General features: G+C 34.6%; 51 protein-coding genes, 1 tRNA gene and 1 pseudogene (1 of these 53 running past the window's edge). 16 read left to right on the forward strand and 37 right to left on the reverse strand.

What is annotated here, in order from left to right; translation table 11 throughout:
- From CVS84_RS05455 to CVS84_RS05535, 17 genes are all read right to left on the reverse strand, one after another.
- A partial coding sequence (locus CVS84_RS05455; protein WP_199906114.1) for a hypothetical protein occupies positions 1 to 538 on the reverse strand: 538 nt, incomplete at its 3' end.
- On the reverse strand, positions 535 to 1,026 hold the full coding sequence (locus tag CVS84_RS05460; protein ID WP_107691491.1) for a hypothetical protein: 492 nt from the start codon (positions 1,024 to 1,026) through the stop codon (positions 535 to 537). The genes CVS84_RS05460 and CVS84_RS05455, both read right to left, overlap by 4 nt.
- 182 nt (positions 1,027 to 1,208) lie before the next feature.
- A complete protein-coding gene (locus CVS84_RS05465; protein ID WP_054195925.1) occupies positions 1,209 to 1,730 on the reverse strand; it encodes an Hcp family type VI secretion system effector in 522 nt (173 codons plus the stop codon).
- Positions 1,731 to 1,795: 65 nt separating this feature from the next.
- Complete coding sequence (locus tag CVS84_RS05470) at positions 1,796 to 2,716, reverse strand: hypothetical protein (protein WP_107691492.1); 921 nt, start codon at positions 2,714 to 2,716, stop codon at positions 1,796 to 1,798.
- Between the two features lie 9 nt (positions 2,717 to 2,725).
- The gene (gene tssM, locus CVS84_RS05475) at positions 2,726 to 6,214 is read right to left on the reverse strand and encodes a type VI secretion system membrane subunit TssM (RefSeq protein ID WP_107691493.1); all 3,489 of its coding nucleotides are present in this window, start codon (positions 6,212 to 6,214) and stop codon (positions 2,726 to 2,728) included.
- A gap of 78 nt (positions 6,215 to 6,292) precedes the next feature.
- A complete protein-coding gene (locus tag CVS84_RS05480; protein ID WP_107691494.1) occupies positions 6,293 to 7,189 on the reverse strand; it encodes a type VI secretion system baseplate subunit TssG in 897 nt (298 codons plus the stop codon).
- Positions 7,186 to 8,904 (reverse strand): type VI secretion system baseplate subunit TssF, encoded by a 1,719-nt coding sequence (gene tssF / locus CVS84_RS05485; RefSeq protein WP_107691495.1) that lies wholly within the window; start codon positions 8,902 to 8,904, stop codon positions 7,186 to 7,188. Before tssF ends, CVS84_RS05480 begins: the two co-directional genes overlap by 4 nt.
- Positions 8,904 to 9,293 (reverse strand): hypothetical protein, encoded by a 390-nt coding sequence (locus tag CVS84_RS05490; protein WP_054195920.1) that lies wholly within the window; start codon positions 9,291 to 9,293, stop codon positions 8,904 to 8,906. Before CVS84_RS05490 ends, tssF begins: the two co-directional genes overlap by 1 nt.
- A gap of 7 nt (positions 9,294 to 9,300) precedes the next feature.
- Entirely contained in the window at positions 9,301 to 10,749 is a 1,449-nt protein-coding gene (gene tssC, locus CVS84_RS05495; RefSeq protein ID WP_054195919.1) for a type VI secretion system contractile sheath large subunit, read from the reverse strand.
- A 2-nt stretch (positions 10,750 to 10,751) separates the two neighbouring features.
- Entirely contained in the window at positions 10,752 to 11,237 is a 486-nt protein-coding gene (gene tssB / locus CVS84_RS05500) for a type VI secretion system contractile sheath small subunit (RefSeq protein WP_054195918.1), read from the reverse strand.
- Between the two features lie 78 nt (positions 11,238 to 11,315).
- Positions 11,316 to 12,590: a type VI secretion system domain-containing protein gene (locus CVS84_RS05505; protein ID WP_107691496.1), complete on the reverse strand. Its 1,275-nt coding sequence runs from the start codon at positions 12,588 to 12,590 to the stop codon at positions 11,316 to 11,318.
- Complete coding sequence (icmH, locus tag CVS84_RS05510; protein ID WP_085658354.1) at positions 12,591 to 13,355, reverse strand: type IVB secretion system protein IcmH/DotU; 765 nt, start codon at positions 13,353 to 13,355, stop codon at positions 12,591 to 12,593. It abuts the gene before it with no gap.
- An 8-nt stretch (positions 13,356 to 13,363) separates the two neighbouring features.
- A complete protein-coding gene (gene tssK / locus CVS84_RS05515) occupies positions 13,364 to 14,758 on the reverse strand; it encodes a type VI secretion system baseplate subunit TssK (protein ID WP_107691497.1) in 1,395 nt (464 codons plus the stop codon).
- Between the two features lies 1 nt (position 14,759).
- Positions 14,760 to 15,227, reverse strand: a complete 468-nt coding sequence (tssJ, locus tag CVS84_RS05520; protein ID WP_107691498.1) for a type VI secretion system lipoprotein TssJ — start codon at positions 15,225 to 15,227, stop codon at positions 14,760 to 14,762.
- Between the two features lie 639 nt (positions 15,228 to 15,866).
- Complete coding sequence (locus CVS84_RS09435; protein ID WP_159070068.1) at positions 15,867 to 16,007, reverse strand: hypothetical protein; 141 nt, start codon at positions 16,005 to 16,007, stop codon at positions 15,867 to 15,869.
- Positions 15,997 to 16,587 carry a hypothetical protein gene (locus CVS84_RS05530; protein WP_159070069.1) on the reverse strand — a complete coding sequence of 197 codons (591 nt, stop codon included), beginning with the start codon at positions 16,585 to 16,587 and terminating at the stop codon, positions 15,997 to 15,999. Before CVS84_RS05530 ends, CVS84_RS09435 begins: the two co-directional genes overlap by 11 nt.
- A gap of 57 nt (positions 16,588 to 16,644) precedes the next feature.
- The gene (locus CVS84_RS05535; RefSeq protein ID WP_107691501.1) at positions 16,645 to 17,769 is read right to left on the reverse strand and encodes a hypothetical protein; all 1,125 of its coding nucleotides are present in this window, start codon (positions 17,767 to 17,769) and stop codon (positions 16,645 to 16,647) included.
- Between the two features lie 571 nt (positions 17,770 to 18,340).
- Between CVS84_RS05535 and CVS84_RS05540 the strand changes: the two genes are divergently transcribed.
- From CVS84_RS05540 to CVS84_RS05555, 5 genes are all read left to right on the forward strand, one after another.
- Positions 18,341 to 20,482 (forward strand): tyrosine-type recombinase/integrase, encoded by a 2,142-nt coding sequence (locus tag CVS84_RS05540; protein WP_107691502.1) that lies wholly within the window; start codon positions 18,341 to 18,343, stop codon positions 20,480 to 20,482.
- Between the two features lie 137 nt (positions 20,483 to 20,619).
- Positions 20,620 to 21,819 carry an ATP-binding protein gene (locus CVS84_RS05545; protein ID WP_107691503.1) on the forward strand — a complete coding sequence of 400 codons (1,200 nt, stop codon included), beginning with the start codon at positions 20,620 to 20,622 and terminating at the stop codon, positions 21,817 to 21,819.
- Positions 21,820 to 22,165: 346 nt separating this feature from the next.
- Positions 22,166 to 22,333: a hypothetical protein gene (locus CVS84_RS09440; protein WP_159070070.1), complete on the forward strand. Its 168-nt coding sequence runs from the start codon at positions 22,166 to 22,168 to the stop codon at positions 22,331 to 22,333.
- A 9-nt stretch (positions 22,334 to 22,342) separates the two neighbouring features.
- The gene (locus CVS84_RS05550) at positions 22,343 to 23,098 is read left to right on the forward strand and encodes a disulfide bond formation protein B (RefSeq protein WP_107691504.1); all 756 of its coding nucleotides are present in this window, start codon (positions 22,343 to 22,345) and stop codon (positions 23,096 to 23,098) included.
- A gap of 8 nt (positions 23,099 to 23,106) precedes the next feature.
- Positions 23,107 to 23,994 carry a hypothetical protein gene (locus CVS84_RS05555; protein ID WP_107691505.1) on the forward strand — a complete coding sequence of 296 codons (888 nt, stop codon included), beginning with the start codon at positions 23,107 to 23,109 and terminating at the stop codon, positions 23,992 to 23,994.
- 25 nt (positions 23,995 to 24,019) lie between these two features.
- Here the strand turns inward: CVS84_RS05555 and CVS84_RS05560 are convergent, their stop codons facing one another.
- The 8 genes from CVS84_RS05560 to CVS84_RS09525 form a co-directional block, all read right to left on the reverse strand.
- Entirely contained in the window at positions 24,020 to 26,728 is a 2,709-nt protein-coding gene (locus CVS84_RS05560; RefSeq protein WP_107691506.1) for an ATP-dependent DNA helicase, read from the reverse strand.
- Between the two features lie 111 nt (positions 26,729 to 26,839).
- A complete protein-coding gene (nrfD, locus tag CVS84_RS05565) occupies positions 26,840 to 27,727 on the reverse strand; it encodes an NrfD/PsrC family molybdoenzyme membrane anchor subunit (RefSeq protein WP_107691507.1) in 888 nt (295 codons plus the stop codon).
- Between the two features lie 10 nt (positions 27,728 to 27,737).
- The gene (locus CVS84_RS05570) at positions 27,738 to 28,376 is read right to left on the reverse strand and encodes a molecular chaperone (protein WP_107691508.1); all 639 of its coding nucleotides are present in this window, start codon (positions 28,374 to 28,376) and stop codon (positions 27,738 to 27,740) included.
- Positions 28,377 to 28,386: 10 nt separating this feature from the next.
- Positions 28,387 to 28,938: a 4Fe-4S dicluster domain-containing protein gene (locus CVS84_RS05575; protein WP_012140509.1), complete on the reverse strand. Its 552-nt coding sequence runs from the start codon at positions 28,936 to 28,938 to the stop codon at positions 28,387 to 28,389.
- A gap of 11 nt (positions 28,939 to 28,949) precedes the next feature.
- Positions 28,950 to 31,241, reverse strand: a complete 2,292-nt coding sequence (locus CVS84_RS05580) for a molybdopterin-dependent oxidoreductase (protein ID WP_084110003.1) — start codon at positions 31,239 to 31,241, stop codon at positions 28,950 to 28,952.
- A gap of 22 nt (positions 31,242 to 31,263) precedes the next feature.
- Positions 31,264 to 32,157, reverse strand: a complete 894-nt coding sequence (locus CVS84_RS05585) for a hypothetical protein (RefSeq protein WP_107691509.1) — start codon at positions 32,155 to 32,157, stop codon at positions 31,264 to 31,266.
- Between the two features lie 10 nt (positions 32,158 to 32,167).
- A complete protein-coding gene (locus tag CVS84_RS05590) occupies positions 32,168 to 32,878 on the reverse strand; it encodes a disulfide bond formation protein B (protein WP_084110001.1) in 711 nt (236 codons plus the stop codon).
- A 9-nt stretch (positions 32,879 to 32,887) separates the two neighbouring features.
- A complete protein-coding gene (locus CVS84_RS09525) occupies positions 32,888 to 33,055 on the reverse strand; it encodes a hypothetical protein (RefSeq protein ID WP_169748866.1) in 168 nt (55 codons plus the stop codon).
- 296 nt (positions 33,056 to 33,351) lie between these two features.
- Between CVS84_RS09525 and CVS84_RS05595 the strand changes: the two genes are divergently transcribed.
- Positions 33,352 to 34,500, forward strand: a complete 1,149-nt coding sequence (locus tag CVS84_RS05595) for a hypothetical protein (protein ID WP_107691510.1) — start codon at positions 33,352 to 33,354, stop codon at positions 34,498 to 34,500.
- Between the two features lie 2 nt (positions 34,501 to 34,502).
- Here CVS84_RS05595 and CVS84_RS05600 read toward each other — a convergent pair whose 3' ends face one another.
- The gene (locus CVS84_RS05600) at positions 34,503 to 35,099 is read right to left on the reverse strand and encodes an effector protein (protein ID WP_107691511.1); all 597 of its coding nucleotides are present in this window, start codon (positions 35,097 to 35,099) and stop codon (positions 34,503 to 34,505) included.
- A 298-nt stretch (positions 35,100 to 35,397) separates the two neighbouring features.
- Here CVS84_RS05600 and CVS84_RS05605 point away from each other — a divergent pair, with 298 nt between their 5' ends.
- From CVS84_RS05605 to CVS84_RS05615, 3 genes and pseudogenes are all read left to right on the forward strand, one after another.
- The gene (locus CVS84_RS05605; RefSeq protein ID WP_107691512.1) at positions 35,398 to 35,925 is read left to right on the forward strand and encodes a DUF4391 domain-containing protein; all 528 of its coding nucleotides are present in this window, start codon (positions 35,398 to 35,400) and stop codon (positions 35,923 to 35,925) included.
- Positions 35,926 to 36,107: 182 nt separating this feature from the next.
- Positions 36,108 to 36,406, forward strand: a pseudogene (locus CVS84_RS09635) (hypothetical protein).
- A 303-nt stretch (positions 36,407 to 36,709) separates the two neighbouring features.
- Positions 36,710 to 37,924, forward strand: a complete 1,215-nt coding sequence (locus CVS84_RS05615; protein ID WP_107691513.1) for an ATP-binding protein — start codon at positions 36,710 to 36,712, stop codon at positions 37,922 to 37,924.
- A gap of 42 nt (positions 37,925 to 37,966) precedes the next feature.
- Here CVS84_RS05615 and CVS84_RS05620 read toward each other — a convergent pair whose 3' ends face one another.
- From CVS84_RS05620 to dnaG, 11 genes are all read right to left on the reverse strand, one after another.
- Complete coding sequence (locus CVS84_RS05620) at positions 37,967 to 40,417, reverse strand: aminotransferase (RefSeq protein ID WP_107691514.1); 2,451 nt, start codon at positions 40,415 to 40,417, stop codon at positions 37,967 to 37,969.
- Positions 40,407 to 40,769 carry a plasmid mobilization relaxosome protein MobC gene (locus tag CVS84_RS05625; protein WP_107691515.1) on the reverse strand — a complete coding sequence of 121 codons (363 nt, stop codon included), beginning with the start codon at positions 40,767 to 40,769 and terminating at the stop codon, positions 40,407 to 40,409. Before CVS84_RS05625 ends, CVS84_RS05620 begins: the two co-directional genes overlap by 11 nt.
- Positions 40,770 to 40,922: 153 nt before the next feature.
- Positions 40,923 to 41,468: a hypothetical protein gene (locus CVS84_RS05630; protein WP_107691516.1), complete on the reverse strand. Its 546-nt coding sequence runs from the start codon at positions 41,466 to 41,468 to the stop codon at positions 40,923 to 40,925.
- A gap of 1,243 nt (positions 41,469 to 42,711) precedes the next feature.
- Positions 42,712 to 42,788 (reverse strand) — tRNA-Met (locus CVS84_RS05645).
- A gap of 105 nt (positions 42,789 to 42,893) precedes the next feature.
- Positions 42,894 to 43,883: an argininosuccinate synthase domain-containing protein gene (locus tag CVS84_RS05650; RefSeq protein WP_107691518.1), complete on the reverse strand. Its 990-nt coding sequence runs from the start codon at positions 43,881 to 43,883 to the stop codon at positions 42,894 to 42,896.
- A 60-nt stretch (positions 43,884 to 43,943) separates the two neighbouring features.
- Positions 43,944 to 45,167: a peptidase T gene (pepT, locus tag CVS84_RS05655; protein ID WP_107691519.1), complete on the reverse strand. Its 1,224-nt coding sequence runs from the start codon at positions 45,165 to 45,167 to the stop codon at positions 43,944 to 43,946.
- A gap of 10 nt (positions 45,168 to 45,177) precedes the next feature.
- Entirely contained in the window at positions 45,178 to 46,488 is a 1,311-nt protein-coding gene (gene dcuC, locus CVS84_RS05660; RefSeq protein WP_107691520.1) for a C4-dicarboxylate transporter DcuC, read from the reverse strand.
- Between the two features lie 14 nt (positions 46,489 to 46,502).
- Complete coding sequence (pepE, locus tag CVS84_RS05665) at positions 46,503 to 47,201, reverse strand: dipeptidase PepE (protein ID WP_107691521.1); 699 nt, start codon at positions 47,199 to 47,201, stop codon at positions 46,503 to 46,505.
- The gene (locus CVS84_RS05670; RefSeq protein ID WP_107691522.1) at positions 47,198 to 48,517 is read right to left on the reverse strand and encodes an amidohydrolase; all 1,320 of its coding nucleotides are present in this window, start codon (positions 48,515 to 48,517) and stop codon (positions 47,198 to 47,200) included. The genes pepE and CVS84_RS05670 overlap by 4 nt, the downstream gene beginning before the upstream one ends.
- 10 nt (positions 48,518 to 48,527) lie before the next feature.
- Positions 48,528 to 49,763 (reverse strand): M20 family metallo-hydrolase, encoded by a 1,236-nt coding sequence (locus tag CVS84_RS05675; protein WP_107691523.1) that lies wholly within the window; start codon positions 49,761 to 49,763, stop codon positions 48,528 to 48,530.
- 104 nt (positions 49,764 to 49,867) lie between these two features.
- The gene (dnaG, locus tag CVS84_RS05680; protein WP_107691524.1) at positions 49,868 to 51,547 is read right to left on the reverse strand and encodes a DNA primase; all 1,680 of its coding nucleotides are present in this window, start codon (positions 51,545 to 51,547) and stop codon (positions 49,868 to 49,870) included.
- Positions 51,548 to 51,602: 55 nt separating this feature from the next.
- On the opposite strand from dnaG, the gene CVS84_RS05685 reads away from it, so the two are divergent.
- The 7 genes from CVS84_RS05685 to CVS84_RS05715 form a co-directional block, all read left to right on the forward strand.
- On the forward strand, positions 51,603 to 52,634 hold the full coding sequence (locus CVS84_RS05685; protein ID WP_234411907.1) for a tetratricopeptide repeat protein: 1,032 nt from the start codon (positions 51,603 to 51,605) through the stop codon (positions 52,632 to 52,634).
- Positions 52,612 to 53,046 (forward strand): ribonuclease HI, encoded by a 435-nt coding sequence (rnhA, locus tag CVS84_RS05690; protein ID WP_107691526.1) that lies wholly within the window; start codon positions 52,612 to 52,614, stop codon positions 53,044 to 53,046. Before CVS84_RS05685 ends, rnhA begins: the two co-directional genes overlap by 23 nt.
- Positions 53,043 to 53,714: a ribonuclease III gene (gene rnc, locus CVS84_RS05695; RefSeq protein ID WP_107691527.1), complete on the forward strand. Its 672-nt coding sequence runs from the start codon at positions 53,043 to 53,045 to the stop codon at positions 53,712 to 53,714. The genes rnhA and rnc overlap by 4 nt, the downstream gene beginning before the upstream one ends.
- An 8-nt stretch (positions 53,715 to 53,722) precedes the next feature.
- On the forward strand, positions 53,723 to 54,790 hold the full coding sequence (gene aroC / locus CVS84_RS05700) for a chorismate synthase (RefSeq protein ID WP_107691528.1): 1,068 nt from the start codon (positions 53,723 to 53,725) through the stop codon (positions 54,788 to 54,790).
- A gap of 574 nt (positions 54,791 to 55,364) precedes the next feature.
- Positions 55,365 to 56,765: a TonB-dependent receptor gene (locus tag CVS84_RS05705; RefSeq protein ID WP_107691529.1), complete on the forward strand. Its 1,401-nt coding sequence runs from the start codon at positions 55,365 to 55,367 to the stop codon at positions 56,763 to 56,765.
- Positions 56,723 to 57,460 carry a TonB-dependent receptor gene (locus CVS84_RS09720; RefSeq protein ID WP_159070071.1) on the forward strand — a complete coding sequence of 246 codons (738 nt, stop codon included), beginning with the start codon at positions 56,723 to 56,725 and terminating at the stop codon, positions 57,458 to 57,460. Before CVS84_RS05705 ends, CVS84_RS09720 begins: the two co-directional genes overlap by 43 nt.
- Before the next feature lie 31 nt (positions 57,461 to 57,491).
- Positions 57,492 to 57,671, forward strand: the 5' portion of a protein-coding gene (locus CVS84_RS05715) for a DUF4198 domain-containing protein (protein WP_107691531.1). It continues 567 nt past the right edge of the window; the window shows 180 of its 747 coding nt (coding positions 1-180); the start codon lies at positions 57,492 to 57,494; its stop codon lies beyond the right edge, outside the window.

Genomic DNA, 57,671 nt, shown 5'->3' on the forward strand with positions numbered 1-57,671 from the left:
AGATGTGTTTAAGAGACATATCTAAATCTTTTTCATTATTTATGAGTTTCAAAATGTATTTTAAATATTTGTAGTCTTTAGGGTCTTGTCCGTATTGTAGTTGCTTTTTAATTAATTTAAATTTCTCTTCTTTAAATTCTTTATATTTTTGAGTTTTTATAAATTCTAGTAGCTCCTTGCTAGGTATTTTACTCTCAAATCCAACTCCATTATCTTGAAAAAAGAATAAAAATTCTGATCCCATAGAAAAAGCTAATCTACCATTTGGCTTTGTGCCTTTATCTAAAAGGTCATCAAAAGTCTTAAATTTTTTCATTAAAAAAGCGATTTCTAATAAATTTGGCTCATATCTAAGTTCATTACTTTTAAAAGTTATATTCGCATCACAATTAAAATTGTTTATATAGTAATCTATGATTTTAATGGTATTTCCATCACTTACATTTTTATCAAATATAGCAGCGAACATATCCGTACAATTTGCTTCATGCGAATATAAAGATGTTATGAGAAATATGATTATTGCCAATTGCTTCATTGTGCTAATTCCTTTTGAGTTTCATTCTTTAATAAATTATCTAAATCTTTTTCATCTCCTACTATCTTTAATATAACTCTCAAATAACCATAATAATAATAATAAGGATCTCGCCCATGATCTAATAGTTTTTTGATTAATTTAAATTTCTTTTCTTTAAATTCTTTATATTTCGGTGTTTTTATAAATTCTAATAGCTCAGGGCTTGCTTTTTTGTCTTTTATGCCATCGCTATTTTCTCTAAAAAAGACTAGGAATTCTGTTGCTATAATTGCAGTTAGCCATTTATCTGGCGTAATATCTTTATTCAAAAGTAAGTCAAACGTTTTAGTCTTATTATTTTCATAAGCAGCATCTAGTAAATTGAAGTCATCATTAGTGAAACTTGGGACTATATTAGCATCGCATCCAAGCTCATCTATGTAGTATTCTACGCATTTAGCAGTATTCTCATCGGTCGTATTTTTGTCAAAGATCACAGCAAACATATTTAAACAATTTGCTTCGTGTGAATATAAAGATGTTATGAGAAATATGATTATAACTAGGTGTTTCATATCGCATTTCACATATCATGTTAATTTAAAAGATAAAGATAAAAAGGGCTCATCTGTGTCCTTCTAGCTAGAAGATGATTTTATTAACCCTAGGGGTAAACCCTAGGTTGGTTTTAAGCTTTTTTAGTAGCTTCTCTCCAGTCGTCGCTTCCGCTTGTGCCTGCAGCTACGTGTTCCCAAACTATCTTTCTATAGTTCATTGAAACTTTGAAAAGCTCTGTTTTGTCGCTGTTTAGCTTGTCTTGAGCATTTGGACTTACTAGAGTAATATCTGTTATAGTTGCATCTTCTAGTTTTGTAGTAAAGAAATGCTCCGCACCACCACTAGTTGATGTTCTATACCAATAGATCTCAACCTCTGGAAGTCTTTCGCCTTGTGTTAAGGCATTGTAAAGAAGTGGAACAGCTTTATTTAGTGATGTAGTAAAACTAAATGGCTTATGGACTCTTTGACCTGATGGTTGTCCACTTTGTGGATCAGTTGGAACTGTTACTATATGAGAAACCTCTTGAGCCATGATCTCATCTTCGTGACCTGACTGATAGCGATTACCTATACTAGCTTCTGTTGAAGCACCGCTTGAAATAAGTCCTTGTGTAGAACCTTTCACTTTAATATACACTGGTTGTGACATATTTACTCCTATTAAAAAGTTTGGGTTATTCTATCTTTTATTTACTTTCTGTTTTATTAAAAACATTACTTTTTTAACATATAGCTTTGAAGAGCTTTATGCAATAGGTAATTAAACGCTTCCTTATCTTCCTTAGTGCTTTTTAGTACGGCTCCTGAAAGATATTTAAAAAATGAGTTATTCTCGACTATATCATACATTTGGCTATATAGCTCTTTGCATATAAGCTTAACCAAAACAGTATTTATTAGTTCTGTCGAGTCACTAAGAGGAAGAGTTTTCATGATTGTTTCCATATCTTTTGTATTTAAAGTCCTAGTCTGCTCACTTATAGGGCTCATATTTGGTTGCAATTTTATACTCTCAACTATCTTTGTCAAAAGCTCATCCATGCTTTTTGCAGTTAGCATATTTTGATTATTTGCATTTTCTTCTTCATCAAAATTTTGAGCTATCTCATTTAAATTTAAAACTGCATCGTGCACATTTTCATTTAAAGTGATATCTTTTTTATCATTTATTAATGAGTTTATCTTTGGCTCTTCTTTAAAATCAACATTTGAAATTTTACCAACTGGTTCAAAACGTTTATCATCGAGTTTGTCAAAATTTTTTGTATTTTCTATTATCTTATGGGCTTTCCCTATATATTCATCAATTCTAGAAGGATCTATAAATATAAATTTTAACTCCCCTATCCTAAAGATATCGCCCAAATTTATGACACTCTCATAGTCATCTGGAAGCTTTGAATATGAATCACTATAAAAAATTTCACAATCTTTATAGCCACAAATTGTGAAAACCCCCTCTTCAAATCCAACATGAGCGTGTTTTGGTGCGATTGAATCGCTCATATCATTACAAGAAAATTTTGTAGTATCTAACGAGCCTATATCACCGCCATTTTCATCAAAAATGATAAATTGAGCTGAAAAGCTTGACGCTTTATCGTAATTTTGTATAACTGCTGATATTTGTTGCATATTTTATCCTTAATAAAGCATCTTCTTTGGTAAATTTATCGTTGGTATGATATCCATAAGCTCTAAAAGCTCTCCTCCATTTGGTGTTACTTCAAAGCCAAAATACGAATCTCTTCTACCATCAAAATTAAGCGTACTAACGCCAACGCTACTAAAATTTGAAGCTTTTAATATCTTATACCAGCCCCACTCTCCATCAAAGCTTAACTCTTTTCTCTCGCTTCCAGTACTTGAAACTGCATTGAATTTAAACTGCGTTGATATATCAAAATTTTTGCTTGAAACTATCAAATTTGAGGCAATTGTATGATCATAAGTCAAAGAGTTATTAGAATAGCTAATATTTATATGGCTAAAATTTGCCGATAAGTCGACAGCTTTTAAATTATAATTTAATTTTAGCTCATCATTTGAATCAAGCATTAAATTTGAAATTCTGTCTATATAGGCAATATTTTTAAGGAAATCTCTGCTAAATCTTAGCTCTTTTGCATATTTTGGTCTTATTTTATAACCATCAGCAGTTTTACTTAAGATTTGTTTTAGATATCTATCATAAAAGCTATTCCAAGTTCCGTTTTTGCCAAAGAATCTTTTAAATTCTTCTATGCTGACAGCCTTTGGAGATTGTTCGTTAAATGGATAAAATGGCTTGATAAGACTTTCAAAATCATCAAAAACATCATCTCTATATGCTGTTGATAAAAGCACCGAAGCACCATTTTCTACTTGTTTCCATGCAAGTGTTGATAACTTTTGATAATATTCATTTAACTCATCTGGAAGCTTCTTAGCATCATTATTTAAGACAACAAATGGATCGTTTTCGTTTTTTATGCCATTTATTGCATAAACTATTTTATCATCGTTGCTTTGAAGCATTTCAAAGTTATAGTCACTAACTTTTTTATAAACGCTTGTTACATCGTTGCTTATAATATCTAGCAAGTCATTAGAATTTAACGCATGATAGTTAGTAAATTTAGCACTAAAATCACTGAAAACACGCTTTATCTCACTTGAAGCAAATCCTAGAGAGTAGATATATTTTAGTAAATTCTCATCATTTAAATTTGTATTTTGATTAGTTAATTTTATTAAAGAATTTAAAGGATTTTCTCTCTTTGACAAGATGTCGAGCTCTTCTATGACCTCTTTTTTTGTAGTAAATTCATTTGGTTCTATTTCTCTTAAAATTTGGCTCCACTTATCAGCATAATTTTGCAAATAAAGCTCTATTACAGCAATGCTTAGCTCTTTCTTATCATTTGAGCTAATATCTTTTAAAGAAGAATTTGTCTCCATTAGCCAAGATTCTATTCCAGCTGTTTGATCTATGTTTGAGCTAAGCTTTGACAAGAAATCTCTTAAATTTTCTTTTGTATAAATTTTATTAAATGGCTTAAATGCTTCTTTTTCTTGGACTACTGTGTATAAATTTTCAACATCTTTTTTAATATCGTAAAAAGATTTATCGTCCTTGAATGATATGAACTCAAGTATATAGTAGAGCCTTTGTGCTCTTTGAACAGGTGATAGCCTCGTATTTGCTATACTTTGAGCAACTGTATCTGCAGTTATGTTTAAATTTTCTGCCTTTAAAATAGCCTCAATATGAGCTAAAAATTCATCTTTTGCAACGCCATATTTTTCAAATTTATCCCAGTTTGTGCTAATCCAAATTTTAAATAAATCCACATTTGTGTAGTCTTTGTCAAAGAGCGAATCATACATATAAAATGCTTTTATTAGCTTATCTGGATCAATTTCATTTTTTAGTATATTTTCCATTTCAGTTAAAACTGTATTTTTGAAAAAATCAGCATTTAAATCATAGTAAAGTGCTTTAACTGGAGTAAAGCCTTTATACGAAGTATCTAGTGTTATATACTCAAATTTAGTATCACCGCTGAAGATTCTTGGATAGTCATTTAGACTTTGTTTTAGTAAATTTAGAAGCTCAATCTTTTGTGTTGGAGAGAGATCCTTGTATTTTTTGCCATCAAGGTATGAAGAAATTTTATTTGCATTATTTATAGCATTTTGCTCTTTTATATTTTTGGTCTCTAGAATAAAACTAGAACCCAAATATACTCCAGCACAAAGTATGGCTACTAAAACAAAATTTACAAATTTTGTAAATCTATTTTGAGCACCAAATTTATTTAAGTTGGCTTTAAAAGCTATCTCTTTTAAAAATGATTTTACAAAATAGCTTTGTTTGCTATAGTTATTTACTGCTCTTAAAAGTGGTTTTTTGATATTATATCTATCACAAATAGTGTTTGTAAGGTAGTTTATAGGTATATTTTCTTGATAAGCACTTACGAAATAAACTCCATTTATGGTTGAGCTATTTTTAAGTGCATTTTGAGAGCTTAGCTTTGTTACAAAATCTTTCACTAAAGCAAAAAAATTATCAAGTTGTTTTAAAAAGAGATATGAACGTTTTTTATCTTCCAATAAATGCGAAATCGAATTCTTACTCATGAGATGTTTAAATAATGACTCGCTTAGGTTTTTTAGTTCAGTTTCTAGTGATTGTTTTGAGAAATTTGGATCTAAGTTTATTCCTAGAGCTTTATTTGCCACATCTTCATTGAAAAGCCTGAAATAATCTCCCATGCCATCTATTAAGTCAAGTTTGCTAAAAACAATATAAATAGGGAATTTAATGTTTAGATGTTTCTCACAGTCATTAACCCTTTTTATCATATATCTAATTAATTCATCAAAATATTCTTGAGTGCCTTCGAGGAATTTTTTAGTGTCTATGATTAAAACCGCGCCACTTAATCTAGCGTTAAAATCATTTCGTTTTAAAAAGTGTAAAAATTCACTCCAGATACTTTTTTTAAGCAAGTAATCCCTATTTTTATCCACATCATCTTCAGGAAGCTCTTCCGTAGCTGTTGGCTGATACAAGCTCTCTTGTGCAAAATGTATACCCTCAGTATCTAAAAGTGCACCAAATTTTGAAATGTAAAGATTAAAGTTTGTTGTACTTTTGTGTATTTTTTTATAAGTATCTAAACTATCAGATAGTGGAAATTCTATATTTGAGTAGTTTATAAATGCGCTCTTTCCAGCACCTTCATTACCCATTATCATTATTAAAGGTAATTTTTTAAAATTTATATCTTTTTTCCATGTTGTTTTGGCATCTTTCAAAGAAAGCATAAAATTTCTTTTTGCCTTACCAAAACTATCCATAGACTCTTTTTTTATCTCTTTTAGCTTATTATTTTTTTCATCTTTTTGAGATGCTAAATAGTGCATTAATGGTTTGATTAAAACAAAAAACAAAATAACTGCCCAAAATGCAATTAATATAGTGACTCTTGAACTTATACTAGCAAAGCTATATACATCATTAAAAGCTATAAGTGGAGCATAAAGCCAAAATAAGATACTTAATGCAATAGAAGCTACCAAAATTGTACTGTGTTTAAATCTAAAAAAGACAAAAAATCTTCTTAGGTAATCGATAAATGCCATTGATGCACATCCTTTTACAAATAAATATATTTCTTTAATGTAATAATAACAAATATTTTAGATTTTATATCTGAAAATTTAAGAGCAGAGCCTAAATTTTATAAAATTTGACATATTTTTATTACTTTTAAGCCTTGCACCAAGGCCTATTTTACTATAACCTTCATCTATTCCAAGCTTTAATTGCATCTTTGGAGAATAGTTTATTTTTATGTATAAATCAGCAACAAATTCATTGTTCGTAAAAAAGATAAGAGTATCTTGAAGCTCTTTAAATTTTCTTCTTTTTGGGAAAAAATCAATAGCTTCTTCATAATCTATGCCATTTATATAAACTGCTATTTTAGTTTGTTTCTCAAAAAGCTTTTTACCAAGTATAAAATTTCTACCCAAAGTCCTATTTTTGGTACCAAGCAAATTTAAATTTGAAGGCGCTATGAAAATTTGATTTGGTAAATTTTCTAGTAAAAATAGTTTATTTTTTAAATTAAAATGACGCTGCAAGGCAAACTCGATCTCTCTTTTAGGCTTTCTTTGGCTAATAATAAGCGGAGAAAATGGTAAGAATTTTTTTGCTAATTTTTTATTGCTTATGTTTAATATATCCAATAAAATCTTTGAAATTTTATCATCAAGCTCTTTTTCAAAGGATCTTGCATAATTTTTTAAACTAATGCTATCAAAGAAAAGCCAAAGCAAGTAATTGTCAAAAAAGTCAAAAAATTTCTCGAAATTATTATCGCTACTCTTTGAGATCTTTTCTAAAATATAGCTCGTAAGATGCGAGCCACTTCCCAAAAGACCCATAAAATTTACGACGATTTTTACTATGTCCTCTTTATTTAAGCTCTCAAGCTCATTAATCGGATAAGCAAAACTTGGGCTATTTTTAAAAAAAATATCTCTTCTATCTTGGTGATTTAGGCAGTTCTTTACTAATTTAAAAAAAGAAGCTTGATTTAGTTCTTTGTTCATATTAATTTTTTTGTACCGCCCAAGAAGTCATAATTAAGCAAAATTTTACTCTTTATACACTTTATTTTAAGTTCACAAAATGAATTAATTGATACAAATTTTGATAAAAATTTAGCCAAATTTATACCTAAAGTATATACATTTCCAATACTCTCAAATTCGCTTTCATCTATATAGAATATGCATAGCAACCCTCTTTTTGCAAAGCCTTGATCAACTCTATAAATTTGCTTTGTTTTTATATCATAAAGCGAGTTTGCAAATTTTTTAAAAAACTCATCATCTGGTACGCTAAAGGTATTAAGAAGTGCTAAAAAAGAGCCCTTCTCTAGTATACTTTGATAGCTAAAAGATAAGATACTAACTAGTTTCCAAAGAAGATTTCCATCTATTTTTACTCGCTTTACGCTAGTTGGAATGGTTAAATTTTTGGTTGTTACGCCTTGATGGGATAACACTCTATCTATCTCACCAAGTCTTAGCTTGCAAGGCAAATCACCATTGCAACAAAGTGCATCTATGCTAATGGTTTGATCTTTAGAGTCACTTTTAAAAAAAGAAATTTCTTTATATGAGTTTAGTTTTATATCTGTTTTATTACTGACAAAATAATAATCTTTTGCTCGCTCATCATTTAAAAATTCAAATCTCTCAAAACTTTTATAGTTTTTCAATATCCTTTTTTCATTATTACTACTATGAGCGACCACCTTATTGATTGAAACGATTTCATAAGCATCGATATTTGAGCGATCTAGAAAAATTCTATATTCGCTTCGCCTATTATTATTTAAAATAGGCTCGGCACTCATTGCAAATAAATTTATTACAGGTGTAGCAAAAAGAGAAAAATACTCTAGCCTTGGCACATATCCACTTGGCATATCTTTTGAAAATATGAATTTAATATTAAAGCTTTTTGTAGAAAAATTTTTAAGAAAACTAAGACTGTTTAATCGCACAAAATTTAGCTTTGAAGGAAAAAATGATAGCTCTTTTAAAAGCTCAAATGCTTCAAATCCAAACTCATCACTCTTTATCAAACGCTCATCAAACTCATCTAAACTAAGTTTATCAGGGCTTAACTTTATCTCTTGATCGCTATCTTCAAAACTTATTGTAATAAATTTCAAGTAATTTTTTAGCCACATTAAGAGCGTAGAAGAGAAGTAAACATTATCTCCAAGATATAAATTTAAAAAGTCTATATCAAGTTCTCTAGTGCTAAGCTCGTCCTTTGTAACGCTTATATTTAAATTTAGAAGATAATCACTCTTATTGTTTGACATAAAAGCTTTTGTTATCTTTAAGGGAAGCAAATTTATGTCAAAGATCGTTTGAAATTTGCACGTTATGCCATTGATCTGCTTTGACTCAACTATACTTCCTTTTGGTATAAATTCTCTCACCCCCGAGAAGTCATCTCTTAAGGTAAATTCTTGCATGCAAACTGATGGAAAAGGATTTGTATAGCTTGGCATTAAGATATTTACTAAAGACTCAGCGATTAGTGGGATATTTTCATCTAGTTCTTGCCTGATCCTAGATGTCAAAATAGCCATATTTTCTATTATGCTCTCAACATCAGGATCTTTGCTTTTGGTATCTAAGAATGGTGCTACTTTTGGAAAATTTTTAATAAAAAGGGCTCTTGTTTCATCAAGGTATGCCATCTCTTTTTGAAAATAAGCTAGATTATTTTCATTATAATCCATTATAAAATCTCACAATATCTATTGTTTTTAAAAATAACTTTTAGCAAATACTCTTTAAAATTATCGTTTTTATGCTTGTAATTTATATTAAAGATGATACGCCAAGGCTTTAGTGAGTCATCATATCCGATAGATGTTACTTCTATTCTATTCTCATTTGAGCTGATTAGTTCATATATTGCCATGCCAAGTTTATGACCAAGCTCATTTATTTCAACGCCCATCGACCAAAGATCAATAATACTATCATTTAATCGGCCGTAGTTACCAAGTCTAGAGTTTAAAATAGTATCAATGTGATCTTTTATGTCGCTGTCTAGATCTTTAAAATATGGACGTAGCTTTGATTCATCGCTAAATTCATATAAAATTTTATCTATCAGCGACATAGTAAGCTTACTCTTTGTCTAGTTTTCCAACCAAAGAAAGCTCGAAATTTGCTCCCATAAATTTAAAGTGAGGTCTAGCCAAAAGCTCTATTTTATACCAACCAGGCTCGCCAGCTATATCACTGACGATTACTTTTGCGCTCCTAAATGGTCTTCTACTTCTAACATCTGCTGGTGGGTTTTCCTGATCTGAGATGTATTGCCTTAGCCATTCATTTAAGCCGCGCTCAACATCACTACGCTCTTTCCATGTACCTATCTCTTCTCTTTGAAGCACTTTTAGATAATGAGCTAAACGAGAGATCAAAAATACATAAGGCAGTTGAGTTCCGAGTCTGAAATTTGTCTCAGCAGCTTTACCTTCTGGAGTATTTGGGAAAATTTTAGGCTTTAACGCAGAGTTTGCTGAGAAAAATGCAGCGTTATTACTATCTCTTCTTAAAGTAAGAGCGATAAATCCATTTTCTGAAAGTTCAAATTCTCTTCTATCTGTGATCAAAACTTCGGTTGGAATTTTTGTTTGAACGCTTCCATAATTTTCATAAGTATAAGTTGGAAGATCTTTTACGGCACCACCACCTTTTGGTCCAATGATATTGCCGCACCATCTATAATCAGCAAAACTATCTGTAAGCCTTGTAGCAAACGCATAAGCTCCATTGCCCCAAAGCATATCATCGTGATTATTTACAGTTTCTCTATAATTAAAGCTCTTTATAGGATTATCTTCTGGCACATAAGGAGATCTTGTAAGAAATCTATTTACCATACATCCTGTGTATTTTGCATCTTCATTTTCTCTAAAAGTTCTCCATCTTGTATATTGTGGACCTTCTAGCATGCTTTTTAGATCTTTTATATTTTCAAGCTCACCAAAATTATCAAGTCCGAAAAATTTAGCAGAAAGAGATGTAAGAAGCGGTGAATGGCTCATTGCAGCAATTGATGACATTTTATTTAAAAAAGTCATATCTTGATTTGATTTATCTAGCTCATAGTCAGCCACTATCGCACCAACTGGCTCACCACCAAACTGTCCATATTCGGCTGAATAAATTTGTTTATAAAGTGTACTTTGAGTTATATCTAGGTTGTTTTCAAAATCATCTAAAATTTCTTCTTTTGTGGCGTCTAAAAGATCAATTTTTACATTTTCATTAAAATTTGTTCTCTCAACCAAAAACCTAATTCCACGCCAAGTTGATTCTAGCTCTTGAAAAGATTTATTGTGCAAAATTTCATCCATTTGAGCAGATAAAAGGGTATCAATGTGAGCTATCATCTCATCAAGTGCGAGCTTATTTATTTTATCTTCGGCATTATTTGTTGTTATTATATTTGAAATAAACTCAGCAACTCCTTGCTTTACAACGCTATAACTCTCGTCATCTTTTGAATATTTACTCCTTTGCATTATGCTTTCAATGATAGGAGTTTTAACTTTAGTTTCAGACATTTTTATTCCTTATCTTGTTCGTCTTTAATCTCTAAAAGAAGTTGTTTTCTACTATCTTCATCTTTTATAGCTTCTAAAACCGCTTTTCTAAAATCAGGCATATTGCCCATAGGACCTTTTAGCGCAACTAAAGCTTTTCTAAGCTGTAAGAGTTTTTTTAGCTCAGGAATTTGATTTATAATATTATCTGGATTAAAATCATGGATGCTCTCAAAATCAAGGTCAATATTTAAATCTTCATTATTAGAATTTAGCTTATTTTTTACAGAGAAATTTGTATGAATATCTAAGCTTTTCATAACCTGATCAAAATTTATTTTATTGATAGAGATTACTTCACGATCTTCAAGTGGAGTTTGATTTTCACCAGTTAAATTTGCAACTACCATAAGTTTTAATGGAAGCTCTACATCGGCCTCTTGGTCATTTGTCTTAGTTTTATAAACTATATTTATGCGTTCTTTTGGTGGGATTAGATTATCTGCCATAGTAACATCCTTTTTTCGTAAATGATTTAAGAATTATATTTAAATAAAATTAAAGGTGATTTAAAAAAACATATTTTATCACACAAATGTTTTTGCCTTTATATATATATCTGATAAATAATCTTTAAGCTCGGTGTTTTCTATAAAATTAACTATTTGTGCATAGGTAGCTTTTGCATTATTATTCATGCCTTGTGCAGTAAAAATTTTTGATAATTCAAGCATAAAATTAAGCTCACTTTGAGCACTTGAAGCATGCTTACTTTTATCTAGTTCTTTTATTAGATCTTCAAAACTCATATCTTTTTTACTATCATTGCTGGAAGTAAATTCCAAAGAGTTACTTTTAATAAAAAATTTGTTTATATCTTCACTAAAAAAAGCTTCTCCGCTTTGAAATTTAAGCTTTTTTATATCTGGAAATTTATCAATAAAATTTAAAACCATATCACAAACAAGATCACTTTGCCTTGCAAGTCCAGTACTATTTAAAAACTCGCAAAATATCTTAATGCCTCCTATCCAAAATGGGTTAAGTGCTAAATTTCTTATAAATTTTTCTAAGTTGTCAAGATTTGGTTCGTTACTTTTTTTAAAAAGCATAATTAGATTTTCATCAGGATAACGTATCTGTGTTATTTGATCGCTACTTGATGGAAGTGCCTTTATTCTGCCCCACATTGCTTCAAAAATTAAAGAATAAGCGGTAAAATTTTTAATATCACTCTTTAAAAGCATTAGTGATAAATTTATAAAATATTCTCTAAATTCTCTATCATTAAATGTACTAATGTCATTGCTACTAAATGAAATGCTTTGATGGTAAGTTGGCTCAGTTTTAGTAATTACTTTTGGCTCTTTGGCTTTTAAAGTTTCTTCTTTTTTTTCTTCTATATAAAGTGTATCAAAACGTGTACCAAGCTCTTGCGAAAGCTCAGGCACAAGGTCATTAAACGCTTTTGCGTCAGCTTGATCCAAAGCTTTATCATTAGCTTGCGCAAAAAGCTCTATTGTTTGAGCTATTATCTTTTTTTTAGCAGGTAGTTGTTTTTCATTTTTTGCGAGTAAATTTGGCTCTTTTTTCAAAATAGATAGAAAAAAAGCAAAGGCTTTTATAAGTGTCTTAAAAGCCTCTTTGTCATTTAAATTTATAGCAGAAATCGCTAAGAAATTTAAAAGCTTGGCGTCAAGACTAAATTCACTTAATGCCTTTAAAGATGAGCTAAATACATAATCCCACTTTATGCTATCATGCATCAAAGTTTTATACTTTGACATTTCATCAGTTAAACTAATATAAAGCTCATTCTCTAAAAAATCTTCATTAAATTTATTACAAAAATTATCTTGCACTTACTTGTTATCCATAAAATTCTCTATCTTATTATTTAGAACACTATCGTTTCTGATATTGTTTTGATCCATAGAATATGTACTATATAAAAATGCAGCTGCGATCATAGCAATGGCTAGCAAAATGAAATAAAATTTTAAGCGCTTTAGCGAAAATACCTCAAGAAAGCTTTTCTTTGTCTGTTTTAAGTAGCTCTTTTCAAATACATTTTCATCGGCCTTTATGAGCGGAGAAACGGCTGCAGCTATATTTTCACAAAGATAAGAGATTTTTTCATTGCAATCTTCTTGGGTTTCATATTTTCCTTTATAACCAAGCACCAAACAAGCATATATAAATTCCAAGAAATCTTTATTTTTGCCAACATTTTCAAACCACTTATCCATAATGCCAAAGAATTTATTTCCACCTAGATTTTCATTAAAAAATCTTGTTGTCAGGGTATTATTGGCCCAAAAGCTGTTCATAAAAATTTCATTTTTTAGCAAGCTCTCATCTATAAAAACACAAAGGCAATATCTAAGCCTAATAATATCGTCTTCCTCATAAATGCCTAGGTTTGATATCTTTGAAGTAGTGCTTAAGATATCATTTATCAATTTTTCACGTAAATTTGCCATTTCACTTTGTGAAAAATTTTGTAATTTTGAAACCCTATTTGCCAAAAGAAGTAATGGCAACACATGATCTAGTGCAAGATTTGTACCAAGACCCAAAAGATTTGTTTGACTTAAAACTGAGGTTTCATTTTGATTTTCGTTCATTTTTATCCTTATAATAAAGCCCACATTTTAATGTCAGCATTTGGTAAATTTGCCGTTATATAAACGCTAATCACATTTTGATTTGCAAAGCTTTTAAAAATTTCATCTTTTTTGTCTATCTTATAATAGATATAATCGTTTAACTTTGGTAAAGTGCTAGGAACAACAGAAATTTGCTCTACGTTTATACCCCTTAGCTGTGAAGATACTATGCCTTTTATATTTGATTGAGTATGGATTTTGCATTGCTCTTTGAAATTTTTAAGAAGATACTCATTTTTCGTATCGCTGTGAATAGCAAAATAAATTTCTGAGTTTTCAATAATGCTTGGATTATCAAAAATACAGTCATAAAAGCCATGATTGTTTTTAACAATTTGTGCCATTATATATTTTGGAGATAAGATATGTGAGAATAAAAGTCTTAGATTATTTATCAAAGGCACAAAAGTTTGAGTTAGGTTATTGTGATCGTAGGCAATAAATTCGCTAAAACTATTATCATGACTAAGTGCCAACAGATCAGCCTGAAAATCAACTAATTTTTCATACAAATACTCTGGATGAAATTTATCTTTCTTTAACAAATAAGAGAATATTAAATGCCATTTTTTTAGCATATTTAGTGTTAAATATGTTGAAAAATCAAGTCTATTTTTAGCTTGATCAACACCTCCTAGCAACCCAAAATAACTCTCTTGATGTTGCTTTGTAGCAAAGCTAAGTTCCTCTATAAAATTTGTTATAAAGGTATTTTTACTGATATCAATACAAGTTGGAATAAATTTTTCGTCAAGTGTTATTTGCTTATTTAGGTCTATATTTTTTATTTTACAAATTGGTATGCTAAGCTCGTAAGGCATCTTTGAGCCAAATACTCCAAGAGATGATCTTTGGCTTGCTAAGATTAGATTTTCTTTATCTTGTGTAAAGGCAGAAGATAGTTCAAAATCATCTTTATCGTCTAGCTCGTTTAATATATCATTGCTAGCTTCATCATGCACTCTTGAGCTGATAAGTGCTTGCTTGGCTGTAAATTTTAGGTTTGGTAAATTATTTTGCAAGCTAATATCAACTAAACCTGAGCTAATAGGTAGTTTTAGCACTATAATGGCTGAGTTTAGCTCACTTGGGCTTATCTCAAGCGGTTCTGGCAATTCATCTTGATCTGGCGCGTTAAAAATCGTACCATCTTGAGAGATACAAGAAATTTTAGTTAGCCCTATTTTGCCTTGAAGCAAAAGATCGCTTGAAATTTCTAAATCTAAAACACCGTATAAATTTGAAAAAGAAGAGACGGTTTTTAGGTTTAAATTTCTCTCAAAATATCTTTCTTGCTGCTCGAAATGAACCTTATCAACGTTCATTCCGTTATACCAAACGACTTTTAGCTTTTCAGACATTTTATTTGCTTGCTTGTATTTTAGAGCTACTAGCGTCTAAAACATTTACGCCATTTTTTGTTATTTCAAAAACTATATTTTTTTCTTTTATCTCTTTTGTAGCCTTGTAAGCCTTGATATTTGTCTTGCTCTGATCAGCATAAAGTACCAAAATACCAACATACGGAACTTCATCAGGATATACATTTGTAAAAGCATATCTATTTGTATTTGGCTGAATTTGTGTTTTTATAGAGTCAATCTTGTCATAGCCAAGTATTTCACCATTTCTCTCAGCTAGATCTATAATGCTAGCTTCTTTAAATTTAGCCACATCTCTTAATTTATAAGCTATGATAGTTATAGGAACATTATCGCCATGATAGTTTAAATTTGAATTTGGCATATTGCTTATAATAAGATCTTTTGCGCATCCTGTAATAAATAGCATAAATACTAAAAAAGATAGAAATTTAAATATTTTTTTCATGAGTTCCTTTACCTGATTTTAATAATATTATTTTTGCGTAATTATATCTAAAAAATTTAGATGATGCTCATTTTAAAATTAATGTTCTTAAACAAAACTTTTATATCTGTTCTCATTCTTTTTTATCGTCTTTGTTATTTTTATTATCTTTACTATTCATATTATCTGTAACTGCCTGTACTATTCCAGTAAATAACTTGCCCCGGCTTCAGCTTCAGTCTGTAAATCCCCATCGCCGACTTTTATATTTATCCTCTTGTGGCATTGTAACCAACCCACATTATAAATACAAATATAGCTTGCACCAAAGAGACGCCACCTATTGTAACGTCCATTGTTTTAAAATTCTTTTTTAGAAATATCTTATACAAATTAGCATTAGCCAAATTAGAAGAATTACGATCGTGTAAAATAACGCCACACTGCCGTAATTTATATCTATATTTTCTAGGTTATTCTTGGTAAGGTCGCTTTTTTTAATATCATTTTTTATTGTAAAAAAACCATAAAAACATACCAAGATAAAACCTAGTGCGTCTATATAATAAATCTCTCCAAAAAAGTATTTTAATAGCTTTACAAATAGTAGCGCTACGATACATATTGCTATAACGCCGCTGAATACTATCGCAAATTTCTTCATTGTTTATTATCCATATCTGACTGTATTACGCCGCCTACTAGTCCAGTACCTACTTCAAATATAGTCTTATAGTTACCATCTTTGCCTCTTGGTATCTTCTCGCCTATATTTCCTAAACCGCTTGTACTAAATCCCAAAAAAACCACCAATACCAGTTTTTAAAAGAATTCTTTTTCCATCTATGTCTTTTGAAAGATCAGTTGCTTGAGAATATATTTCACTAGCTGCATTTCCAGCAGCACCTCTTGTTATGGCGCTTAGCATATGACTAGCTCCACCCGTATATAATCCTACGGCAGTATTTATAACAGCCGATAATGGGTCGTAGTTATTAAAACTATTGTTGTTTTTACTATACTGTGAATATGTATCTATGCCCGCACTTATAATGCCACCTGCTACTATACCTGGGGTTTTTGAGCTATCATAAAATTTAATATCTTTTGTCATATCTTTTAGTAAAGTACTAGAGCTGCTTTCCGGAGCAGATATCTTTGGTTTACCGACTGTTACGAAATAACCTTTATCATTTGTAATTTTATAAACCTCTACTGGTTTATTGTTTTTACCTAATTGCTGATATATCACTTTATTCCCCGTTATATCCATACTACGAGCTACATACTCTTTACCGTTATGTCTTAATATACCATCACTACCCAATGCTCCACCTTTTGGTGTATTGGCTGCTACTTTTGTAACCACCCTCTTTTCCATCTCTACAAATGGAGCTTTTATCGCATTTTTTGAACTAGAGTATAGAGCCGACGATAGTTACTTTGTAGCGCCGACGGCCGGTTTAGTAGACGGTATAAGTATATCGCTTGTATCTCCTAGTCCTATGGTATGCTCCGGGTTCCAATCTTTGTCCTCATACTGCTCTTTGGTTGCGGTGTATAAAGGATAACTCGTCATACTCTCTTTATAAACGTCTGTAAAGTATAGATTTCTCTCTTTGGCAGTAGTTGCCAATATATTATACGCCTCATCTATTTTATCTCTATCAAACACCATATTATACCTAGGCACCTCGACTTCATCGGCACTTTCTATGGTAGATACGGTGTGATCAAAGGCCTCTTTTTGAGATTTATCGACATTTGTTTTAGCTGCAAGCATAAAAATGTTTATTGCATGGGCATAAGGTACGTTATTTTCTTTACTATATCTATATGCTAATTCCATCGCAAGATCATGTTCATTGCTTGTTAGTATTCTATTCACCCCCAAATTCTTATCCAGTTTTGCAAATTCTCTATTGTTATTTATCATGCTTGATGTTACAGCTGTTGTTAAAGGCGTTTTAGAAAAACCCTTATCGTTTAGCCATAGAGCATGAGAGAAATATCTAGTCGCAAAGTCTGAGAAATTTGATGCGTATTTAGTATCATCATCTCTATTTTTATCTATATCTCTATGATCTTGTATATCCATAGATCTTTGATTTTCATGAGTTATGGTTTTTACAAGATCTTTCATATTGGTTATGTTTTTGAAATTTATATAGCTAGATCCGGTTTGCAAGCTTGTAAAACCTTTTATTTTTTCGCCATTATATCCTCTTTCATCTGTATATGTAGCCTTTACATTACACTGATTAGTGTAGTCTTTTTTAAAGCTTTCTTGAAAACCTTTAAGGAAATTCTTTACAAAGGCTATATTATGCAGCTCATCATCTTTGCTGTTAGCATCTCTCATATTGCCATTACCATTAAACTTGCTTAGAAGTTTGTAACGATTAAGAGTGGTTGGATTTTTGTTGAGATACTTTATATGCTTGGTTTGATTTTTCTCACGACATGCATATGCAAATCTACCTATCGCTCTACCATATGTTAAAAAATCCGACCTTACGTTTATAACTAGATTGTGGTCATTTATTTTATATGCATTAGCCATGGCAAATCACCTTACTGTATGAACTTTCTCTCGTGCTAGCGGTGCTAGTTACTATTAATGAAAATTTTTTCATTTTTATCCTTTTAAAAGATATTTATAGTAATTACACCAATTTTGGAAAAAATTTCAGCTAGAAATGCAAATTTTTGTAAAAAAGTTTATTTTTCAAGAAAAAAATTAAAAATATTAAAATAATGGAGATTAAAAGTGCGTATTTAAAGGAGTTTGAGATAAAAAGCCAGAAGTAGAAATTTAAAACAAATTTGTTTTTATGATATTAAAAGGGTGATGACTTTATAATCGTTGGAATTTTTAAGAGACTGTTCCACTTTCGTAACTAAGTGTTCCACTCTTAAAGGAAATTTTAAAGAAAGGGAAAGAACAAAAGCATCACTGCTAGTGCCTAAAATAGTGTGTTTTGGTGTCACGGGGGAGACTTGAACTCCCGACCTCCGGCTTATGAGGGTTTAAAATAAACTTTGTGTAAGCACCAAAAAGACGGCACATAGTCAGTTTCACACTAGGTATCTGCTACATTTTGCTACAAAGTTATATTGCATAGGTAACAAAGATGCAATATCTAGTCAAACGAAATGGCATATACTACTTTAGAGTAGCTATCCCACTATATCTGAGGCCTTATTTTGGTAATAAAACCGAATATATAACCTCCTTCCTCACAAAACGCTTTGATACAGCAAAAAATCGTGTTAAGATCTACTCTATAATTTTTAACGCGATCAAAAAGGCATGGAAGATGAATTTGAGTAGCGAACTTATAGAGCACCTGGTGCTTATGCTTTTAAAAGCCAAGGAGGCCAAAAGTATCAAAGAGCATGATATGCTTGGCAGATATATAAATTTAGATGGATTACTATCACTAAATTTGTTTTTAAAACAGAGTTTAAAAGAAAATAGCTTGCCTAGTGTCATATCAAAAGAGGTCGATGAGATCTGCAAAAAGCTATCTTGCATTGACTCTCACACCAAAAAGCTTCTTGGCAAAAGAGTGCTTGAGGCAACGATAGATAACATAAATCACATATCATATAAGATGTGCAAAAACCAAAAGCTACTAAATGATAAACAACAGACATTTGTACCACTTGGTAAAAAGCATAAAAGCGAAAATTTAGATGATAGTGCCAAAGATGAGATAGCCAAAGGCGTTAAAGAGGCTAATATAGATAGCTATCAAGATGACATAGAGACTTTAAAAAAGCAGGATTTGGTGCTGCCTTTTACTAAAAAATCTCTAAAACGCTCTATTTGTGATCTAACAGATACTATAAATGAGCTAGCTAAACAAAAGGGTGCATTAACAAACAATGATATATTGAGAATATTTGGCTGTGAGCTAATGCCAGATGGAGATAGCGAGCTAAGTGGTGATCTAAAATTTGGGTATGGAAATTTAAATGATCCTACCTTTGGTGGTCAGGTAAAGCTATACAAGGCAGATAAATATGAAGATAAGGGCATAGTTTTAAGTGGCATTGAGGCTAAAGACCTTGCGATAGATGATACAAGTGATGCTAGTGGCATGACTTTCAATGAAGCTATAAATTTCTTTCAAAAGCTCTTCTCAAATAGAGCTAGAAGCTTTAAATCACAGCTAGTCTCATCTACTAAAAGCGACAGTAAAGCTGACATGGTCACACTAAAGAGTGCATTTGAAAACTATATATCAAACACGAGTATTTCAAACAACTGGAGTGATAGTACATTTGGTCTTGTTAGACATGTAGGGCGGTTAATGTCTATGAAATTTGGCGACGAGCTAGACATCAAAAATATAAAAAGAGATGACTTGCTAAATTTTAGAAATGTCTTACTGCAACTACCAACCAAACTCTCTCAAAATAGTCTCTATAAAGATAAAAACTTAGATGAGATCATAGCTTTGGCAAAAGATAGACCAAAAATTTCTAAATCAACCATCAAGAAGTATATTGTTAGAGTTAGTGAGTTTTTTAAATACTGCTACGATAGCGACTATATAGATAAGAACCCAGCTATAGATCTGCAAATAAGTATAAACCAAGATGATGTTACAAATAAAAACCCTTATGAAGATAGTGACGTAAATGCACTTTTGGATATTGTTAGTAAGATAAGATTAAGCGGTGATACTAAAAGTCAAAGAATTAGCAAAGATGAGCTATTTTTTGTTACTCATATAGCAGCCTACTCTGGCATGAGACTAAATGAGATAATCCAGCTAAACACAGATGACATAGTCGAAAAATATAACATAGTATGCTTTAGTTTAAATACAAAAGTAGATGTAAAAACTGGTAAGAGCAAGACTTTAAAGACTAGAAACTCTGCTAGGATAGTGCCTATCCATTCTAAGTTAAGTAGCATTGGGCTGTTTGAATTTATAGAGAGTAAAAAGAAGCTAGCTAGGAAATGTGGCAAAGCAGTTAGGCTATTTAGCTGTGACAATAAAGACTTCTCTGAGTATTTTAGAAAGAAAATCAATACTAAAGTTATAAAAGATGGTGATAAAACAAGGACGTTTCACTCATTTAGACATACTTTCATAAACAAGCTCATCCAAAGTGGCCAAAGAGTTGAACATATAGCTGCTCTTGTGGGACATGAACAACAATACAAGATCACTATGAATACTTATGGCGAGCCAGTAACTCCGAAAATTCTAAAGGATCTAGTTGAAGAGGTAAATTTTTATCAAGGAGGGGAAGAGTGAGTGCTTTTTGATTGTAAATGTATATGGTCATTTACAATAAAGAAGGGTTTATGCTTTTAAGATCAACCATATTTGTAGTCTATCACATACCTTTTTATGATATAATTGTATTGTATTACATAATTCAGGGATAAGCCATGCTAGATCAACTTTTTTTAAAGAGTAATGACCTTATAAGGTTAAACAACCATAAATTTAAAAGATATTTTATAGATTCTAAAGATTTATCTCATAGACTTATCGTTATCCTAGGACAAAGAGGAATAGGCAAAACAACTACATTGGCTCAGCTTGCCAGTAAAAACAAAGATAGTCTTTACTTAAGCCTAGATGACATAGAGATATCAAACGATATAACCTCGATTATAAGAGAGCTTGTATTAAATGGTGGAAAGCATCTATACCTAGATGAAATTCATAAAAGCAAAGATATATCGGCCGTATTAAAATTTGCCTATGATAATTTTAAAGAGTTAAACATAGTAGCTACTGGCTCATCTGCTCTTGAAGTACTAAAAAACTCTCATGATTTAAGTAGAAGAGCAATAGTGTATAAGATGAGCGGAATGAGCTTTAGGGAGTATCTAGGGCTAAGGTATGGTATAAATTTAGAAGCGGTTGAGCTTACAGATTTACTCGTAAATCATCAGGAGATAGCTGTTGATATTATTAATGCCTTAAAACAAAAAGATCTAGCAATCATTAAGCTTTTTAGAGAGTATCTGAAGGTAGGCTACTATCCATATTATAACGATATGCCAAATGATACTGCCTTTTATCAGACTCTAAAACAAAGTATAGAAGCTACGATAGATAGCGATCTTTTAAGCATATATCCAAATTTAAACGGCAATACGGCAAGAAAGCTAAAGATCTTAACTCATGCCATAAGCGCAAACGTCCCATATCAACCAAACTACTCAAGCCTAAAATCACTTGTTGATATAAGAGACGATAGAACACTAAAAGAGTATCTTGCTATGCTTGATAGTGCTGGGCTAATAAGGCTTTTAATGAAAAACGAGCTAGCTATAAAAAATATGGATAAGGCGGATAAAATTTACATTGAAAATACAAATTTAATGTATATAAATAGCCCAGATATAGGAAATGTTAGAGAGACATTCTTTACTAACCAGCTTGGAAATATCACTGAAATTTACTCAGGCAAAAATGGTGACTTTATGGTTGGTAATAATTTTACCTTTGAAGTAGGTGGTGCCAAAAAGAGCTTTGAGCAGATCAAGAATATGCCAAACTCATATATAGCAGCTGACGATATTGAAGTCGGGGTTGGAAATAAAATTCCACTTTGGCTGTTTGGGTTTTTATACTAGCACTACTTTGGCAATAAACTATTGCTAGTATAAAAAGCAATTGTGGAAAAATCACCTTGGCTCAAGACAAATTAAGCGTTTAGTTATGACTTCATCTTACTGTTTGTTAAATCTCTTATTAATTTCAATTGCACAAACCTACAAGAGCAAAATCAAATTAACACTCCTGAAATAAGTTTAAAATAAGCTTTAATATAAAAAAATTATTAGTAATATATATTTTAATAGCATAAAAATATAACAAAAAAATATATTTATACTTGTAAAAATATATTTTTTAATGTATATTTAATAAATAAAAGCCTAATATTTTATGATATTAAATTTCAGCAAGAAAGGAGAAAACATGGAATTTTTAATGGTTCTTATGTTTTTCGTCGCAGCTCTTTTGCTGTGGCTCAAGCCTGAGAAAAAGCGCGCGGTTATGGGCTTTGGTATTGCAGGTATCGCGATACTCGTCATCATGATGGCATGGGTAAATAAATTTGCCGTCGTGCCTATGGGAAATTTCTAGGAGCGAGCGATGGAAAGTATGCAAGATAAAATGTCTCAAAGCTTCACCCGCAGCACCGAAATTTCTGCGGGCTGGGGCGATGATGAGAAGCTATTTTTCAACCTTTTTGCCCTCGCGGCGCTCGCTCTCATCGCTTTGCCGGTAGGTATCGCATGCCTTGTTTTGGGCTTTGGTATGGGCGATAGTCCCTGCATCATGTGCTGGCACGAGAGATTTTGCATGGTAGCGATCTCGTTTATGGCGCTAGTTATCGTTAGATACGGCTTTAAGGTCAAATACCTCGCTGCAATCCTCTTTTTAGCGTGCCTTGGGCTTTACGACGGCTTTCTGCATTACAGCCTAGACGGCACGGGCGGAGGATACCTCGACATAAAGCAGGGCTTCGGGCTTGAAATTTTAGGCGCACACACGCAGTTTTGGGTCGTAGTGGTGCATTTTTGCGTCATTATATTTTTGGGCGTGATTTTGCTGCTAGGCAAAAACGTAGGTAAAATAATGCAAAAAAGCGAAGAGGGCGCATACGGCGCGGTTTTACCCAAATTTGCGCTAGGTAAAGTTGCAGTTGCGGTCTTTGTGATCATTATGGCTTTTAACTGCGTGCAGGCCTTTATCACCGCAGGCCCGCCGCCCTATCTAGCCTCCGCGACGCCTTCGCGCATGAGCATCGATCCGTCAAAGTGGTTTTGGGAGCTTGATCACTGGGAAGAAACCGAAATTGATTTTCGCGAAAGCTGGAATCCAAAACTACCGAATTTACCGAAGTGAGGCTGAAGATGAAAAGATTTCTAAATTTAACCCTATTGTGCGCCACACTGGTGTTTGGCGGTGAGTTTAATCTAAATCCTGCGGACGGCGCAGTGGTAAATTTAACGCCGCTACGCAAAATCGGCGAGATAACGCCAAATTTAAACAACAATAATCCCGTCACGGGGCTTGACTACGACGCGGCAAGCGGAAGCTTCTTGCTCGGTACGCTAAAATTCGAGCTCTACGAAATGGACGGCGAACTAAAAACCGTAAAAAACTATCTACGAAGCACACCCGATTGGATAATCCAAATGGAGGAGACCGTCGCAGCGAGTTTTTTTAAAGGCTCGGTAGGGCTCATGAGCTATAATAAAACCTATGAGTTTTTCAAACCCGCACCGAATCAAAGTAAAGAGGAAGCGAACAAAGCGTGGCGCTATCTGCACGACGGATACGAAAATTTCACGCTCGATTTCAAGGACCGCTACTCCACTGTGCGCGCCAAACAGCAGTATATCCTAAGCTGGGATCACTCGGACTTTTACGGCGAGTTTTTCATCGCGAGCGTGCCCGATGACATCAAGCAAAGCTGGAGCGTGGCGAGCTTTAGTGACGCCGATAATCTGCTCTCGACCGAGTTCGTGCCGAGCTTCGATGAGGCTCTCGGCGTAAAGGACGGCAGGGATATAAACGACTACTATATCACGGGTATGGATGCGAGCGGCGAGTTTGTTTATCTACTCTCGAAGCAATACTCAAGTATCCTAAAGCTTGATCCGCGCAGCAGAAAGATCGTGGAGATTTATAGCTTTGAAGGCGCGAGCGATGCCCATGCGCTAGCCATCAAGGACGATAAATTTTACATCGCGACGAGAGAAAACAGAGCGAATAAAATTTTCGTTTTTGAGAGGTGAATTTAAGCCGTCTTTGGGGCGGCTTTTATTTCTTTAATTTCTGCAAAAAATCAATATCTTTATTGCTGTTTCTTTTTTTGAAGCTTTCTAGAATTTTCTTTTCGACTTCCGGCGACCAATATATTTGTAGATTTTCCTTCGCTCTGGTTATTGCTGTATAAAAAATATTATGCGTTATCATTTCATCAACTTCGCTACTTATTACTACTTTTACGGTTTTGTATTCCAAGCCCTGTGCTTTATGAATTGAAATGGCGTATGCCACATGGAACGGCACGATAGTTTCTTCATCATTATTTTCAGGATTCCCCTCCTCATCAGCCGTTCCGTATTGATTAACATAAAATTTTATCACTGATTTATCGCTATTCTCCAATAACTCAAAATCATACTTTTGTGCATCTAGTCCAGTTATTGATTTTTCAAGTTCGATGCTAAACCAAATTCGTTTTTCTACAAGCTCAATATTAACAATTTTTCCTTTCATATTATTGTAAATAAGCGGTTTAAATCTTTCTATCTCATTAAACAAAATGGGATCGCCGATCTTATATCTATGAAGACCCCATTCTACAGCTTTTGCTTTATTGGTTTCTTGTAAAATAGTATTTAGGTTATTAATACCATATAATCCATCGTAATTAAGACATAAAACAATCTCATCATCACTAGCTTCAAAACTTAAATCTTCTAATTTTTGCGAATAGCTTTCTCTTTGTAAAATTTCACTAATACAATCACCAAAACTTCTTACTTCATCCCAAAGCTTTAAAAGTTTTTTATCTTTTGTTCTATATGTTTTTTCAAGTTTAAAGGCTACTTTCCCAATAAAATTAGGAGCGATTTTAAACCAATTTCCAAAAGATATTGCCTCTATCTGATATACATCCCCTACTAAAAGAATGAGCCCAAATTCTACTTTGTTTAGTGCTTTTTGCATATCGTCATTGCTTATAGTGCTACACTCATCGATAATTAAAATATCGCATTTTGTATTTTTGCTCGCTATTAATTTAGCAACCGTTTTAAATTCGCTATTTGAATCTGCAAAAATACGTCTTTTTAAATTATCTATCGCAGTATTTGTATTGGCTAAAAATATTTTACTATTTTCTTTAAAAAATTGTGATACGTAATCGATTAAAGTCGTTTTACCAGTACCGGCTGCTCCATAAATTAAAGCAACTTTTGATTTCTCAAATAGATTAATAACAATATTTTCTTTTTCTTTATCATCAATTAGCGTCGAATTTTTCTTTATCCACTCTTTTACAGAATTTGAATAGTTTTGAATACCGCTCTGTGTCAATTTGTCAAGCCCATCAATAATTTCGATAGATTTTTCGACATATTCTTTGATATAAAAGTAACTTTGAAATTCCTCAATTCTCCTACCAGTATGCCCTTTTGGATTCTTTTCGTTTCCTGTCCATAATTTTGAGTTAAATTGAGATCTTAGATTATCTATATTGTTGAAATTAAATTCCTTTTTATCAACAAACAGGCTTCCACTATTTTCAATCCTACTTTTTACTGCTCTAGCAAATAATTCATGTTCTCTTCCACTTGTATCTATACATTCTAACAAATCATAAAAGTTAGGATTGTGATTTATTAAAGATGTAGCAAACGGCATTTGCTCAAATGGGAGGCATTTTGAATTTAACTCCAAATTTGACAAGCATCTATCTTCATTGTTTGGAAGCTGCTTTTTTATTACTTGATTACGTAAGTTGTGTAGTAAATACCTAATTGTATTTCTACCATCTTCGGTAACTGCCTTTGCCTTATCTAAAATATCAAAAATATGCGAAACTTGTCCTTTAGAAATAATGTTTCTTTTTATATCTTGGTAATCATAGCTATCAATCAAATCGACTAGGCTAATTTTCTTCCGTGTCAAAAATCGCATTAATTCTTTATATTCGCTTGTTCTATTTATTTTTTGACTACATTCAAAAATCTTACCAAAATTTTGCAGTTCAGCTGGTCTAATAGAAACTTCCCAACTGTCAATGATTTTTACCTGCAGTGATTTGTTTAGAATTTCTATATTTTCATTACGAATCCATAAATTGACAGCATAATTATCAAAAATTCTAAATTTACAAAATGCAATTAGTTTATCAAATTTACTAAAATTATCTACTGCATTAACAAATGTTACTTCATAATAAATTTGTCCTTTTACAATAAATGGCTTTATTTTTGTTATGTAGTAAACACCGTTTTCTTTATAATAATTATTTAAAATACCCTGATTTTCTAGTTTCTCTGCAATCTTTTCATAATATTCCATAAATTTCTTATCTAAATTAAGCGGGAATTTGTCAAGATTTCTAAGTACTTCAATCTTATATCGCTCTCTTAAAAAATTTTTACACTCTACCAAATACATAAAATACTTAAGCATTAAACGTTCAGATGAATTTTCAGTAAGTGTATAATGTGAGACAGATTTATCTAAAAAATTATGGAAACGAATTAAAAAAGTAAAATTTCCGCCCTTTGATTTGATGTATTTAATAGCATTTTCATTAATTGTCTGCTGATACTCATTAGTATCTATTTTTTCTTCGCCGGAGTGAATTTTTTGAAAAATATACTCTACTAAATTTCTAAGCTGAGACAAGATAGCTTGGCTAACAAATCCTCGCTCGTCACACAATTTGTTGTTCGCAAGATTTTTATCTATATTTTCACAAGTTCTTAATATTTGGTCCTCAAAATCCATGTTTATTCCTAAATAAAGTATTTACGTATTTTATAGAATCTTTTAAAAATATTTTTAAGATATTTTAATAGGTCGGACTTGCGCCCGACCAGTATCAGAAAAAGGGAGAAACTAAAATATATATACCGCACCGAGTACGATAAATGCTCTTAGGCAAAAGCCGCCCACAAGCACGCCGTATTCGTTATAAACGCAGCTTTTTACCTCCTCGCCGCCGTGCGCGCAGACACTGCCGTCCGCATTCACGCTGCAGCTGCGAAGCATAAATTTGCTTCCGCCTAGCAGCGGCAAAGCAAGCCCAAACACGACAAAGCCTATCCAAAACATCGGCGCAAGCGAGCCGCTGACTATCTTAGTCACGCTAGCCATGCCCGCAGCCTCGCTTCTCACGCTAGCAAATAGCGCTAGCACCGCAACAATCTCAAGTGCGACTAAAACGACGTGGAATTTATGCGCGCAGTGGCTTAGCCCGTGCCCCGCATTTAGCGTAGCGGCGGTATTTGCGCTAAGCCCTGTAGAGATCGCGGAGATCGTAAATAAAATCGGCAGCCATACGCTTGCCCAAAGCGGGATCGCCTTTACGACGTAAAGCAGTAGCCCCGTATATCCCATCACTCCAAGCGCCAAAATAACTCCGAGCGTGAGCATCATATCGCAAATTTTACCGCTCTTCTTGATCTGTAAAAGCACCAAAACGCTGACTACGATGAAAAACGTAAGTAGATACGTACCTATGCTCATCATCGAAACCGGGCGCGTATAGAGCTGTAAAATTTTAAGAGGATTTATCGCGGCGCTCGGTGCCAAGTCAAATAGCAAAAGCGCAGTTCCTATTATTACCGCAACGGGTGCTAGCAGAAAGCCGAATTTATAAAATCTCTCGTTTAACGAGCCCAAAAAGCCCTTATAAGCCAAAGCCGAGCACAAAAATGCCCCGGCGCCTAAACCGCCCAAAAACAGATATATGACTATGAGCCATCCCCAAGTTGTTTGTTCCATTATCTATCCTTTAACTCTTAAAAGTTAGAAGAGCCCTTGACTGCTCTATCTCGTTTTCAAGATATAAATTTAAAAAATCAGCAAAGCTCACATAGGCTTCTAAATTTGTAGTCTCCTTACAGCGAGAGCTAAATTTATAAAACCACTCAAACGGATGAGTGCGGATGAAGTCATATTTTTTATGTAAAATTTCATCCATTTTCTCTTTTTCGTCTGCTTGTAAGGCATTGAAACTTAGAAAGTAAAGGTATTGCAGCTCATATCCGATGAAGTCATCTGGAAATTTATCAAACTGCTCTTTACTAAGCTTTAGTCCAGAGCTTTCATAAAAGCTTCGCACCTGCATAGTCTTCTCGCCAAACATCGTTTTATAATCAAAATAAACCGACTCATATGGCTCAGCTTTTGGGTGTCTTGGCCCTACAAAAAGCCTGTTAAATTCATATCTTAGCTCGTCTAGCAAATTTAGATCATCTTTGCACTTATTTAGCCAAAGTATGAAGTTGTGATTTTTAAATTTATCACTAAAATTAAGGCTTAGGCTTATGAGCTCATCTAAATTTTGCTCTCTAAGCTCTACTAAGAAAAATCGCCTTAAAAAGTCTTCAACACTAAGGCTAACGCTAAGCTTTTCTTTGATCTTACCCATCTTTTACTCTTTAGTGTATGAATTCGTTTCGCTTCATTCTTGGATAAAAGCGGATGTTTGGCTTGGTAAAGAAGTGCTTAAAGCCTGGCATCTCTTTTTGCATACCAGCGCTGTCGCTGACGTTGCTATCAACCAGTTTTAGTACTCCACACGGACAGCCTGCTACACAAGCTGGCTCTTCGCCACGCTCAAGTTTTTCAGCGCAGAGATTGCACTTTTGAGCTTTACCGTCCTTGCCTTTTGTGATAGAGCCATAAGGGCAAGCCATCAAGCAGTATCCACAGCCTATGCACTTATCATGAAGTGGCTGTACGACACCATTTTCTAGCTTGATATATGCTCCAACTGGGCAGACATCCATACAGGCTGGCTCATCGCAGTGATGGCAAGAGTGAGTTATAAAGATCTCTTTTTCTATGCCATCTTCGTGTATCATAAGGCCATCAACATGTCTCCAGTTGATATCTGGATCTTGGTTGTGATAGACTTGACATGAAATTTCACAAGCCTTGCAGCCTATACAAAAGTTATAATCAAATAAAAAACCTTGTTTTCTTTTCATCTTAGACCCCTTTACATCTCTTGTTTAGCTGCTTTTTTTACTTCACAAAAGCTAGCTGTATAGGTTGAGCCATTTCCTAGGTCACTAACGCCATCAGAGCAAAGTATATTTGCCCCAGTTCTTGATTTAGTCACTTTTACCCAGATGTTGTTCCACGCATAGACTATGCCTGGGTTCATTTGATTTGTCTCGACTGCTGTAAAGACGGCTGTTCCCTTTTCATTTGTTGCCTCAACTGTGTCTCCGTTTTTGATACCGCGAGCCTCCATATCTTCACGTGTCATAAATAACTCAGCATTGCCTTTAACGATAACCCTTTTTAGGATATAAGGCATATTGCCCCAGTTTGAGTTGTCTTGGAGCTGAGTACCTGGCGTCATGAAATAAAGTGGATATTTTTTGAGATAGTCTTTTCCAAATTTATTGCTCTTTTCATAGTAGTCCCAGTCAGTTTCAAGGTCTATTACTGGATGATATCCTGCGTCTTTAAAGGTTTGTGAGTAAAGCTCGCATTTTCCACTCTTTGTACCAAATATTAGTTTGTCTTTTGGCGTATAAGGGTAGTACGGGAACTGATCTTTCATCGTTTCAGGCGTTCTAAATGGCTTGATCCAGCCGACTGATTTTAGTTTTTCATAGGTGATGTTTTGTTTTTTGGCAAATTCTGTATCCAAAAAGCGTCTGCAAACTGTTTCGCTATCCCAGTTAAAGCACTCTTCTGTATAGCCCATCGCTTTTGCAAGAGCGTTGAAGAACTCTAAATTTGTCTTAGCTTCGCCAAGAGGTTTTACACTTTGAGCGTTGTAACAAACATATCCAGAAATTTGGTCGTTTTGGATATCCTCACTCTCCATAAATGTAACACCAGGTAGCACATAGTCAGCATAGTCGCAAGTATCGATATCATATGGATCAAGGACAACTAAGAAGAAGTCATCGTCCATTATGCGTTTTTTGATCAAATTTGTATTTGGCGCTGTTACCATTAAATTTGAGTTGTAGTTGATACATGCTCTAATGACCGTGTTTATAGGCTTGTCAAGATATGTTGGATTTTCTTTTTGTATGCCTTTACCAAATTCTATATAGCTTACTTGCTGTCTTTCTATCTTTTTGCCATCTTTATCTTTTGGAGATAGGTCTGGCATACAGTTGTCGAAATTAAAGCAGCCTTTTACATGCACATATGCCCAAAATAGTCCGCCACCAAGCTTTGTCAAGGCGCCAGTTAAAACTGGTAAAAATGTAACCGCACGAACAAGTCTTGCTCCGTTAAAGTGTCTTTGTCCGCCGTCGCCGTGCATGATAGCTGGTGCTTTTGCGTGAGCGTACTCTCTAGCAAAGACTTTTATCTGATCCACACTTGCTCCGCACATCTCAGATAGCTCGCCATAGGTATAGAGTGAGCACTCGTGCACTAGATCTTCAAAGCCTGTTGTGTATTTTTCTACAAATTCATGATCATATAGATCTTCTTCTATTAAAAATTTACAGACCGCTAGACAAAATGCAGGGTCACTAGATGGTTTTAGCTGGATAAACATATCAGCTTGGTTTGCAAGAGGAATTCTTATCGTATTTATAACGATGATCTTTCCGCCTCTTTTTTTAACGCGGTGAGCAAATCTTATCCAGTGTACGGCTGTGTAAGCTTCGTTTGATCCCCAGCTAATGTACATATCACTCTCATCGATCTCAAGTGCATCTTTTGAGAAGTCAGTACCTATAACGCTAGGAGTACCCGCGTATCTTGGCCAGTCACAAGGGTTTCTAACAAGCCTTGTGGCTCCATATTTTTCAAAGAAATTTCCCGGTGCGATAGTTTTCGAGATATGTCCTTCGTTGCCAGAGTAGACAAACTCAGTCAAAGCCTCGCCGCCAAATTTCTCTTTTATCTCAGTTAGCTTTGCAGCTATCTCTTTTAGGGCTTGATCCCAGCTTATCTTTTCCCATTTTCCTTCGCCCTTTTTGCCGACTCTTTTCATAGGGTGCATGATGCGGTCGGCGTTATATAGGTGCATGGCGTAGGTGTGGCCCTTGACGCAGACTGTGCCTTGCGTTAGAGGGTGTTTTGGATCGCCTTTTATGCTTACCATTTTGCCGTCTTTGATCTCAGCGATCATCGAACAGGCATCACGGCAGTTTCTAGGACAGGTTAGGTAGTGGTACTCTACATTTTCCTCATTCTTATAGGATTTTGGGTTAAAATCCACCTCAAATTGCTCCATACCAAATAGACTAGGAGCTGTTCCAGCTGCTGCTAGAGCTGCTCCGGTGCCTTTTAGGAAAGAACGTCTTTGCATGTTTTCTCCTTAAATTTGATGGCTATTTCATCTCAAAGATAAAAACTTTATTCTCTTTGCCTTCTCGTGAGAAGATGTAAAATTTATTATCTTTGATCGCTAATGCTCTTGGGTTATTTACCCCACTAAAACTAAACGCCTCGTCTATCTCTTTGGTGGTCAAATTTAACTTTAAAATAGTTGAGAAATTTTTGCTTAAAAGATAGAGCGCATCGGGCTCTACGTCGATGCCAGTAATGTAGTAGTTGTTTAAATTTCTACCCTCTTTTAGCTGTAAATTTGCTCCAGCTTTTGGTACAAATTCTTCTAAGATCATCTTATCGTCGCCGTCAAATATAGCGACACTCCAGTAGTCTCTAACGTCATTTGGCACGCTAGCTGTGAAAAATTTATTCTCACTTTCTAGGTAGTCCCAGCCTAAGATGTACTGCTGTTTTGATCTAATGGTAGAAAATCTGCCCTTGTTACCAAGGTCATTTAGCTTCCACGCGTCATATCCAGCCAATAGGTGCCTCCACTGGCTATTTTGCTCATCTTTACTAAGGTTGCTAGCTGGCTCATAGAAGACAAAAGTCTTGTTGTAACTTATCATGCCAAGCTCTTTTTTGTACCAAGTAGCTCCGACTGTTGCTTCCATCTCCATTATAAAATGGCGGTCGTGCTTAGCATAACTTAGAGGCTTTAAATTCTCATCTGCGATGTAAAATTCATTGTCGTTTGAGACAAGAGCGAACTGCTTTTTGCCTTCATCGTAGTCAGCTCCAGTTATTGCATTATCATTTTGCAAATTTAGAGTGAGCGTATCTTTAAGGCCTAACTCTTTTATGTTTTGGATAGCTCCATTTTTGCTATCCATGTCAAAGCTAAAACCAAAAGTAAGGCTTGCTAATGCGATAAAAAATATTATCTTTCTCATCTTTTACTCCTTACTTTACTAGGTCTGGAAGCTCAGGGTTCCAGTCAAATCTAAAGTCAAGTGAGCTATCCCAGTGGTCTTTTTCCCAGAACCATTTTGAAGGATCGATGCTCATTCTAGGTGGTGTGCTAGATCCTAGATATGGTGGTGGACCAGAAGCTATAAAGGCTTGAACGCAGTTTGCAAGTATGATCACGATAAAGACCAAATTTGCAAATTTGCCAAGTGGCAAGTAGCTTAGAAAGTCGCCGTATTCGCCATTTGAGCTTTTTTGCATTATAAGGCCTAAGTTTTTGCTAAACAAAAATATAAGAGCCAAAAATATGATCACACAAAAATCAACAACCATAACCCAAAACTGAGTGTGGGCACCTAAAATTTCAAGGCCAAAACCTTGTTTGATGTCAAGATAGCCACCAAATGTTCCATCTAGGCTGTAGTGGATAAAGCCGTTAAATATGCCCCAGCAAGCCATTAGTAAAAGTGCTGCCAGATAGCCAGGCTTTAGTCCGTACCTGATGATGAAAAGTGCTATTAGGCTGATAGCTATCATCGTGATCCTCTCGGCCCAGCACATTATGCAAGGGTTATCACCTAGTCCAAAGCCAAGCACCAAGCAGGCGATACCAACTGGAAGTGCCACAAGAGCGGTGATGGCTAGTGACATAAGGTTGAAAAAGCCTTGTTCGTTTGCTGGGATTTCATTTTGTTTCGTTTGCATCTTGCCCTCCTAAAAGTTGCCTATTGGCAAGACTACCCATAAATTTACGTAAAACTCTAGTGCAACCAGTATTACGCACCCCAAAGCCAAGCAGGACGTTGCTATTTTTTTCATCTGCGGCTTTATATATAAGATAAGACCACTGATCAGAAATAGTGTCAAAATTAGAAATTCCATTTTGAGCTCCCAATTTGTAAATTTTAAAATCTAAGCATGCTTATCTGAGAAAAATAATATAACTATATTTATTAAATTTAGTTTAAAAAATATATTTTTATAGCTAATTTCTACTTTATAAAATAAAAATTTGTAAATAAAAATAGATTTATACAAAAATATTTTATATAATTAATCTATATTTAATTAAATTAATATTAATTTTTATAGAATTATTTTTATTAGTTAGTTTGTAAATTCAAATTAGCTTAAAGAATAGTTATGTAATATTTTTGCAAATGTAAAAAGGGGCAGTAATGGAAAATATATTTTTAGAATCATATGATGTTTTTAAGGTATGTAAATCCCCAAGCAAATTAAAAATTTATGATGAATTTTTGCAAAATAATAAAAGGTACTCTATAACGCGTTGCTACTACGTCATCGTGGTGGATAATACATTTTTAACCTACTCACATCTCATGGTCTATGAGCAGCTACTCTATCTTTTGTACTCACAAAATAAACTAAAAAATGGCGACTTTTCACTCACCCTTAAAAAAGCAGAGCTTGCTAAGAAATTTAAAACAGATATCACAAAAAGTGCCACCGATACGATAAAGTGCTTTTATGAGATGCAGGACGTGAAAATTTCGATCTTTGTTAAAGACAAGATCGAAAAGCAGATGAATATAATCGAATTTATAGATGCAGAGCAAACCGACAAATATGGCGAGCTACAAGATGAGATAAATGTTAGACTAAATCCAGAATTTGTAAAGCTTTACCGCTGCACCTATCTTGATAAGATCGAGTATTTAAATAGCTTTGATATAGAGCAAGGTAGCTTCATAAGATACTTCATGCAGCACGAGCTAGATGGTGGCGTAAGAAGCTCAGCTATTATCGATAAAATGGGCGTTTTAAACTATCTCTCTTTTGCTTATAAAAAGCGCTTTGAGCAAGAGGTGGCAAATGTTAGCTTTTATTATAAAAATGAAAAATACGAGATAAAAGATGGCTTTGTAGTAGTCACAAATCACGAAAATAGAGTGATGGATAATCAAAATGCCTCTATTGAGCTTTTTGGTCTTATTTACGAGCAGATCACTAAAAACTGCACCAAAAACATCGTACTAAATGACGCAAATTTGCAAAATTATTATGCTAGATTTGGTAAATTTGAGACAAATCAAACTATCTTTAAAATTTTTAGCAACATGGAGCTCATGCTAAATCACTCAATACAAAAGGAAAATACCAAAATTTCTTTCTTCTCTCACTTTTTTGAAAGCATAGTCTGCAAAAGAGATACGGAGCTTGAAATTTTGATCGAGCTAAATCAAAAAGGCTTTGAATATATCATCTCACGAAGTGCAAATTTGGACTTTTATAACGTGGAGTCGGCTGACTACGGACTTACTTCATATCCAGCTAGCTTTTGTGCTGTGGGTGGAAATTTCTAAATTTAGTTGATTTTATCTTTTAGTTTAGCAATAATTTCGTCAAGCTTGCCGCCATCTTGAGCGTTTTTTAGGCACTCATTTATCTCGGTCATCTTTTTGGTAAATTCGTTTTTTATAATGCCAGCTACAAATTCCTCGCTGTTAGTCTCGTCTAAGATAGGATACATATCTCGCCAGATATCTTTGATCCACCAGCCGCATTTTGATATGCAAGGAAACTCTTTAAGCTCGCCAAGCTTTAGGCCCATCATAACTTCATCAGAGTGCTTGATATCGTCTGTGACAAAGTCTTTATGTATGCTATCAAAGCTCGTAAACATGCGGTAGCCAAGGCTTGATACGTTGTTTTCAGAGCAAATTCTAAACTGAAAAACATTATCTTCATAGTCTAAATTCGATATGCAAATTTGATGTTTTTGGGTGAAATTTGGAAACGAGTTAAACCTTTTATCATCTATGTCAAGCTGCCACTTTGAGCCACTATCGCTAGTTAAAAACTCTTTAAAGCTTAATTGTACAAATTCTTTATAGCTCATCTCATCAGCTGTGAAAAAGTCATAGTTGCTACTGTTTTTTTCTTTAAAATCTTTAAATTTCATATTGTTTCCTATTAAATATCATCTCGAACTTATCCAAAACGATATTTCACTATTCTATGATAATTTATCTTATTGATCTTTAAAATTTTAATCAGATTTTCTAAAACTTATTCTATATTCTTTATCCTTTTTTGAGTGCTATAACGACCTTTGAGTCTATTTTAGTATATTAGAAACCACACGATTTATTAGTTACCTTATAATTAATAAGAGAATTGTTCACTGTGGATAAAAAAGTTAAAATTAATCTTGCTAATATGGATTATAAAACATGTAAGATAGAACTTAGAATTTAGAGATATCGCCTGCTTTGAAAAAAATCTTTATAGAGCAAGTAGATAAAATTATTTGGAGCAATAAAATCGCGTCCTCAACTACCAACCTTGCAGATGGCAATCTCGTAAAAGAGATCGAAGTCTTTGAGGTGTTTTTAAAGAGCCCAAACCTAAATGATGAGCTATTGCACCACATAGATAGAGCGGTGCCGTATCATATAGTTTTTATCTTAGAGTACCAAGGCAGATATAAAGCTTGTATTAGCTATAAAGAGGCTGCTATATCTGGAAACAGGGCTTTTAAAGTAAATTCATACTACTATACCGATTGGCTAGATAAGCAAGATTTGCCTTTGAAACTAGAGGGATTAAACCTTGACGCAGCCTATGAAAATTTCGTTCGCCAGATAGCCGGCGAAACATTACAAAAAATAGCTTCAGATGAAAGCCTTAAAGACTCCGTAGTTAGATCAGAGCAAAAGGAGCTTTTGCAAAGGCAAATTTTAGCGTTAGAGTCTAAAATTCTCAAAGAAAAGCAGCTGCTCTTATAAATGATGAAAAAGCGACGGCGATTATAGAGCATATTACCTATAATGCGCTAGATGAAAAATACGATACTGCTGTTTTTACGGATCCTACGATAAAAGGTCAGCTTGACAAAAATGCGGTTAAAACAAAAAAATATCTTTACGATCATGTCGTGTATGATTCTTCAAATGAGAAGAATTTTGCAATGGAACTAGATACAAGCAAGGACGTTGCCGTTTATGTTAAGCTTCCAAGTGGCTTTTATATAAGCACGCCTGTGAAAAATACAATCCCGACTGGGCGATCGCGTTTTATGAGGGTGATATCAAGCACATTTATTTTGTTGCAGAGGCCAATGGGTTTATAAACTCTATACAGCTTCGCCGCGTCGAAGAATCTAAAATCCACTGCGCAAAGGAGCATTTTAGGGCTATAAGCAATGGTAGCGTGGTCTATGACGTGGTGGATAGCTATAAATCGCTACTGGATAAAGTTATGAGGTAAAAATTACTGGGAAGTTAAGTCTCAGCATAAAAAGAGTCTGTGTAATACGCCAAAGATGGTTATTACGCTGCTCTTTTTGAGGAAAAATTTGACTACCATTTGTTAATATGAAAATCTGAGGTTATATTGCTTAAAGCTCTACTAATAAATACTCAGTGTAACAAAAAAGTACAATAGCTAATTTGATCTTGTTAGTTTTGAACTCGGATTAAATTTAAATATACAATTATCTTATCCAACCCATCCTTGTAAATTTATATATATTGTAGTATTATACTCCTAAATATTTAAGGATAAAATACTATGTACATCAAACGAGCCATAGTAAATGAGATAAAAGAGTATATGAAAAGCTTTCCGGTGCTTTTGATAAGCGGGGCTAGGCAGGTTGGCAAATCAACCCTTGCTTTAAATTTAGATATACCAAACTACATAACGCTTGACGACATAAACATATATGAATCTGCAAGGAATGATCCAAAAGGCTTTATAGAGCACTGCAATAAGCCTATCGTGATAGATGAGATACAAAGAGTGCCCATACTGCTTTTAGCAATAAAAGAATTTGTAGATAAAGATAGAACAAATGGGCAGTTTGTATTAACCGGTTCTGCAAATTTAAAGGGCTTTAAAGATATATCAGACTCACTTGCTGGAAGGATAGGCATAGTAGAGCTTTACCCGCTTTCTCAAAAAGAGTTAAATCAAAATAATGAAAATTTGATTGATCTTTTAAGCGACGACATAAATCCGTTTGTATTTAAAAAATATGACGATGAAAATTTAGCTAACAAGATTATAAATGGTGGTTATCCAGAGATCACAAAGATAACCTCTGAAAAATCAAAATATCTCTGGTTTAGCTCATACATAAGAACATATATAGAATCAGACGCCAAAGAGATAGGTAACATCAGAAATATGGATAAATTTATCACTATGTACCGCCTATGTATGCTAAGAAGTGGCAACATCTTTAACAAAAACGAGCTATGTCTAGAGTCTGGGCTTGATAATAAGACATTTGATAGCTATTTTAGCGTGCTGGAGCATACATACCAGATCCAAAAGCTTCAGCCGTATTTTAACAATGCCCTAAAAAGGCTCATAAAAACTCCTAAAATTTTTGCTACTGACACCGGAGTACTATCGCATCTGCTACAAATTTCATCACCAAATGAGCTTGCTAGCTCGCCATACAAAGGCGCAATATATGAAACATTTGTATTTGACGAACTTCTAAAAGCAAATACCAGTAGTAAAAAACGAGCCAATATATACTACTATAGAACTAGCGATCAAAAAGAGATAGACTTTATCCTTGAGATATCAGGTAGGCTCATAGCCATAGAGGTCAAATCCTCAAAAACTATCAGCAAAGATGACTTCAAGCATATCTACCACTTAAAAGAGAATTTACAAAATAAATTTGATAAGGGCATAGTCTTTTACGCCGGAGATATGGCTATGAAGCTAGATGATGATATGTTTGCATTGCCGTTTGGATTTATGGGGTGAGAGATGGCTAATAATTTGGCTTCTATAACAGCTCGTAATAGTCTACCTTTCCAAACTATCATATCCTGACTTTATATTCTGTTCTTTGGTCTCTATTATATTTGATGGTTGTTTTGTTTGCTCTATCCCAAAGTCCTTATCAAGTCCTTGACCATACAACTCTTGCTTTGTTATTTTTAGTAAGCCAAATGATATATGATCATTTGCTAGAGATATCTTATCTGTTTTATAACGCTCCTTTAGCTTATTAAAACCTTGCATATCTTGCCAATCTTTCATATAGGTTTTTATATTATAAATTAAGCCTTGATAGTTAATTTTAACTATATCTGGCAGGTATTTTTTAAAGCTTTCCACTCTATTTATAAAAGCTAAATAGCATCTATTTATATCTAAATGGCCATCGATACATTTTACGAAGCCTTCATATTCATTTTGTTCAAATCCTAACTTTTTAATGACGCCATCATTTAAAAATCCGGTTTCTATCTTTCTGGCTGCTTCATAAAATTTATCTCTAATGTAGATATATGGAGTATAGTGTCTATTTTGGTTAAAAGAGTAGGCTGTGTTTTCTTCTGGTAGGTATAGGTATCTGCCGCTCTTACCAGAAAGTATTTGATAATCTTTATATTTTTTAACCATAGTACTCTCGTCAAAGTATTCTATTAACTCTTTTATTGGAATCTTTGATGATATAGCTTGATAGCTTGCTCTTTTAATATGTGAGTTGGTATCTTTTGGTTCATGGCCAAGCTCATATTTTCTTAGATTTTGTAAATCTTCATATATGGCTTTAATATCCATATTATTAATATCTGTTTTTAAGCCCGCATCTTCAATGGCTCTTGTATTATCAAAAGTTTTTCCACTAATGCTTATAACTTCAGATCCTGGCACTGGAGTGTAGTGAAATTTACTAGGATGCAAGCTGGAGTTATTTACTATGTTATATAACCCAAGCTCTCTTGTTATCTCTTTTATGTATTCATCATATTCATTTAAGCTTGGAGCCCTTGTTGTGGGTATGATAAGTTTAAATTTCTCTACTTTTGTATCCGGTACTTGATAGGTAGTTGGGTATATGAAGCCTTTTATTCCTTTGCTTTGTAGTAAATTTTGAGCATCATTTGCACTAAATTTAGAGTTATCTATATCATATATAAGTGTAGGAGTTATGCTGTCAATACTACTAGCTTCTTCACTTTTATCTTTAAAACCTGCCACTGATATAGCTGAATAGTTTTTAAGTATTGATTTTAGATTGTATGGCTCTATTTGTATCGTTTCCCAGCTATTTAGCACTTGAGTTTTTGAGTTCTTATTTGGCATGCTAAAGTCACTGCTCACACTCAATGTTATCTTTGGTTTATTTTTATTGACCTGAAGCTCTATAAGCATTTGCTCTAGCTCATTAACTACGTGAAATAATGCTCCTTTTCTGCCATTATAGACTATCTTACACATTAGATCAGTTAGATTATAAGTTCCATTAAAACCATCCACTCTTACTTTATATTTGTCATTTACCATTTCAGGTTTTGCAGTGATGTTAAATTTTGCATTGATCATAGGCAAAAATTCTCTTATATCGACTGCATTAAGTCTCCTTGCTCTATCATAATAGTCTTTTTTGAAACCCTCATCTTCTTCTATCATTCTTAATAGATAATCAGCTGTAGAATTTTTAGCATCAGCTAGTAGCTCTTCAACACTTATATTTTGCTCTTTTGTATTGGCTTTTGGCTCGATCACCACATCTGTTTCTATCTTTATCTGCGTATCTTTTTCTTTGCCTTTCTTAACCTTTTGTGCTGCACTTTTAAAGCTTTCATATTGCTTTTTTAGTTGGTCTTCATCCATGCTTAAAGGCTCTATATTATTTAATCCATACTTGTTAGATAAGATGTCATTAACTACTCTTTTAAATTTCTCTACTGATTTAGCCATAATAGCTTTTACTTGTTGCTTGGCTGCACCTTTTGTATATATTACTCCACCAGTTTTTACGCTATGAGTAAATTTCATATTTTCAAAAGAGACTATTAGATGAATATGAGGCTCTCTTTTTAAAGGTTCACCGTTTTTATGTTTCTTGTTTAATGTTCTATTTTCTAGCGCCCCTTCTGGACGAGGAATATATGGCTCTTCTTTTATTATAGGCAGATGAGCTTCAGCATAAAAAAGTAGCTCATCTATGTCGTGATTTGGGAAAGTTAGCCTCAAAAAATCCATTATAAGCTCATCTATATTGCCACTTTCATATAGTCTGCTCCACTCCTCTGAAGTAAATGACAAGGATATATGATAGTAGTTATGTTTCTTATTCTTTTTCTTGCTCTGGTGCTTTTCAGACATCTCGATAAGATCTAAATTTCCAGCTAGTGGCAATCTATCATCTTTTTCATCTCTAGTTAGCTTTGAATCTCTTTTCTTGCCAGTTTTTAGATAATCAGCTATGCCTTTTTCACCCTTTGAGATCTTAACTATCATAGCTACTCTTTATTAGGCTTAAAATTTCAGTTAGCACTGATTGAACTTTGTACAACTCTTCTTGTGTCTGCAGTATCGTTTTTAAATCTATATTGACACTAGTCTTATAAGCTATATTTAGTCTCTTTGCTATTTGATTAATGTTATTAAAAGGTCTAGCAAAATATGTAATGATTGTTGGATATAGCTCTTTCTTTTTTATGGATTCAGAATTTATAGTGCCATTATCTATAAGATAGGAAATGATTTCTGATTTTGATATTTTTAGTTCTCTAGCTATATTAGATAATTTGCTATTTTGCTGAGAAGTGATCCTTATAGAGAGCACCTTATCCTTGATATTTTTTGGCATATGATATCCTTTCATAAAATGTACTAGCGAGATGAAGCGTTTTAACGCTTCTTATATCTCGCATTGTAGCCCTCGGCAGAGCAAGATTATACAAGGTATGAAAACGAAGTGTCATACATTGTATGTGTCTTGCCTATTAGAAAAATTTGCTTACTACTGAACATTGCTGTCACTATTTATGTTTAGCCATTTATTAAAATCTTCGTTAGCTTTTTGACCATCTTGGTTGTAGATATAGATAATAAAACCTTGAAGATTAGACACATCATAAAGTGCTTTATCTAGCTTGATTTGTAGTGCAGATTTGGCTTCATTTGTCTTATGGTTATCATAAAACAAGTAGCCAAAAAAGAAGAGTGCTTCTATAAACACAATGGTAATTAACACATATGCTATCTTTTTCATCAAAGAGGTAAAAGATGAGTTAATCTTTGATATAGTTTTATCTGCACTCTTTAGAGTATTTTGAAAGTTGTTTTGGACCTCTTTTGTTGCATTTATAAGTTCAGCACCTCCTTGCTCTATTAGCTCTATTTTTTCTTCAAAATCTCCATTAAAACTATCCGCAGTTTTATTAAAAAGCTCAATATTATTTCTAATATTTTCACTAACCTTATTGCCCATTTCAACATGTTTTTGTAGTGCAATTAAGGCATTTGCCGCAACTGCTGTATCACTACTCTTGATTGTTAACGCCATTGCTTAGTTCCTCACTTTCTTTCTTGTCTTCTTTGGACTCTGGAATATGATATGTATGAGAGGATTGATGTGTGTCTTTTGCATCATACTCTTTCCTCCATTTAGAAAACTCCTTATTTGATAGCTTGATGTTAAAACGACCTTCGATTACTAGCCTACACTCTTTGATTGTAGCTTGTTGTGGAAACAAGACTTCAAGGCATGCTTGTTTAATCTCCTGTTTTGTTTTATTTTTTCTAATAGCCTTTAAATCATTTAAAATTATTTTTTTATTTGGTATTTTTTCTCCTTTTTGCCATTTAAAAAATCAAGAGACAGCAATAGCTATCTCACCGAATAGACATACTTATAGTGTATCTATTACTTTAATATGGTAGTTGTTGATAAGGTTTTTATTTAAGTAGTTTAAAAGTAGAGAACGATTACAATAAGGGTTCTTACAACTTATCGTAGGGGTTCTCTTTAACTAGATACTTAAATAGAACCTCTGCTTTTAATTAGTTTTATTCATGTTGGCTCCTTTTTTAATTAATATATTTTTAAAAATTGTGAGCATTATAATCTTTTTTTATGGTCGAGTCAATGAATTTGATAGTAAGTAGAATAAAAAAATGATTTTATGTTTTAAAAAGCACGATATATCAAGGGGTTTTTGCTTATAATTGATTGCATAGCATAAAAATACTTATAAATTACTTAATGCTAGTATTTATATGAGGAATCAAAACAAATATCTTAAAATTACCAAATAAAAATTATTGCATCATCAATTGCGCACCAAATACTCTCCAAGCAAATTCTCAAATTTTGCCTTTAGATATTCTGGATCTTTTATTTTTATAAATGGTAGCCAGTATTTGACACACGCAGGATCTCGTGATGCTTATGCAGCCTATCTCTATTTTGTGTTTTATCGCTAGGGGTATGAATGTATAATAATCATCAAAAATATTTTTTAGCCAATATTCAATAGCTACAAACGCCATTTCTACTATACATCTATACTTATTTTATTTAAACTATGATAAAAAATTTAACCCGGCAAAGTGACAGATTATATTATAGTAGATTATTCGTTAAAAAATTTTACTTGTTTTTTAAGAATTTTACAAAAACGTGTTAAAATTACTGGAAGCTTAAGAATTTGCTACATAAAATTTTATTTTGCTACAAACATTAAGCTATATTTCATGAAAGGTGACTGCAATATAATATTGTAGAAACATCGTAGTTTAGGTATTTATGGTGTCACGGGGGAGACTTGAACTCCCGACCTCCGGCTTATGAGACCAGCGCTCTAACCAGCTGAGCTACCGTGACACTTTAAAATAAGTTTCGGATTATATAATTTTTAAACTTATTTGTAGATAAAAACCATCTTTATCTACAAACACAAAGTAAAAGCACCAAGAATCGACAAAACGTCTATTTTACAAAATAATTTTGAGCTAGAGATTTATCCTCAGGTGTGATACTAAATTTCTCTCCAGCGATGCTAACTTCAAATTCATTCTCTTTACTTGCTTTTGTATAAGCTAATGCGAGCCTTGCGGCCAGCTCTTTGTCGGCTTTACTAGCATTTTTACTTATGAAGCTAACGGCTCCTACGATGTCATCGCTCTCTTTAAATTTTACTTGTTCAAATTTATCGTTTGGATGTGCTAAAAGTGCGTTATTATCGCTCTCATCACGCCCTATTATCATTTTAGCACCATCTGGCAGGCGCAGATGCCTACCAAGCTTTAGCCACGTTACATCGATATCTCGCATCTCTTTATCAAAATTTAGATAATCCTTTATCTTCACAGCAAAGCTCTCGATCGTTAGCAAGCACCCACCTCCAGGCGTTGCAAAGTCCTCAAAGCCAAATTCCTTTGCCAAAGCAAGCTGCGGCTTTCTATCGCGCCCGCTTATATCGAGCAGCTTCTCTCTATCGACCCAACCCTCGCGCTCTGGCTTAGTTGGTGGCAAGAGCTTAGCGCACATCGGACGAAGCACTAGATCGTCCTCATCATCAGCTAGTCGTTTAACCTGAAAAAGTGCATCTCTGCGCTGGCTCATAGGCCTTTGTCCCACTACTTCACCTGTGATTATAAAATTTGCATTTTCGCTTTTTAGCATATTAAGAGCTGTTTTAAACATATATCCATGGCAGTCAATACATGGGTTAAACTGCTTGCCGTAGCCGTATTTTGGGTTAAAAAGCACATCACGAAGATATTCATTTCGTAGATCAACGACCTTTAAGCTTGCCCCAGCCATAGCCGCGCGCTTTCTTAATATCTCGTGCTTTTTCTCATCCGCACCAAATCCAGTATCCATATAAAGTGCGACTACTTCGATGTTTTGATCGCTTATAATTTTGATCGAGAGCATGCTGTCAAGCCCTCCGCTAAATAAAGCCAAAGCCTTCATTTTTGTCCTGAAAGTAAAAATTTAAAGCCTAAATTTACTCAATTTAGGCTTTTATGAAGTTTATTTAGCAGCGTTAATTATGATTTTTTTGATCACTTCGCTTGAGGCTTTTAGGCTGCTAACTGGCAGGTACTCATAGATAGAGTGAAAGTTGTTTGCTCCTGTGAATAAATTTAGCGTTGGCACGCCTTTTGCAGAGATCGCAGCACCGTCGTATCCGCCACGCATCGGCTTTATATTTGGCATGATATTTAGCTCACTAAAGGCATCTTTTGCAAGTTTTATCGGGAGCGAATTTTCATCTTTTAAAAATTTAAATACATTTTCATAGCGTGTTGTTAGCGTGATCTCACAGCACTCTCCATAAATTTTATTAAAAGAATTTGCCATATCACTTAAAAACTCGAGTCTTTTTTGAAATTTAGGCTCGTCAAATTCTCTTATGTCGATCTTGAGCGTCGTTTTTGTGCTATTTCCGCTAAGCTCTTTTACCCAGAAGTAGCCCTCTTTGCCCTCGGTGCACTCTGGCACTTCGCCACCTGGCAAGAGCGAGATAAATTTATGTGCTAGAAGTAGCGAATTTACAAGCTTACCCTTTGCATTCATCGGATGAGCCGAAACACCTTTAAAGACCATCGTGCAATCAGCCGCGTTCCAGTTTTCATATATGAGCTCGCCTATCTCGCAGCAGTCTAAGCAGTAACCAAAATCAGCTCCAAGCAAATTTACATCAAGTGCTTTTGCGCCAAGCAAGCCCTGCTCCTCATCAGGCACGAAGCAGATCACGATCTTGCCGTGCTTTACATCAGGATTTTGCATAAAGTAGCTAGCCATATTTACGATGCTAGCAATCGCAGCCTTATCATCAGCTCCAAGCAAACTAGTGCCGTCAGTCACGACTATCTCATCGCCAACGTATTTTTTAAGCTCTGGATTATCGCTAAATTTTAGATAAATTCCCTGCTCTTCGTTTAGGCAGATGTCGCCACCTGCGTATTTTACGATTTTAGCTTTGGTATCATTTTTTTGCTCACTACTTGTATCTAAGTGCCCAAAGAAGGCGATACTTGGAGCATTTTCGCAGTTTGCAGGAATTTTTGCTATCAAGATAGCATTGTCTTGCAAAATGATATCTTTTATACCTAGTGAGCTAAGCTCTTCTTTTAAAAAAAGAGCCAGCTCATACTCGGTTGGGTTAGAAGGCATGACACCTTTTAGCCCATTTTCTTTATTTGTTGTGGTGTTAAATTTCGTATAGTTTAAAAATCTCTCTACGATATCCATTTTTCATCCTTTAGATGACGAAAAATGCGATCGCTACAACAGAGATAAACATACCTAAAAATGTTCTTTTAGCGATTTCAACTGGACTAACCATCGCAATGCCTGCACAAACGATAGCAGCACCAGCGATCGGAGAAGCTGATCTACCTAAAGCACCAGCAATAGCTGCAGCCATACCAAGCTTATCTTGCTCAAAACCAAGTGCAGCGGCATTTGTTGTGACAGCTTCGTTAAATGCAAATGTAGCGGCATCGCCTGAACCTGTAACTATACCCATGATAAATGGCACAAACGTCCCGCCAAATTTAACGTAACTTTGATCTGTTTTTAGCCACGCAATGACCACATCAACGGCTCCACATGCCTTTAAACCAGCGACAAAGACACCAGCTGCGATGATGATACCCATAACATCAGCATAAGCGTGGCCCATTCCGTTAAAAAATTCTTTTGTGATCTTTTGCGGATTTGTAAGCGTAGCAAAGATAGCTATGATAGCACCTAGTATCATCGCCTCAGCAACGCCCATCTTTGTCCATGCAAGAAAGCTATAATCCTTTGCAAGGCTTGTTCCGCCAATAACCAAGATAACAAGTGGAACTAGAGGCATAATAGCATAGATGAAATTTACTTTAAATAGTGGTTTCTCTTCGCTAGTGTTACTATTTTCAAGAGTGAAATTTGTATTTTTTTGATAGTCTTTAAGTAGTATCGCAACAATAACTAATGCGATCACTACGATAACAAGAGCAGTAAATGCACTTGGAATTTGCACTTTTATGACATCTTGAACTGTGTAGCCCTCAACCGTCTTTTTAACAAGATCAGCCACATAGACGTTGTGAGCCGATCCTGGGCTTAAAACTCCACCAAATGTCCCTGCAAAAACAGCAGCACCAGCCATAGCTGGGCGGATACCTGAGGCCATTAGAAGTGGTATAAGCGTTGCACCAACAGCAGCGGAGCATCCTGCAGCTGAAGGGATAGCGATATTTATAAAATAAGTTAGCACGGTTGTTGCAGGGATCAAGATAAAGCCCACATTTTTAAGTGGCTTTGTAAGAAGCGCAACAAGGTGTTTATCGCACATCGTGTATTTCATAACAAAGGCAAAACCCATACTTGCACAAATCGCCTTTATAAGCCCTGCTTTAGTCATATAGTCAGTAAAAGCACTTAATGCTCCCATCGGTTTTAGTGCGATTATACAAAGCACCAAACCAACACCTATTAACACCGTTCTTGTCTCTTTTTTTAAGACAAGAAGTGCCACAACAGCTGCGATGCCAAGAATGGCAGCAATTAGCTTAAATGTTTCCATACCTCTCTCCTTGCTTAGATTTTAAATTTTGTTTTAATTGCTATCTTTTCTATCTCTTTTTTGTACTCAAGCTTTAAGATGTCGCTATGTCCGATGACCTCAACTTCATTACCCCTTATAACCAAAGCTGTGCCTTCAGGCAAAGCGTAGATAGTCTCTTTTGGATTAGCTATCAAAAATTCCTCCAATCTCTCCTCTCTACTCTCGCCGTTATGACCAGCTAGCTTGCCACTTATAAAGTGTGGGTTGATCTGATATGGGAAGATATTTAGACTATCAAATGACTTTGGCATGATGATAGGCATATCATTTGTAGTCATCATCGTCTTGCCAGCTATGTTTGCGCCAGCCGACCAGCCAAAGTATTTTGCGCCATTTGCCACCGCCTCTTTTATAGGTTCAATCAAATTTAGCTTATAGAGCATGTGAAGCAGCATGAAGGTATTTCCGCCGCCAACTGCGATACTTTTAGCATTTTTGATAGCAGAAATTTTATCTTCATAGCGGTGGATAGATTTGATATTTTTGCTATTTAAGCACTCTTGCACCTTTTGTTCATATTCGTCGTTTGTTCGCCTAACTCCAGCGTAAGGGATAAATAAAATTTCTTCCTTGCCGCATTCACCTAAAAATTCCTTAACCCAGTTTTTGCAGTGTCTCAAGTAGCCAGTATCTTGGTAGCTTGAAGCACTGATTAGTAAAGCGTTTTTCATTTTTTTACTCCATTTAGTTTGTAAGCAGATCTTAGATAGACATCAACTCCAGCTACCAAGCACTCCTCATCAAAGTCAAATTTGCAGTTGTGATGGCCTGCTTTTAAATTTGTTCCTATCATCATATAGCCGCTCTTTGCGCCTCTGTCTTGTAAAGCTCTCATAAAATGAGCAAAATCTTCACAAGCACCAAAATCAAGCTCTTTTACGATCTTGTCGTCGTCTATAAATGGACTTTGCTTTGCAGCTTCATAGAAAATTTCAGTTACTTCTTTGTCGCTATCGGCTCCGTTTGTACCGCCAGTTTTTACGACTTTACTCTCTACTCCATAAATTTCACTCACGCCTTTAACAATATCCATACATTTTTCATACATAAAATCATTTAAATTTGTATCTTCACCTCTTGTTTCGCAAGCTAGATAGCCATTTGGTGCGATGACGTTTCTGCCTTCACCTGCTTTTAAAACGCCTACGTTTATCCTAGTCACGCCTTTTGCATGTCTTGTGATACCATGCATGCTTAGTGCCATTTGAGATGCGGCTAAAAGGGCATTTGCGCCATCTTGTGGTGCACCTGCTGCGTGAGCTGAACGACCAGTGATATGTACGTCAAATTTTGAAGTTGCAAGTAGCTTATTTGTCCCACAGATGATGCCTCTATTGATTTTTGCTTGAAAGCCGATGTGTCCGCCAAGTAGGTACTCAATGCCATCAAGCACACCAGCAGCTTCCATAGCCACAGCTCCTCTTGTGCCCTCTTCTGCTGTTTGGAATATAAATTTAAATTTACCGTTAAATTCATCTAAATTTTCAGCTATAAGTTTTGCCACACCAAGACCTATTGACATGTGACCATCATGCCCACAAGCATGCGTGATACCAGCGATGTCTGCACCAAAACCCTCTTTATAAGGTCTATGAGTAGGCTCGTCGCTCTCTGTCACATCAACACTATCAATGTCAAATCTAAATGCTGTAAATTTACCAGGCCTTTTTGTGTCGATAAAAGCTGTTAGGCCAGTTAAGCCATCTTTCATATAAGAAAGATATTTTGCTTCTTCAGGACCTAGAAGCTTTTTAGCTCTTTCTATTGCTTTTTCGCATTGCTCTTTTGAGCCAAGGCCAAGCCTTGCATCCGCTTTAACCACCTTGTCACCAAGGCTTATTTCATAACCAAGGTCACTAAGCCTCTTTGCTAATACAGCGGTTGTAAAAAATGTAAACCAGCCAGTCTCTGGATGCGAGTGAAAATACCTGCGATCCTTGATCAGCTCATCTTTTAAAGAAAGAGCCAAATTTGCTATCTTATCCATAGGTTTCTCCTTATTCATTTGATAGTTTAATTAGTGCATTTGTTAAAATTTGTGTAGCTTTGAAAGCATCATCAAAATTTATAGCTTCTGCTATATTGTGACTGATGCCACCAACGCAAGGTATAAAAAGCATGCCAACGCTACTTGCAAGTTTTGTTAGATTCATCGCATCGTGTCCAGCTCCGCTTGGCAAAGTAAGCGTTTTTATGCCCAGTTTAGTAGCCTCTTCGATTAGTAAATTTATAGCATGCTCACTAAGTTTTACTGGCTCATCACTACTTAATTCTCTTATCTCGTAGCTAAAATTTAGCTCACCGCTTAGCTCTTTTATAAAATTTCTAAGCTCTAAATTTAGCTCTTCTAAGCTTGTCTTATCAATATCTCTTAGATCAACTCCAAGCCTTGCCTCGCCTGGCACGACATTTAAAACGCCCGGCTTTGCATGTGCGTAACCAACAGTAGCCACAGCTGTTTTTTTGTTTTTTGCAAATTTATTGGCAGCAATTATGATGTGTGAAGCAGCTAGCAGTGCGTCACTACGCATATTCATTGGAGTTGCACCGCTGTGATCTGCCTTACCATGAATAATAATTTCAAATCTTATAGGAGCGGCGATACCGCTTACTACACCAACGCTTATACCACTTCGCTCAAGCACTGGGCCTTGTTCAATGTGAAGTTCTAGATAAGAATGAAGTGAGTGTTCTTTTAAAATAGAGTCATTTAAATTTTGTGGGTCAAGTCCAAATTTACTCATCGCTTCAAATAGCGAAATGCCGTCTTCGTCTTTTAATTCATGAAGCCTTTGTAGACCAAGCTTGCCGCTTATTATCTTACTACCAATGGTCGCTGTCTTGAACCTACTTGACTCTTCACAGCAAAAGTTAATTAACCAAAGCGGGTGCTTTAGTTTAATGCCAGCTTCTTTTATAGAGGTTAATGCTTCAAGTCCAGCCATAACGCCAAGCGTACCATCATAAAAGCCACCATTTGGCACGCTATCTATATGAGAGCCCACACAAACTGGCTTCTCACCTTGATCACAGCCATCATCATAGACGGCAAAGATATTGCCAACATTGTCAATTTTAAGTTTAAAGCCATTTTCTTCTATTAAATTTATAAGAAAATTCCTAGCTTCCAAGTCTTCTTTGCTAAATGCAAGCCTTGTTAGCCCTCCACCTTTTAATGCTCCAAATCTGCTTATAGCATTAAAATTCGCCTCAAATCTTTTAAAATTTATCATAATAAATCCTTAAAAATAAAACTAATCTTAAAAACATTTATTATTTTGAACATTTTACATTTAGTTTTATGATTTAAAGCTGAATAAGTGTTAAATTTTTAAATCTAATTTTTTTGTAGTTTGTTGTGTAAGCCTTTAATAATCTCTGAAATTTTTTGCATTATTTCGATTTTATTTGGTTTTTGTGATTTTCTAGTATCTTCGCGAAACTTCTCATAGTATTTTAGTTTTAGCTTTAAAATGGCCTCTTTAAGGCTCTCTTCACTAGAAGCTACATTTGAGCTTTCATCAACATAAATTTCTCTAACAAGCACCGCATTATCTTCAATATTTGGCAATAAAACAGCTTGAAAATAATCTTTATGGTGCAAGAAGAATTTCTCCTCAAGCTCGTTCAAAACAATAGTTTCGTAATTTTTATTTGCAAGCATGCTCTTTAAAACGCTAAATTCTAAAATATCAGTTTTATCCTTTTTTTGAGCCATTTGTTTATTTGTTGTTGCAGCATTTGTAAAATTTTGATCTTGTCTATTTATATATCTTTGTCCATGAAGACTAAAAGTATTTAGCTCTATTTTGAGTAAATTTGAGACCAGTAATTCGTAACTTTTTGCGATTATTGGCTTTAGAGAATTTGTAAATTCCACTATCTCTTCTAAACATTTTTGCTTTTGCACTGGACGCGTAATATCATATTTTTTTACAATTTGCTCGATATAAAACTCGCCAAGCTCAGTCCCTGAGCCAAACATCTCTTTTAGCTCATCGCTTCTACCTGCAAATACCATATCCGCAGGGTCTGCACCATCTTTTATAATTACAACGCTTCCATCTATTTCGTTTTGAACCAAAAGACGAGATGATTTTATAGCAGCATTTATACCAGCCGAGTCACCATCAAAACAAAGCACTACGCTTATCTCTCCTCTTTTTAAAAGTGGCAAGTGATTAGTCGTAAGTGCGGTTCCAAGCACGGCAACGGCGTTTGTAAAGCCAGCAAAGTGCAGCATGATAACATCCAAATATCCCTCTGTGATGATAATCTGCTTCTTTTCAAAAATACTTTGTCTAGCTAAATGATAGCCGTAAAGCAGCTTTGACTTGTCAAAAACTATGCTTTGTGGAGAATTTACATATTTTGCAGGATGATCTGAGATCGTTCTACCGCCAAAGCCAACTAATTTTGCCGTGTGCGCATATATTGGAAATGTGATACGCTCGATAAAACTAGCATAAATTCCCTTCTCGTTTTGCTTTACGATTCCAACTTCAAGCGCCTCTTTTGGCTCGATATTTTCATTTTGTAAAAGCCTGATAGTACTAGCGCTATCCCCAGCCCAGCCAAGCTCAAATTTCTCTATCATCGCATCATTTATGCCACGAGAATAGATATATCTCACAGCGGCTTCATGCTTGAAAAATTCGCTCCTATAAAAGGCATTTGCCTTTTCTAAAATATGCTTATTTTCTTTTTGTGTGGGAAGTTTATCGCTTGTGTATTCAAGGCTAAAATTTACAAGGCTAGCTATTCTTTCGATAGCTTCTGGATAGGTAAGTTTCTCATAATCCATCACAAATTTAATCGCATCTCCGCCAGCCTTACAAGCAAAACAGTGAAAAATTTGCTTACTTTGACTTATGCTCATACTAGGATTTTTGTCGTCATGAAATGGACAAACGCATTTGTAGTTTGCTCCCATTTTTTTGACTGGCACAAAGTGCTCTATAATGTCAACGATATCGATTTGATTTTTAAGCTTTTCAATGGATTTTGGATCTATCATAAGCAAAATTATACAACTGCTTTGTTATAATTAAAGTAAAATTTTATTACAAAGTATGAGCGTGGATATTTTTTTCATTGGGCATAGAGATCCGATATTTAGCCTTATTATTTTATTTAGTATCATTTTAATGATCGCTGCACTAAGCTATGCTTGGGGTATCTTTTCAAGCAAAGATGAGAAAAAACGCATTGAAAAATTTATAAGAAAATTTGACAGCAAAGATGGCATAAGCGACGAGCATAGGCAGATGCTGCAAAGTCCCGAGATAGACGCTCAAAGCCTTTGTATGTTAGGGCAAACTTTCGCCAAAAATGGCGACTTTGAAAAGTCCATTAGCATCTATCTGATCGCCCTTGGCAAAGCTAGAGATAAAAATGAGAAGGAATTTATCCTAAACGAGCTTGGAGAGGTTTATTTTAAGGCTGGCTTTTTAAAAAAGGCTAGTGAGGTTTTTGAAAAGGCACTCGAACTAAGTCCTAGAAATGTCATCGCACTTCGTTTCCTAACGATGATAGATGAGAAACTCAAAAACTACAAAGAGGCACTTTATGCACTAAATTCGCTTGAAGAGCTTGGAGTAAATGTAAAAGATCAAAAGGCCTATATAAAGGCTATCAGCACGCTTGATGATAGAAATTTAAGCTTTAATGAAAAGATAGAAGTTCTCTCTCGTCTTAGCCAAAATTTTGAGCTTTTAAAACGCATGATCTTGGTGCTTTTTATAAGACACAATGAAAATTTAGAAAATTTAAAAGATTTTGCCAAATTTGAAGACGTACCTGATCTACTTTACAACCTAAAAACGCCTATAAATTTGAGTGATGATAAGTATAGATCGCTCTTTTACGCAAAGGGTGATATAAATGAGCCTTGTGAAATTTACGGCTTTGAGTTAAATGCTATAAAGAAGTTAAAAGATGCCAAATTTGACGCAGCAGGACTTAGTTTTAACTACATTTGCAAAAGCTGTAAGAACTCATTTCCGATGCACTTTTACCGCTGTCCAGTCTGCCACGAGCTTGGAAGTGTAAAAATTTTATCCCACATCACAGAAAAACCAAGTGAAGACAGTAACACTTTTTAGCGACGGTTCATGCCTTGGAAACCCTGGAGCTGGTGGGTGGGCTTATATTTTGAGATTTAATGAAGCACAGAAAAAAGAGAGTGGCGGCGAGGCATTTACTACAAATAATCAAATGGAGCTAAAAGCTGCGATAATGGGGTTAAAAGCGCTAAAAGAGCCTTGTGAAGTGAGACTATTTACCGATAGCTCGTACGTAGTAAATAGCATAAATGAGTGGCTTGTAAACTGGCAAAAGAGAAATTTTAAAAATGTAAAAAATGTAGAGCTTTGGCAAGAGTATTTGAAAATTTCAAAGCCCCATAAAGTCATAGCAAGCTGGGTCAAAGGGCATGCAGGACACCCTGAAAACGAAGAGTGCGACCAGATGGCAAGAGACGAGGCACAAAAGATAAAAGATGAGAACGAAAGATGAAAAATTTAGAAGAATTTGAAGAGAGTCTTGGATATAAATTTAAAAAAACAGAGCTTTTAGAAGAGGCACTGACTCACAAGAGCACTAAGCAGGCGTTAAACAACGAAAGGCTTGAGTTTTTAGGCGATGCAGTGATGGATCTGCTAGTGGCTGAGTATCTTTTTAAAAAATTTAGCAAGATCGCAGAGGGCGACATGAGCAAGCTAAGAGCTGCACTTGTCAATGAAAAAAGTTTTGCAAATATGGCAAGGCATCTAAAGATGGGTGAATTTTTAAGACTGAGCTTGGCTGAAGAAAACAATGGTGGACGCGAGAAAGATAGCATTTTAAGTGATGCTTTTGAGGCTGTGATGGGGGCTATTTATCTCGAAGCTGGTCTTCTTAAGGTAAGAGAAATTTCTATCAACTTACTTGAGCTTTGCTATCCACAAATCGATTTTGCTCACCTTGAAAAAGACTACAAAACAGCGCTGCAAGAGGTCACTCAAGCACATCTTGGCATCATACCATCTTACGAACTAATCAGCACATCTGGTCCTGATCATAAGAAAGAATTTGAGATTGCACTACTGCTAAATGGCGAGGAAATTTCAAGAGCTATTGGCAGCTCCAAAAAGCAAGCCCAACAGCTAGCCGCAAAAATCGCACTAGAAAAAATCAAAAAATAGGAACAAGCTTGAATACATTTGGCAAAAAACTAACCCTAACAACATTTGGCGAGAGTCACGGAGTAGCCATAGGTGGCGTTATAGACGGTCTTCCTGCTGGAATGAAAATAGATACGCAGTTTATCCAAAGCGAGCTAGATAGACGCCGTCCCGGACAAAGCAACTTCACAACCGCAAGAGACGAGGCTGACAAGATAGAAATTTTTAGCGGCCTTTTTGATGGTATAAGCACTGGAGCACCGATAGGTTTTGCCATTTTTAATAACAATCAAAAGTCAAATGACTATGACAATTTACGTGAAATTTTCCGCCCTGGCCATGCTGATTTTACATATTTTAAAAAATATGGTTTTAGAGATCACAGGGGCGGTGGGCGTTCAAGTGCTAGAGAAACAGCCATTAGGGTAGCTGGTGGGGCTTTTGCACAGCTACTTTTAAATGAGTTTAATATTGAGGTTTTAAGCGGGGTATTTGGCATCGGCAAGATTTTTAGCGATAAGATAGACTTTAACTTTGCTAAAAATTCACAAATTTATGCTCTTGGCAACGAAGAAGCTATGAAAGAAGCGGTAAATAAAGCTAGAAATGACCACGATAGTGTCGGTGCAGTTGTTTTAAGTGTGGTTAAAAATGCTCCAGCTGGTCTTGGTGAGCCACTTTATGATAAGCTTGATAGTGCCTTGGCGGCGGCTTTAATGGGTATAAATGGTGTAAAAGCTGTCGAAATAGGTGCTGGTGTAAAAGCAAGTGAGACATTTGGGTCGGTAAATAACGATGAGATGGACGAGCTTGGCTTTTTAAGCAACAACGCAGGGGGTATACTTGGCGGTATAAGTAGTGGCGAAGATATCGTACTAAAGAGCCATTTCAAGCCTACACCTTCGATATTTAAAGAGCAAAAGACACTAAATTTACAAGGCGAAGTGGTGGACTTTGAGCTACGAGGTAGACACGATCCTTGTATAGGCATACGTGGTAGCGTCGTAGCAACTGCAATGATAAGGCTAGTTATCGCTGATATGCTACTACTAAATGCTAGCACAAAGCTTGAAAATTTAAAGAAAATTTATGGCTAAATTTAAGTAACCAAAAAGATGATCTATAAGGGCTTTAACATTTAAAAAACAATACTACAAAAAGTCTTTTTATTTTGATTCTTTTAAAAAATTCATACTATCTTTCTTTATTGTATTTAGCCAATATCTAAGATCTCAAACCAAGATATTAAAATAAGCTAAATCTAAAATTGAACATAGCCTACTTAATTTAACAATATGGACTTATGAAAATATCTTAAATTTTGAAGTATGTTTTTCTTATACGCTAAATTCTAAAGAAATAGCGAGCATAAAATTAACTAATTATTAATTTCATATAAACTTACTATTATAATATTAAATTTTTATATTCAAATATTAATCTTTAGAAAATAATCATAAATTATATGACGATATATGAAAAGAACCTACTATATATAGTATTACGTATTTTTAATATAAATTTATTATATGATAAATAACCCCCTAATTTACGATAATTATACATTAAACGAGTATTAATTTTATATAAATTTTTTATTACTATAATATTGACAATGATTATCTAATTCCCTATAATTCTACAATTAATTTTTAAGTTTAGGGAGCAAATATGAAAAGAATTTCTCTATCTAGACTAACGGCTGCTTTATTGATTCTTACAAATTCAGCCGTAGCCGCAGAAGATATAGTACTTGGTGAAGTTTCGGTTACCGCAAACAAAATCAGTGAGAATTTAAAGGATGTGCCTCAAAGTATCAGTGTAATTAGTGATGTTGATTTAGAGGAGCGAGGCGTAAAAAATGTAGAAGAGCTGGTAAAAACTATACCAAATATCAGCGGTGTAGGTGGAATGTATGAGGGTATCAGTACTAGAGGATTAAACCCATCCATATACACTAGCTCAAACCCAGTAACTGTCTACATAGGCGGTGTGGCACAGAGTAACAAAGATGCAGCCTACATTCCAGTAACCAACATTGACCATGTCGAAGTTTTAAGAGGTCCTAGTAGTGCGATTTATGGCAAAGACTCTATCGGTGGCATAATCAATATCGTCTTAAAAGAGCCCGAAAATGAATGGAGGGGCAGTGTCGGTACCGAATATGGATCGAACAAATACATGCTGGGCCTCTTTGAAACAAACGGTGCACTAATCGATGATAAGCTATTTTTGGGCTTAAATGGCTCGGCATCCAAAGAAGATGGCTGGATCATAAACGATCTAAACGGAGATAAAGCCAATGATAAGAAAAATTATAACTTTGGTTTAAATTTAAAGATTGTTCCAACTGACCGTCTTACTGTAAAAATTCGTGGTGACGTTTTCCACCGACAGGATGACTCGCTTGACGAACTTTTTATCCCAAAGAGTAGATTTTATGATATCTCAAAAAGCGAAGTCAAACATATCAATTTAGAAACTCCGGCTCGCGTAAAGCAGACTTCAACATCTGGTGCGATAGATCTAAAATATGAATTTGATAAATTTGATGTAACATCGGCTACGACTTTTCGTAGAGCTAAAAAAGATGGACTTTACGACGAGGACTTTGGTAGCAAGGCAACTTATCTTCATCCAGACCACTACGGGCTAGTTACTTTTTTAAACTCTAAAAACGATACTTTATCGCAGGAGCTTAGATTTAGCAGTATAGATGAGCAAAGCTTTAAGTGGGTTGGCGGATTATACTTTGAAAAGGAAAAGCAAGTTTTTGGTCCTATCGGCGATCAATATGGCTATGGTGGTAACACGATAGTAGAGGATTGGCCGTCTGTAAATCGTGCGCAGACAATATCGACATTTGGTCAAGTTATCTATCCAGTTACTAGTAGATTTGACGTGACACTAGGCGGTAGATTACAACAGATTAAAAAACATACCAAGGTTGATTATTTCTCTTATCCACTAGGACATACTCCTGGTACACCAGTGTTTTCAATGGATGAAAAAGAGACTTTTAGAACATTTTGCCTAAATTTGCACTTGGATACGATCTTACCAACGAGCTAAATATCTACGCGATGTATTCAAAAGGCTACTTAGCAGGTGGCTTTAACTTTTATACAACTGGTGGCAGTAGAAAAGATAATAAATTTGACGCTCAGACAAGTGATGATTACGAAATCGGCTTAAAAGGCACATATGATAGTTTCAGATTTTCTACAGCGTTATTTTATATGGCCATTAAAGGTACTCACATATTCTATACCGACCCTAACAACTCTAACATATACTATATATCAAATGCCGATAAATCAACATCTATGGGCGTAGAATTTGAAGGCACTCTAAAAGCTAGCAAGGAGATTGATATAAATTTGGCCGCAAGCCTACTTAAAACTAAATATGGCAACTATATCAATAAAGACGGCTCAAATAATAAAGGCAATAGAATCGAGAAAAACCCAGAGTATAAAATTTCTCTTGGTGCCTCATATTACGCTCCGATGGGAATTTATGCCAGACTTGATGGAAACATGATAGGTAAGACATATTTTGATGAGCAAAATACGCTTGCTCAAAAGAGCTACTTTACAGCAGATGCAAAAGTTGGTTATCTAAAAGATAGCTTTGATGTATATCTTTATGTCAAAAATTTAACCGACAAAGAGTACTTTACGCATGCTAGAGCCAGAGCTAGCAACGCCCTTGTTACTTACGGCAAAGGTAGAACCTTTGGCATAGGCGTAAAATATAGTTTTTAAATCTAATAAATTTTTATTAAAAGGATAAAAAATGAAAAAAAGTTTAGCTCTACTAGCTATTTTAGGTGCATTTAGCGTAGCAAGCGCGCATGATTTTTGGCTGTTTGGACAAAACGGTGAAAAAGCTAGCGTAGATATAGGTTTTGGGCATGATTTTCCAAAATCAGAACCGATTGACGCTGAGCGCGTAAACAACTTTGAAGCGCCCGTG

It is taken from the genome of Campylobacter concisus, from assembly GCF_003048575.1.
Taxonomy (GTDB): Bacteria; Campylobacterota; Campylobacteria; order Campylobacterales; family Campylobacteraceae; genus Campylobacter_A; species Campylobacter_A concisus_U.

Coding starts and splice junctions, on each gene's coding strand:
- CVS84_RS05545 (WP_107691503.1), top strand. CDS start 20,620: ATGCTAGATCAACTTTTTTTAAAGAGTAATGACCTTATAAGGTTAAAC.
- CVS84_RS05560 (WP_107691506.1), bottom strand. CDS start 26,728: ATGGATTTTGAGGACCAAATATTAAGAACTTGTGAAAATATAGATAAA.
- CVS84_RS05555 (WP_107691505.1), top strand. CDS start 23,107: ATGAAAAGATTTCTAAATTTAACCCTATTGTGCGCCACACTGGTGTTT.
- CVS84_RS05575 (WP_012140509.1), bottom strand. CDS start 28,938: ATGAAAAGAAAACAAGGTTTTTTATTTGATTATAACTTTTGTATAGGC.
- CVS84_RS05585 (WP_107691509.1), bottom strand. CDS start 32,157: ATGAGAAAGATAATATTTTTTATCGCATTAGCAAGCCTTACTTTTGGT.
- rnc (WP_107691527.1), top strand. CDS start 53,043: ATGAAAAATTTAGAAGAATTTGAAGAGAGTCTTGGATATAAATTTAAA.
- CVS84_RS05620 (WP_107691514.1), bottom strand. CDS start 40,417: ATGATAGTTAAGATCTCAAAGGGTGAAAAAGGCATAGCTGATTATCTA.
- tssB (WP_054195918.1), bottom strand. CDS start 11,237: ATGGCAGATAATCTAATCCCACCAAAAGAACGCATAAATATAGTTTAT.
- CVS84_RS05540 (WP_107691502.1), top strand. CDS start 18,341: ATGCAATATCTAGTCAAACGAAATGGCATATACTACTTTAGAGTAGCT.
- pepE (WP_107691521.1), bottom strand. CDS start 47,201: ATGAAAAACGCTTTACTAATCAGTGCTTCAAGCTACCAAGATACTGGC.
- tssF (WP_107691495.1), bottom strand. CDS start 8,904: ATGGATTATAATGAAAATAATCTAGCTTATTTTCAAAAAGAGATGGCA.
- tssC (WP_054195919.1), bottom strand. CDS start 10,749: ATGTCTGAAACTAAAGTTAAAACTCCTATCATTGAAAGCATAATGCAA.
- CVS84_RS05490 (WP_054195920.1), bottom strand. CDS start 9,293: ATGTCGCTGATAGATAAAATTTTATATGAATTTAGCGATGAATCAAAG.
- CVS84_RS05630 (WP_107691516.1), bottom strand. CDS start 41,468: ATGGCGTTAACAATCAAGAGTAGTGATACAGCAGTTGCGGCAAATGCC.
- CVS84_RS05460 (WP_107691491.1), bottom strand. CDS start 1,026: ATGTTTGCTGTGATCTTTGACAAAAATACGACCGATGAGAATACTGCT.
- CVS84_RS09440 (WP_159070070.1), top strand. CDS start 22,166: ATGGAATTTTTAATGGTTCTTATGTTTTTCGTCGCAGCTCTTTTGCTG.
- CVS84_RS05650 (WP_107691518.1), bottom strand. CDS start 43,883: ATGAAGGCTTTGGCTTTATTTAGCGGAGGGCTTGACAGCATGCTCTCG.
- CVS84_RS05625 (WP_107691515.1), bottom strand. CDS start 40,769: ATGCCAAAAAATATCAAGGATAAGGTGCTCTCTATAAGGATCACTTCT.
- CVS84_RS05675 (WP_107691523.1), bottom strand. CDS start 49,763: ATGATAAATTTTAAAAGATTTGAGGCGAATTTTAATGCTATAAGCAGA.
- CVS84_RS05615 (WP_107691513.1), top strand. CDS start 36,710: ATGTACATCAAACGAGCCATAGTAAATGAGATAAAAGAGTATATGAAA.
- tssM (WP_107691493.1), bottom strand. CDS start 6,214: ATGGCATTTATCGATTACCTAAGAAGATTTTTTGTCTTTTTTAGATTT.
- dnaG (WP_107691524.1), bottom strand. CDS start 51,547: ATGATAGATCCAAAATCCATTGAAAAGCTTAAAAATCAAATCGATATC.
- tssJ (WP_107691498.1), bottom strand. CDS start 15,227: ATGAAAAAAATATTTAAATTTCTATCTTTTTTAGTATTTATGCTATTT.
- CVS84_RS05595 (WP_107691510.1), top strand. CDS start 33,352: ATGGAAAATATATTTTTAGAATCATATGATGTTTTTAAGGTATGTAAA.
- pepT (WP_107691519.1), bottom strand. CDS start 45,167: ATGGATATCGTAGAGAGATTTTTAAACTATACGAAATTTAACACCACA.
- CVS84_RS05530 (WP_159070069.1), bottom strand. CDS start 16,587: ATGGAAAAGAGGGTGGTTACAAAAGTAGCAGCCAATACACCAAAAGGT.
- CVS84_RS05570 (WP_107691508.1), bottom strand. CDS start 28,376: ATGGGTAAGATCAAAGAAAAGCTTAGCGTTAGCCTTAGTGTTGAAGAC.
- CVS84_RS05465 (WP_054195925.1), bottom strand. CDS start 1,730: ATGTCACAACCAGTGTATATTAAAGTGAAAGGTTCTACACAAGGACTT.
- CVS84_RS05600 (WP_107691511.1), bottom strand. CDS start 35,099: ATGAAATTTAAAGATTTTAAAGAAAAAAACAGTAGCAACTATGACTTT.
- nrfD (WP_107691507.1), bottom strand. CDS start 27,727: ATGGAACAAACAACTTGGGGATGGCTCATAGTCATATATCTGTTTTTG.
- CVS84_RS05705 (WP_107691529.1), top strand. CDS start 55,365: ATGAAAAGAATTTCTCTATCTAGACTAACGGCTGCTTTATTGATTCTT.
- CVS84_RS05470 (WP_107691492.1), bottom strand. CDS start 2,716: ATGCAACAAATATCAGCAGTTATACAAAATTACGATAAAGCGTCAAGC.
- CVS84_RS05535 (WP_107691501.1), bottom strand. CDS start 17,769: ATGGCTAATGCATATAAAATAAATGACCACAATCTAGTTATAAACGTA.
- icmH (WP_085658354.1), bottom strand. CDS start 13,355: ATGAACGAAAATCAAAATGAAACCTCAGTTTTAAGTCAAACAAATCTT.
- CVS84_RS05670 (WP_107691522.1), bottom strand. CDS start 48,517: ATGGATAAGATAGCAAATTTGGCTCTTTCTTTAAAAGATGAGCTGATC.
- CVS84_RS05580 (WP_084110003.1), bottom strand. CDS start 31,241: ATGCAAAGACGTTCTTTCCTAAAAGGCACCGGAGCAGCTCTAGCAGCA.
- CVS84_RS05685 (WP_234411907.1), top strand. CDS start 51,603: ATGAGCGTGGATATTTTTTTCATTGGGCATAGAGATCCGATATTTAGC.
- tssK (WP_107691497.1), bottom strand. CDS start 14,758: ATGTCTGAAAAGCTAAAAGTCGTTTGGTATAACGGAATGAACGTTGAT.
- CVS84_RS05480 (WP_107691494.1), bottom strand. CDS start 7,189: ATGAACAAAGAACTAAATCAAGCTTCTTTTTTTAAATTAGTAAAGAAC.
- dcuC (WP_107691520.1), bottom strand. CDS start 46,488: ATGGAAACATTTAAGCTAATTGCTGCCATTCTTGGCATCGCAGCTGTT.
- CVS84_RS05590 (WP_084110001.1), bottom strand. CDS start 32,878: ATGCAAACGAAACAAAATGAAATCCCAGCAAACGAACAAGGCTTTTTC.
- CVS84_RS09525 (WP_169748866.1), bottom strand. CDS start 33,055: ATGGAATTTCTAATTTTGACACTATTTCTGATCAGTGGTCTTATCTTA.
- CVS84_RS05550 (WP_107691504.1), top strand. CDS start 22,343: ATGGAAAGTATGCAAGATAAAATGTCTCAAAGCTTCACCCGCAGCACC.